Here is a 43,295-nt window from a genome sequence, read left to right on the forward strand (position 1 = left end):
GTTTTAACCAACCGCCGCGCGTTGTGCCACTGCCTGAAATATTGCTCGCCGTTTGCGGGTCTTTGGCGCACCCCGACAAAAGCAAAATTGCCGTAAGGCAACCTATTTTTGTTTTCACAGAATCCCTCACTCCTTTCAATGAGTTGCGTAGCATATACAACTTGTAAGGACACCTGCAGTAATTTTTTGGACTAATCTCAAGCTATCCATATACCAAGAGGTGATTTATGAGTCAATCTGCAACAAGCTGCTTTGTGGTGACTTTTCGCTATCAGGAAGCGGGACTGACCGACCTGGCCAAGCTGACCGGGCAATTGACCCGTGAAGGTTTTGTCACGTCGGTGACAGACGAAAATGGCGTTCATCATGAGCTCGGCAGCAACAGTTTTGCGTTCATAACCGTTCTGGATCAAGAGGATGTGCAGCGACTTGCGCAGGGGTTCGGGCAGTTGGCGTTGGGAAAACAGCCGGAGGTGGCGATCTGCACCTGTAAGGACTACCTTCAGCGGTTACATACTGATACATAAAATGCTATAACTCCCCGGACGGAATTATTTTTCAGTTGGAGAAATAGCCCCGCCGGCGGTGGGCAAGTGACGCTTGACTTCGCTTCAATTGATATTGATAATCATTTTCATTTGAACCAGGAGACGTCATCATGCCATTGATAACTTGCGCTTTTCGTCGCAGTCGCCCTCCCCGCGCTGCCGCACTGTTACGCCCCTTCACGCTCGCCTGTTTGCTGCTCGGCGCCGCTCTGGTCAGCCAACCCGCGCTGGCGGAAAAAAAGCTGCGCGTGGTGACCACTTTCACCATCATTCAGGATATCGCCCAGAACGTGGCGGGTGACGCCGCCGTCGTGGAATCCATCACCAAACCGGGCGCCGAGATCCACGATTACCAGCCCACCCCGCGCGATATCGTCAAAGCGCAGCACGCCGACCTGATCCTGTGGAACGGCATGAACCTGGAACGCTGGTTCCAGCGCTTCTTCGAGAACATCAAGCAGGTGCCGGCGGCGGTCGTGACCGAAGGCATCACCCCGCTGCCGATCCGTGAAGGGCCCTATAACGGCAACCCGAACCCGCATGCCTGGATGTCACCGAGCAACGCGCTGGTATATATCGAAAACATCCGTAAAGCGCTGGTGGCGCACGATCCGGCCAATGCGGAAACCTACAACCGCAACGCCAAGGCCTACGCAGAGAAAATCGGCGCGCTGGACGCTCCGCTGCGCGAACGCCTGGCGCGCATTCCGGCCGCGCAGCGTTGGCTGGTGACCAGTGAAGGCGCCTTCAGCTACCTGGCGCAGGACTATCAGCTGAAAGAAGTCTATCTGTGGCCGATCAACGCCGATGAGCAAGGCTCGCCGCAACAGGTCCGCCGGGTGATCGACGCGGTGCGCGCCCACCATATTCCGGTGGTGTTCAGCGAGAGCACCATTTCCGACAAGCCGGCCAGGCAGGTGGCGAAAGAGACCGGCGCCAAATACGGCGGCGTGTTGTACGTGGACTCGCTGTCCACCCGCGATGGCCCGGTGCCGACCTATATCGATCTGCTTAACACCACCGTGCAAACCATCGCCAAAGGATTCGATCAATGACCCATGAGCTGTTTGTCCGCCCTGAATTGAGCGTGGACGACGTCACCGTGACCTACAACAACGGGCACACCGCCATTCATAACGCCAGTTTTACCCTGAGCGGCGGTTCTATCTGCGCGCTGGTGGGCGTTAACGGCAGCGGTAAATCGACGCTGTTCAAAAGCATCATGGGGCTGGTCAAGCCCACCAGCGGCCGGGTGTCGCTGAGCGACAAACCGGTGGCGGACGCGCTGAAAAAGAACCTGATCGCCTACGTGCCGCAAACCGAAGACGTCGACTGGAACTTCCCGGTGCTGGTGGAAGACGTGGTGATGATGGGCCGCTACGGCAAGATGAATTTCCTGCGCATTCCGTCGCGCGAGGATCGCTTGCGGGTCGACAAGGCGCTGGAGCGCGTCGGCCTCAGCGAGCTGCGCGGCCGGCAGATCGGCGAACTCTCCGGCGGTCAGAAGAAGCGCGTGTTTCTGGCGCGCGCCCTGGCGCAGCAGGGCACGGTGCTGCTGCTGGATGAGCCTTTCACCGGCGTGGATGTGAAAACCGAGAATGCCATTATCGATCTGCTGCGCTCGCTGCGCGACGAGGGGCATTTAATCCTGGTTTCCACCCATAACCTCGGCAGCGTGCCGGAGTTCTGCGATCGGGTGATCCTCATCAACCGCACGGTGTTAGCCGCCGGCCCGACCGAAACCACCTTCACCCAGAGTAATCTGGAGCTGGCGTTCGGCGGCGTGCTGCGCCATATCAACCTCTCCGGCCCGGATCTGCACGACGACAACGATCCGCGCACCGTCACGGTGTTGACCGACGATGAACGCCCGGCGGTGTTCTATGGCCACACCAAGAGCGATCCGCCTGCCAACAGTCAGGCCAGGGAGAAACAATCCTGATGCTGGACCTTCTGCTGCAACCTTTCAGTTATAACTACATGGTGAAGGCCATCTGGGTCAGCGCCATCGTCGGCGCCGCCTGCGCGTTTCTGTCCGCCTACCTGATGCTGAAAGGGTGGTCGCTGATGGGCGATGCGCTGTCGCACTCGGTGGTGCCCGGCGTGGCCGGCGCCTATGCCCTCGGCCTGCCCTACGCCGCCGGCGCCTTCTTCACCGGCATGCTGGCGGCGCTGGCGATGACGCTGGTGCGCCACATCACCCGGCTGCGCGAAGACGCCATCATCGGCTTTATCTTCTCCACCTTCTTTGCCGTCGGCCTGCTGATCGTGTCGCTCAACCCCACCTCGGTCAACGTACAGTCGATCATCTTCGGCAATATCCTCGGCATCGCCGACGAAGACGTGCTGCAGGTGGAAATCATCATCGGCGTTTCGCTGCTGATCCTGTGCCTGGTGTGGAAAGATCTGCTGGCGGTGTTCTTTGACGAAAGCCACGCGGTGTCGATCGGCCTGTCGCCGCTGAAGCTGAAGATCCTGTTCTTCACCCTGCTCAGCGCCTGCACCGTCGCCGCACTGCAAACCGTCGGCGCCATTTTGGTGATCGCCATGGTGATCACGCCGGGCGCCACCGCCTATCTGCTGACCGACCGCTTCAGCCGGCTGGTGATCATCGCCATCATCATCGGCGCATTGACCAGCGGCATCGGCGCCTACCTGAGTTTCTTCCTCGACGGCGCCACCGGCGGGGTGATCGTCACCCTGCAAACGCTGGTGTTCCTGGCGGCGTTCTGCTTCGCGCCGAAACACGGCCTGCTGGCGGCAAAACGTCGCGTAGCACAGTCACCAACCGGAGGCCGCTGATGGACACGCTCTACCAACTGCTCAGCGAACCCTTCGCCTACCCGTTCATGCAGCGGGCGATCGTCGCCGCCATCGTCACCGGCGTGGTATGCGCCGTGCTCTCCTGCTATCTGGTGCTCAAGGGCTGGTCGCTGATGGGCGACGCCATCTCGCACGCCGTCTTGCCCGGCATCGTAGTGGCGTTCGTCATCGGCATTCCGCTGGCGATCGGCGCCTTCCTCTCCGGCATCTTCTGCGCGGTGGCCACCGGCTACCTGAAAGAGAACAGCCGGGTGAAAGAAGACACGGTGATGGGCATCGTTTTCTCCGGCATGTTCGCCTTCGGCCTGGTGCTGTTCTCGCGCATCGACACCGACCAGCACCTGAGCCACATTCTGTTCGGCAACATGCTGGGCATCACCGACGGCGAGCTGAAGCAAACCCTGCTGATCGCCGGCTTCACCCTGGCGGTGGTGTTGCTCAAGCGCAAAGACTTCATGCTGTACTGTTTCGACCCGCACCACGCCCGAGTGATTGGCCTGCCGGTCAAGCTGCTGCACTACGGGCTGCTGTGTCTGCTGGCGATGACCATCGTCGCCTCGCTGCAGGCTGTGGGGGTGATCCTGGTGATCGCCATGCTGATCGCCCCCGGCATCATCGCCTTTATGCTGTGCCGCCGCTTCGATCGCATGCTGATGGTGGCGACGGTGGTGTCGGTGTTCTCTTGCGTGCTCGGCACGCTGATCAGTTTCCACATCGACGGCGCAACCGGGCCCTGCATCGTCATTGTACAGGCCGTGCTGTTCGTTATCGCCTTACTGTACGGTAAACTGCGTCCGTTACAGCGTAACCAAACCGCCCTGGGCGACAGTTAAACGCCCTCCTCTGATGCGGCGGCGCTCTCCGCCGCATCCTGTTTCCTCTGCCCCCTTATCCGTTGTCATCAAGTTGCAACCGGTATTGCGCTTAAATTAATCAATAGGGTATATACTGTGAGCTGGCGGGATGCTGAAAAAATCGCCGCCTTTGACGCCGGCTGTGCGCCGCGTCGTGTTTTCACCACGGGAAAGACGCTAACCTAATGAATTATCAGGCAGCACAGAGGGGGAAATACCATGTGGCAAGCCGTTAGCCGTCTGTTAAGTGAACATCTTGGCAGCGCAGAGATACGCGAAAGGATTGAACTGCCCGGGGGCGACATTCACCCGGCGTGGCGCGTGAGTTACGGTGACAACGAGGTGTTCGTGAAATGCGACGCCCGTGAACAACTGCCGATATTCACCGCCGAGGCCGATCAGCTGGCGCTGCTGGCGCGCAGCAAAAGCGTGCGGGTGCCGGAAGTGTACGGCGTCGGCAGCGATCGCGACTACAGCTTCCTGCTGCTGGAGTATCAGCAGTTGAAACCCCTCGACGCCCATGGCGCCTACTGCCTGGGGCAACAACTGGCGCATCTGCACCAGTGGAGCGAGCAACCGCAGTTCGGTCTCGACTTCGACAGCGATCTGACCACCACCCCGCAACCCAACGCCTGGCAACGCCGCTGGTCGGAATTCTTCGCCGAGCAGCGCATCGGCTGGCAGCTGCAGCTGGCGGCGGAAAAAGGCATGACCTTCGGCGACATCGACGACATCGTCGATCGGGTGTATCTGCGCTTGCAGCACCACCAGCCGCAGCCTTCCCTGCTGCACGGCAACCTGTGGCCGGGCAACTGCGCGATGACCGCCAACGGGCCGATACTGTTCGATCCGGCCAGCTACTGGGGCGACAGAGAGTGCGATTTGGCGATGCTGCCGCTGTATCCGGAGCTGCCGCCGCAGATCTACGACGGCTATCAGAGCGTGTGGCCGCTGGGGGCCGGATTTATCGAACGCCAGCCGCTGTATCAGCTGTACTACCTGCTCAACCGCAGCAATCTGTTCGGCGGCCAGCATTTGGTGGCTGCCCAACGCGCGGTGGAGGCGCTGTTGCAGCCCGAAGCGTCATAACGTTCCGGGGCGCCGAGCGGCGCCCCGTTCATGGTTCAGGCCGCGCCGGCCAACTGCCCCAACAGGCGGATCACGAACCAGGCGATCACCGCAATCACGATCGGCAGGATGTACAGCGGGAAGTACTGCAGGAAGATGGTGTGGTGCGGCAGCGTAATGCGCTCCTCAAGCTGTTGGCGCGTGTGCCCTTCGCTGCCCTTGGCCTGCTCCAGGATCATCTGGTCTTCCAACCCTTCGCGGATGAACTTGACCTGACGCGACATGCGCGCGCCGGAAGCCTGCAGCGCCAGCCCGACGAAGATCAGAATATAGATGATGATGAACATCAGATTGGCGCCGCTGAACAGGCTTTTATCCACGTCGGGCACCGGTGAGTTGTACCAGAAAAGGTTCAGGAACGGCGTGTTGAAACGCACCATGTCCACCATCACGTGGACGAAATCCAGCATCACCGCGTTGATGCCCTTGGTTTTTTCACTGTGCTGATAGATAAAACCCAGCACGGAAATCAGCGTCGACAGCAACGCCGGGATAAAAACCACCCATCCGAGAATGCGTTTCAAAATGGCGAGACGCCCGGCCTGTTGATACGTCATGTGTTCCCCTTGTTAGCGACGTAACCGAATCGGCTAAGTCTACCTGCTGTTGGCGAAACTCGCCCACCGTTTTCTTCACTCCCGCTGTGCTACAAGCTTAGCCGAATTAGTCGAAATCAAAAACTTAACCGCGCCGGCACACTATCATTGAAGAGATAACGTTATCCATTCGGGCAGAGGCCGCCATGATTCGACTGATTATCTTATTGCTGGGCGCGCAGGCGCTGCACGGTCAGCGCCGTCTGTTGGTGCTGTTCGGTTGGCTGTGGATAGCCGCAGGGGCGCTGATGCTGTTCGACATCCTGCAGGATGGCCGGTCGGTGCTGGCGCTGGATGCCCTGGCGGTCATCCTGGCGCTGGAGGGGTTGGTGGCGGTATCCGCCGCGCTGGTGATCGGCTCTTCGGCCAGCAGGCCGGTGCTGCTGAAAGGATTGGGTTTTGTCTTTATGGCCTTTTTAATGCTGGACGTGCCCGCAGACGATAACATCGTCGCCACCGTGGTGTTTGGCAGCGCGCTGCTGCTTGACGGCGCCGTGCGCATCGCCTCCTCCACGGTGATTCAACACAGTCGATGGAAAGGCGTGGCGCTGGCGGGCAGCGGCGAGATCCTGCTTTCGTTGATGATTTTTGTCGGCTGGCCGGCGCCGCATCGGATGACGGTGCCCTTTTGCCTCGGCGTGATGATGGTGCTTTCCGGTTGGGCCTTATTGCGTATCGCCCGGAGACTGACAAGCTTCTCTCTGAATCAGCACCCCGCGCGGCAGCCACCGCACCCGGAGGATGAGACTGCGCCGCTCACGGTGTATGTCTGGACACCGATTGGTGCGGCTAAAGATCCGCGCCGGCGTTACATCGTCGACCGATACATCGCGGCGGTCGACGGCGGCGGCAATATCTCCACCGGTCACGCCGCCCTGGCGCTCGCGCCGGATGTGTATATCAGTCACTACCCGCTCAACGACATCAGCCATTCCGTTCAGGATTTCCGCCAGTTGTTGCATGCCGGCGAACAGAACAACGTCGACGGGCGTTTCCTGCCCGACCTGGCGGGCGAGATCGCCGCCTGGTGCCCCCCGGACAAGAAAATTCAATTCTACCGCTATAACCCGGCGGCGCTGCGCGCATTCTGGCTGCGTTATCGGCAGGACGCCACCTACAATCTGACCCGGCGCAACTGCTCCACCACGGTCATCGGCGCGCTCGACAGCGCGTTGGAAGGCGTGCTGGGCGATAAACATCTGTGGCGCCGCTTTCTGTTGCTGGTGCTCGATCCCAACCTGTGGATGCTGGCGGTACTGCGCAGCCGCGGCGAAAGCATGACCTGGACGCCGGGTTTGGTGCTGGACTACGCACGCATGTTGCAACAGGTCACCGAGCGTCAACACCAGCGCTGGTGGCTGAAATTGCGCGAGGTGTGGAATATCCTGCGTTTTGGCAAAAGCCAAACGCGCAGGCAAAGGTTTTAGTCTCGTCACCGGCGATGATAAAGTGTCGGGCACATTCACCCGCGCCGGCAGGAGTTAACCGTTAATGGCTTATTCGCAACGCATTGAAACCGCAATTTTTGATATGGACGGCTTGTTGATCGACTCGGAACCGCTGTGGCTGCAGGCTGAGTTGGATATCTTCGGCGCGCTGGGTTTGGATCTGTCCGACCGTCACAAGCTGCCGGACACGCTGGGGCTGCGCATCGATCTGGTGGTGAAAATGTGGTATCAGGCGATGCCGTGGCAAGGGGTTTCGCTTGATGAGGTGTCGGCGCGGATTATCGAGCGCGCCATCGAGCTGGTGCACGAGACGCGTCCGCTGCTGCCGGGCGTTCAGCAGGCGCTGGAGCTGTGTCGCAGCCAGGGGCTGAACATCGGTCTCGCCTCCGCCTCGCCGCTGCACATGCAACGGCAGGTGCTGAAGATGTTCGAGCTTGAGGATTACTTCGATCAGCTGGTTTCCGCCGAATACCTGCCGTACAGCAAGCCGCACCCGGAGGTCTACCTGATCGCCGCCGAACGCCTGGGCAGCGATCCGCTGCGCTGCATCACGCTGGAAGACTCGTTTAACGGCATGATCGCCACCAAGGCCGCACGCATGCGTTCCATCGTGATCCCGGCAGCCGAATACCGTCACGATCCGCGCTGGACGCTGGCGGACCACAAGCTGGACACCCTGGAACAGCTCACCCCCGCCCACTTTGCCTGACCTGCGGCGCCGGCCATCGGCGCCCTGGGTTTGCCGCTCTGCGTCATAAAAGGGATCCGCACCGCAAAATAAACGAAACACCGTTTCATTTTATTGAATTGGCATGACGTTCTCATTATGCTGCATGGCAGGGAAAGCGACGGCCCGCGGCGCGTTGTCACTGCCACGCAGCGCGGTTCAAGGCCGCCGCTTCCTCCCGCCACACGCCGAGCAACCGTCTTTTTTCTCACCGCCATACGCCCCCCATCGCCCGCTTTTTGTTCTCGCGCGTCAAAATCGATGCTTTGTTACCCATTGCCGTAACAAGCCGTTGTAAAACAGGGGAAAATAAACAATTGGTTACAGGGTAACTGCTTCCACTACTGGGAATTTTCCCATATACTGGATAAATTAACAGTTTACCAGTCGGAATCGCAACAGCATGACTGCGGAAGGACACCTTATATTCTCTGTCGCTTGCGCGATCTTCGCCAAGAAGGCGGAAGTGACGCCAGAGCTGGCTACCGGCGACTGGTGGCACATCATACCCGCCGCGCTGCTGACCTCACTGCTGCCGGACATAGATCACCCCAAGTCGGTGCTGGGCCAGCGTCTGCGCTGGATCGCCATTCCCATCGCCCGCGCCTTCGGCCACCGCGGTTTCACCCACAGCCTGCTGGCGATCGCCGGCGGCATGGCGCTGTTTCAGCTTGATGTGCCGCGCAGTTGGCCGATCCCGGCCGACGCGCTGCACGCCATGATCATCGGTTACTTCAGCCATCTGCTGGCCGACATGCTCACGCCCGCCGGCGTACCGCTGCTGTGGCCATGCCGCTGGCGTTTTCGCCTGCCGCTGCTCAACTCGCAAAAAGGCAACCAGCTGGAGCGGGTGCTGTGTCTGTGCCTGGTGGCGTTTGCCATCTGCTGGCAAGGTGATTTCACCCTGCCGGTGCAATCCTATGTCGAGCAAATCAGAAATATCAGACTCTGATCACAAAAAAACGCTTAACCCATCACCTTGAAGTATATAAAACGAACAAAAACACACAAAAAGCTATATCAAATTCCATTTGGATATAAGTGGGCCACTCGGCAAACTGTTACGATATTTACATCGCGACATACGTGATGCGTTGTCGTTTTTATAAGAAAGATTATTGGAGACATTGGGGATGAATCTTCCGCTCGTGATTAACGTGCTGGTGTTTGTCGCGCTCCTTTTGCTGCTGGCGCAAACCCGCCACAAGCAATGGAGCCTGGCGAAAAAAGTGCTGGTCGGCCTGGTGGTCGGCGTGGTGTTCGGTCTGGGCCTGCAGCTGGTGTACGGCTCCGACAACCCGGTACTGAAAGAATCCATCAGCTGGTTCAACATCGTCGGCAACGGCTATGTGCAGCTGCTGCAAATGATCGTCATGCCGCTGGTGTTCGCCTCGATCCTGAGCGCGGTGGCCAAGCTGCATAACGCCTCTTCTCTGGGCAAAATCAGCGTACTGACTATCGGCACGCTGCTGTTCACCACGCTGATCTCCGCGCTGGTGGGCGTGCTGGTCACCAACCTGTTCGGCCTGACCGCCGAAGGCCTGGTGCAGGGCGCGCAGGAAAGCGCGCGCCTGACGGCGATCCAGACCAACTACGTGGGCAAACTGGCCGACCTGACCGTGCCGCAGATGGTGCTGTCGTTCATCCCGAAAAACCCGTTCGCCGATCTGACCGGCGCCAGCCCGACGTCGATCATCAGCGTGGTGATTTTCGCCACCTTCCTCGGCGTGGCGTCGCTGCAGCTGCTGAAAGACGACAAGCCGAAAGGCGAGCGCGTGTTGGTGGCTATCGACACCCTGCAGGCCTGGGTGATGAAGCTGGTGCGTCTGGTCATGAAGCTGACGCCGTATGGCGTGCTGGCGCTGATGACCAAAGTGGTCGCCGGTTCCAACATTCACGACATCGTCAAGCTCGGCAGCTTCGTGGTGGCCTCCTACATCGGCCTGGCCATCATGTTCGTGGTACATGCCATCCTGCTGGCCTTCACCGGCGTGAACCCGATGAAGTTCTTCCGCAAGGTGTGGCCGGTGATCACCTTCGCCTTCACCAGCCGCTCCAGCGCCGCCAGCATTCCATTGAACGTGGAAGCGCAGACCCGTCGTCTGGGCGTGCCGGAATCCATCGCCAGCTTCTCGGCGTCGTTCGGCGCCACCATTGGCCAGAATGGCTGTGCGGGCCTCTACCCGGCGATGCTGGCGGTGATGGTTGCGCCGACCGTCGGCATCAACCCGCTGGATCCGGTGTGGATCGCCACCCTGGTCGGCATCGTCACCATCAGCTCCGCCGGTGTGGCGGGCGTGGGCGGCGGCGCCACCTTCGCCGCGCTGATCGTGCTGCCGGCGATGGGCCTGCCGGTGACGCTGGTCGCGCTGCTGATCTCGGTCGAACCGTTGATCGACATGGGCCGCACCGCGCTGAATGTCAACGGCTCGATGGCGGCAGGCACCATCACCAGCCAGCTGATGAAGCAAACCGACAAAGCCGTGATGGACAGCGAAGACGAAGTCGAACTGGCTCACCGCTAACGCCGTCTCAGAACAAAAAAACCGGGGATTATCCCCGGTTTTTTTATGCCCCGCTTTCGGTCGTTACGGCCGCTCGCCGTTCGCCAGCCGCCGGTTGATATCGGCGATCACATCCGGTAATTGCGCCAGCGTGTCTATCACATAATGCGCGCCCGCCGCGTACAGCTTATCGGCGGCCGCCGTGCGGCGCTGCGCTATTTCCCCCGCCGCCATTTGACGGTACTCCGACCAGGTAGCGCCGAACTCGTTGCCGGACAGCGCCAGCCCGACGCTCCACATCCCGGCGTTCAGCCCTTCGGCAATGCCCGGCACCGCGTCATCCACCTTCACGCAGTGCGCCACCGCATCGATGCCCAGCACGATGACGTTCTGCAACGCCATCCACGGCCCCGGCCGCCCGCCGGCCGCGAGATCGTCAGTGGCGACCCAGTAATCCGGCGCGTAACCGCGCTGCGCGGCGGCCGGCGCCAGCACCTCCATCACCGCGCGCGGATAACCGGAGCAGGAGCCGATTTTAATGCCCTGTTCGCGCAGCCCGGCAATCACCTGCGGCACGCCCTCAATGGGATCGGCGAAGTCGATCACTTTGGCGATTTGCAGCGGCATAAACGCCTGATACAGCGCGTCGATGTCTTGATGGCTCATCGAGCGGCCCAGCTTCTGTCGCCAACGCGCGTCGACCGCCGGCAGTTTGCCCAGCGCCTCGATGTGCTGCCATTTGCCGAGGCCCATCGGAATGCGCGCTTCCGCCAGGCTAATATCGATATCGAAGGTGTGTTTGAACGCCTCGACGAAAATCTGCGTCGGCGCAAAGGAGCCAAAGTCCACCGTGGTGCCGGCCCAGTCGAGGATCACTGCGTTGATCTGTTTCATGGTCAATCCTTATTGATTCCAGTACATCGCCTGCCCGACGGCCGCCAGCAAACGTTCGATATCCTGCGGATAAATTTCCCCGATGTTGCCGATGCGGAAGCAGTCGCTCTGCGACACTTTGCCGGGATAAATCACGAAACCTTGCTGCTTCAGGCGCTGATAAAACTCGGCGAAGCGGTAAGTGTCGGCCTTCGGCGAATAGAACGCGGTGATGATCGGCGAATGCAACGCATCGTCCAGCAGGGTTTCAAAGCCCAGCTCGCGCATGCCCGCCACCAGCCGACGCTGATTAGTCTGATAGCGGTGGTGGCGCGCGGCAATGCCGCCCTCTTGTTCCAGCTCTTTCAGCGCCTGCGCGAAGGCCAGCACGGTGTGGGTCGGCGACGTAAAGCGCCATTTGCCGGCCTGATCCTCCATACAACGCCACTGGGCATACAGATCCAGCGACAGCGAGCGTGAGCGGCCGGCGCATTTCTCCAGCTCGCTGCGGCGGGCGATGACAAAAGCGAAGCCCGGCACGCCTTGAATGCATTTGTTGGCGGAGCTGATCAGAAAATCGATGCCCAGCGCGTCCACATCCAACGGAATGCCGCCGAAGCTGCTCATGGCGTCGACGATAAAGGTCTTGCCGTTGCGCGCCGCCAGACCGGCAACCTTCTGCAGCGGGTTGAGCATGCCGGTGGTGGTTTCACAGTGCACCATGGCGATATGGCTGATGCGCGCATCGCTTTTCAGCACCGCCTCCATCGCCGTCACATCCGGTTCATTCACCTCACCGCAGTCGAAAGCGTGGTGGTCGATATCCATCAGCCGCGCCATTTCGATCATCCGCGCCCCGTAGGCGCCGTTATTGACGATCAGCAGCTTGTCCTGCGGGCCGATGACCGTGCCCAGCACGCCCTCTACCGCGAAGCTGCCGCTGCCTTGCAGCAGCACCGAGGTATAACCGGCGGACGGCGTCGCCAGCGCCACCAACCGTTGGCGAATGCGCTGCACCACGCCGAGGTTGTAATCTTCATCCCAGGTGCAGCTGTCATACAGCATCGCCTCTTTCACCGTTTTCGACGTGGTCAACGGGCCGGGGGTCAACAGCAGGTAGTTACGATCGGACATGTTATTCACCTATTGGTCTATACCAGATTGTGCGCATTGTGGCGGCAAATTCCTGCCTCGGTCAAACGACAAAGCGCGGTGAAACAAAAAATTCATCTGGCTATGTATAATAAGCGCGTGCCGGAATGTCGGGCCGATGCCATAGCGAGACGAAATGAAAGAACATCAGGGCGATATGCCTCACTACCTGCAGATCAAGGATCAGCTTCAGGCGCGCATCACCCGCGGCGCGCTACAGGCCGGCGATAAGCTGCCTTCGGAGCGCGAGCTGTGCGCCATCTTCTCCACCACCCGCGTCACCATTCGCGAAAGCCTGGCGCAATTGGAAGCCACCGGCGCCATCTACCGCGCCGATCGCCGCGGCTGGTTCGTCACGCCGGAACGGCTGTGGCTGGATCCGACGCAGAACACCAACTTCCACCGTCTCTGTCAGGAGCAAGGGCGCACGCCGCGCACCGCACTGCTGTCCGGCGAAAAAACCACGGTGCCGCTCGACGTGATGCAGCCGCTGGCGCTCGAACCGTTCGATCAGGTGTATCTGCTGCGCCGCGTGCGGTATGCCGACGGCCGCGCCATCTGCTATTGCGAGAACCACTGCCTGCCGCAGCGGGTGCCGGCACTGCTCAGTCACGATCTCAACGGCAGCCTGACCGAGGTTTATCAACAGCATTACGATTTGATTTACAGCAACATGCACCTGTCGTTCTACCCGACCGCCCTGCCTTATCGCGCCGCCAACGCGCTCGGCGCCATGGTCGGCCTGCCCGCGTTGCTGCTGCGCCGGTTGAATTACGATCAGCACGGCCGCATTCTCGATTTCGATATCGAATACTGGCGCCACGACAGCCTGCGCATCGAAGTCGATACGCTTTAACCCCCTGCATGCCGGGGCTGCGCCTGCCGCTCCGCCTTTCTCTCCCACGCCTAATCCCCGTCTCCGGCAACTATATTTTGCCGCTTTCATTTGTTTGTCATATTTGCCGATTAGCTTGGCCGCATATCTGGTGTATACCAGTTTCGCATAAACCCGCACAGTGAGGCTGAAGCTATGAAATTCTCTCGTCTGGTCGTGATGACCGCCATCGCACTCGGCGCCGCGCCGGCCTGGGCCGCCGACGCGGTGGTGACCGTCTACTCCGCCGATGGTCTGCACGACGGCGATCACAGCTGGTATCAAACCCAGTTCGACGCCTTCACCAAGGCGACCGGCGTCAAGGTGCAGTACGTCGAAGGCGGCTCCGGCGCCATCGTGGAACGCCTGTCGAAGGAGCGCAGCAACCCGCAGGCCGACGTGCTGGTGACGCTGCCGCCGTTCATCCAGCGCGCCGCCGCGGAAAAACTGCTGCAGGATTTCACCCCGCAGGATGCGGCGCAGATCGCCGACGCCCAGCCGCAGTTCGTGCCGCTGGTGAATAACTACCTGAGCTTCATCTATAACGCCAAACTGCTGCCGCAGGCGCCCGCCAGCTATCAACAACTGCTGGACGCGCAATTCCGCAATAAGCTGCAGTACTCCACGCCGGGTCAGGCGGGTGACGGCACCGCGGTGATGCTGCAGGCGTTTCACAGCTTCGGCAGCAAAGATGCCGGTTTCGACTACCTCGGCAAGCTGCAAAACAACAACGTCGGCCCTTCGGCCTCCACCGGCAAGCTGACCGCGCTGGTCAATAAAGGCGAGTTGCTGGTGGCCAACGGCGATCTGCAGATGAATCTGGCGCAGATGCGCAGCAACCCGAACGTGAAGGTGTTCTGGCCAGCCGGGCCGGACGGCAAACGCAGCACGCTGGTGCTGCCTTACTACATCGGCCTGGTGCAAGGCGCGCCGCAAAGCGCCAACGGCAAAAAACTGATCGACTTCCTGCTGAGCAAAGAAGCGCAGAGCAGCGTCAGCGCCATTTCCTACGGTATGCCGGTGCGCAAGGACGTCACCCCGACCGACGATAACTTCAGGCAGTCGCAGGCGGCGCTGAAAGGCGTGGACATCTGGGCGCCGGACTGGGACCAGGTGGTGAGCAGCCTGTCCGCCGATATCTCCCGCTGGCGCCAGGTGACCGAATGACGCTGACGATGCCTTCTACCCTCTCTTCCCGCGCCGAGGCGCGGGATAGCAGCCTCGACATCGCCGGGCCGTCGGGCATTCAGCTCAACCGCGTCAGCGTGTCGTATCGCGGCACCGAGGTGCTGAAACCCCTCACGCTCACCATCGCCCCCGGCGAAGTGCTGGCGCTGATCGGCCCCTCCGGCTCGGGCAAAACCACCGTGCTGCGGGCGATCGCCGGATTCGTGCAGCCCTCCGCCGGACGCATCGCCATCGGTGACATCGATGTCACCGACGTGCCGCCCTATGAGCGCGGCCTGGGCATGGTGGTACAGAACTACGCGCTGTTTCCGCATATGCGCGTCGAGGACAATGTGGCGTTCGGCCTGCGCGCGCAAGGCAAGCCGCGCGGCCTGACCGCCGAGCGCGTCGAAGAAGCGTTGGCCATCGTCGGCATGTCCGCCTACGCCAAGCGCTATCCCAGCCAGCTTTCCGGCGGCCAACAGCAGAGGGTGGCGATCGCTCGCGCCATTGCGGTGCGCCCCAAAGTCTTGCTGCTGGATGAGCCGCTGTCGGCGCTGGACGCGCAAATCCGTCACAGCATGGTGGAAGAGATCGCCCGCCTGCACCGCGAGCTGCCGGATCTGACCATCCTGTACGTCACCCACGATCAGGGGGAAGCGCTGACGCTGGCGGACAAGATCGGCATCATGCGCGACGGCCACCTGATCGCCCACGGTGAAACCCGCGCGTTGTACCACCATCCGACGAACCGCTTCGCCGCCGAGTTTCTCGGCCGCGCCAATCTGCTGCCGGCCACCGCCCTTGAGACTACCGCGCAGCAAGGCATGACCACCGTCAGCTGCGCCGGCAAAGTGATCGGTTGTTTCACCTACGGCGCACAACGCGGCTTCGACAAGCTGCTGTGCATCCGGCCGCAGCATATTGCGCTTGATGCCGACGCCCAGCGCAGCAACTGCCTCATCGGCACGCTGCGCGATATTCATTGGCAGGGGGAGCTGACGCACCTGCAGTTCGAGGTACAAGGCCATTCGCTGCGCGTGGTCACCACCCATCGCAGCCGGATGCCGCAGATCGGCGAGCGCGTGCCGCTCTATTTCGCCCCCGACGATGCGGTACTGATCGAGGACTGACATGACCGACTCTACGCTTACTCGCCCGGCCCAGCGGCTGCGTTTGCCGCGCCGCCTGTGGATCCTGTTGCCGCTGCTGGCGCTGGCGACGCTGTTTTTCTACCCGCTGGCGTTGATCGTCAAACAGGCGTTTACCGACGAACAAGGGCTGTTCAGCGCCGCTGCGCTGCAGCAGGCGTTCGAATCACGCCGCTTTGTCGGCGCCCTTCTCAACACGCTGCAGATCGCGCTGCTGGCGACGCTGGGCTGCCTGGTGCTCGGCACCCTGCTGTCGCTGCTGCTGGTGTTCACGCCGTTCCCCGGCAGCCGTCTGATCGCCCGGGTGATCGATACCTTTATCGCCATGCCGACCTTCCTCATCACGCTGGCCTTCACGTTCATCTACGGTTCCGCCGGCCTGCTGAACGGCACGCTGATGGCGACCTTTGGTTTCACCCTGCCGCCGGTGGATTTTCTTTACTCCATTTGGGGGGTGATCCTGGCGGAAATCACCGTGTTTACCCCGCTGGTGATGCGCCCGCTGATGGCGGCGCTGTCGCAGATCGACCGCAGCCAGCTCGAGGCCGCCAGCATCCTCGGCGCCCGGCCGGGGCGCGTGGTGCGCCAGGTGATTTTGCCCGCCGCGCTGCCGGCCTTGCTGGCCGGCGGCAGCCTGTGTTTGCTGTTGACCACCAATGAGTTCGGCATCGTGCTGTTTATCGGCGCCAAGGGCGTCACCACGCTGCCGATGATGGTCTACTCCAAAGCGATTCTGGAGTCGGATTACGCCGTCGCCTGCACGATCGCCGTCGTGAATATCGCGCTATCGCTCGGGCTGTTCTCCCTTTACCGCTACGCCGCGGCGCGCGCCGGGCTGAGGAACTGACAATGTTGATTTGGTCCCGCACCGGACGCACCCTGACCTGCACGTTGACGATCACGCTGTTCGCCCTGTTCTTCTGCCTGCCGCTGGCGGTGATCCTGATGTCCAGCCTCAGTGAGCAGTGGAACGGCGTGCTGCCGAGCGGTTTCACCCTCAACCACTTCCGCCAGGCGTTCAGCGGCGCCTCCTGGGACGCACTGATCGCCAGTCTGGCTATCGGTTTCAGCGCCAGCCTGTTCGCGTTGTTGTGCGGCACCTGGGCGGCGTTGGCGCTGCGCCACGTGCCTGAACGCGGCCGACGGCTGCTGGGCACGCTGTTTTTCATTCCCAGCGCGGTGCCTTCGGTCTCTATCGGTTTGGGGATGCTGGTGGCGTTCAGCCAGGGGCCGCTGCAGATGAACGGCACCTTCCTGATCGTGCCCGCCGCCCACTTCGTGCTGATTTCCGCCTTTACCTTCGGCAACGTCATGGCCGGGCTGACCCGGCTGCCTGACGACTACGAGAACGTCGCCGCCAGCCTGGGCGCTTCGCCGCTGTTTCGCCTGCGCCACGTCACCCTGCCGATGATCGCCCCCTACATGATCTCCGCCTTCGCGCTCAGCCTGTCGCTGTCGATGGGGGAGCTGGGCGCGACCATGATGATCTACCCGCCGAGCTGGGCGACGCTGCCAGTCACGATCTTCAGCCTGACCGATCGCGGCAGCATCGCCAATGGCGCAACGCTGACCATGATCCTGGTGGCGGCCACGCTGTTGCTGATGTTGGTGCTGGAGCGGATTTCTCAGCGGCTGACGCCCGGCGCAAAATAACAGCAAGGCGCCGTCATGGCGGCGCCTTGCTCATCGAAACGCAGGTCAGAACGGGTAGTCGTGATAGCCCTGCTGTTCGGAAATGCGTCGGGCGGCGACGTGCAGCAACGCCACATACTCCTCCCGCGCCGCTTCGGAAAAGCGCAGCGTCGGGAAAGAGATGCTCAGCCCGGCGATCGCCACCCCGAACCTGTCAAAAACCGGTACCGCGATGCAGCGGATCCCCGCATCTTGCTCTTCGGCATCTTCGCCGTATCCCTGCGCACGCACCCGATCCAGCACCGGCAACAGTTCGGCGGCGCTGGTCAGGGTATGCTCGGTGCTGCGGGTAAATTCAATCTGCGACAGGATCTGCGCCACCTCATCCCGCTCGCGCCAGGCCAGCAGCACCTTGCCGATGGCGGTGCTGTGCAGCGGGTTGCGGCGGCCGATGCGCGAATACATGCGCAGGTTGTACATCGCGTCGATCTTATGGATGTAGACGATGCCATCCTCGTCCAGGGCGCCGAGGTGGATGGTTTCACGGGTATGATTCGACAGCTCGCGCATCTGCACGTCGGCGCTACGGATCAGATCGACGTTCTGCAACGATTTGGCGCCCAGTTCGAACAGCTTGAGCGTCAGCGCATACTTTTCCGTCTCGCCCTCCTGTGAAACGTAACCCAGCGCTTTCATGGTCTGCAGAAACCGGTAGACGGTGCTTTTAGACATCATCACCCGCTGGGACAGTTCGGTAATGCCTATCTCGCGCTCATCGCCGAGCGCCTGCAAAATGCCGAACACTTTCATCACGGATGAGACGGCATCCGGTTGCTTGTCTGAATCTGCGTTAGCCATGGCGAATACCCTACTTAACGGTTTTGTTTCAGGAAATTTAAACAAGGGTTTCAGTATAATCGGAACAGATCGCGACGCGCAACGCAGCTGAAGGCTAAGCGATTGAAGCCAAATGAATAACCGCCTGCCGCTCACCGCCGTTTACAATTAAGCGGACAAGGGGCATGCAATCGCAGGCGAATATGATTAGCATGATAATACTCTCCTGAATAAATACCGCTGAGACCTGCATGCGTCCTTGTTCCGACGGCCTCCCCGTCCCGCAACGCTATGGGGCGATCCTCGCCATCGCCCTCGGCATTACCGTATCCGTGCTCGACGGCGCGATAGCCAACGTGGCGCTGCCCACCATCGCGCGCGATCTCAACGCCAGTCCGGCCAGTTCCATCTGGGTGGTTAACGCCTATCAACTGGCGATCACCGTCTCTTTGCTGTCGCTGGCGTCGCTCGGCGATCTGGTCGGCTATCGCCGCATCTATCAGGCTGGATTGCTGGTGTTCAGCATCACCTCACTGTTCTGCGCCCTGTCCGACTCGCTGCTCACCCTGACCATCGCCCGCGTGCTGCAGGGCTTTGGCGCCGCCGCCATCATGAGCGTCAACACCGCGCTGATCCGCATCATCTACCCGCAGCGTTTTCTCGGCCGCGGCATGGGCATCAACTCGCTGATCGTCGCCTGCTCCTCGGCGGCCGGGCCGACGGTGGCGGCCGCTATCCTGTCGGTCGCGTCCTGGCAATGGCTGTTCGCCATCAACCTGCCGATCGGCATCGTCGCGCTGCTGCTGGGGATGAAATTCCTGCCGGCCAACGGCCAAAAAAGCGATAACCGCCGTTTCGATCCCACCAGCGCCGTGCTGAACGCGCTGACCTTCGGCCTGCTGATCACCGCCATCAGCGGCTTCGCCCAGGGCCAGAGCCTGACGCTGATCTTCAGCGAGATCGCCGCGCTGCTGGCGATTGGCGCGCTGTTCGTGCGCCGCCAGCTGCGCCAGGAATTTCCGTTGCTGCCGGTCGATCTGCTGCGCATTCCGATCTTCGCCCTGTCGATGGGCACCTCAATCTGCTCGTTTGCCGCGCAAATGCTGGCGATGGTGTCGCTGCCGTTCTTCTTGCAAAGCGCATTGGGCCGCGACGAGGTGGCGACCGGGCTGCTGCTGACGCCGTGGCCGCTGGCGATCGTGGTGATGGCCCCGATCGCCGGCCGGTTGGTGGAACGCGTGCATGCCGGCCTGCTGGGCTGCATCGGGCTGGCGGTGTTCGCGCTCGGGCTGTTCTCGCTGGCGCTGCTGCCCGCGGCGCCGTCGAATATGGACATCATCTGGCGCATGGTGCTGTGCGGCGCCGGTTTCGGCCTGTTCCAGTCGCCCAACAACCACACCATCATCTCCGCCGCACCGCGCAACCGCAGCGGCGGCGCCAGCGGCATGCTGGGCACTGCCCGTCTGCTGGGACAAACCTCGGGAGCCGCCCTGGTGGCGCTGATGTTCAACCTGTTCCCGGCCTCCGGCACCCACGCTTCACTGATCCTGGCTGGGGTGTTCGCCACCCTGGCGGCGGCCGTCAGCAGCCTGCGCATCACTCAACCGACGACGCAAACGGCGCAGCCCAGCCGCGAGGTGAAATAGCGCACATAAAAGAGCCGAGCCCCATCGATTGTAAAACCGACGGGACCAGCACTGGCGGCCGGGCCGCGTCGGGTGCGGTGCCGGGAGCATGGCAGGCCAGGCGTCAGTCGCCGCGCCTCAACGGGCTGCGGCCTTGTCGTAAACAGGCTAAATAGGCGTCGTCATCCGGATACCAGCCAACAAGGCGTTGGCCGTCGTTATCCATCCCCTCGAAGGCCTTGAGCAGGCCGGGGGCGAACATGCGCTTTATCAGATCTTCGGACTGCGCGCTGTCGATGCGGCAGTCGCAGCGCGTCTCTCCGTCAACCTGAACGAAGTTCTGCAACGAAGCGAGACATCGCGCGTCGAGATCGCCATGAACATGGATAAACTCCCCCGTTTCTACCAGGGTGAGCGCGGTCAGGTCTCCCCCCACCACGAACGCGCCGTCGTTTCCTGAGCTGCAATAGGCATGGCGTATGCGGACATCGTCACGCACGACCAGCCCGCCCCAGCAAATCAGCGTATCCGCCTGCAGCCGCCCCAGCACGACAATGCCGCCGTCCTCTCGCTGCGGTGACACCGCCAGGCATCCCTCCACGATCACATCGCCGTCCACGATCAGGTAATCGTAATCGTGGCCGTCGTGCTCGTCGGGGAAAAACGCCGGCTGGCGCAGATCGCCTGAATGCCAGCGAATAACCGGTGGCTCATCATCGTCATCATGCCGGTTCAACAATTCCGCAACCGCATCGGCGACACCGCCAGCCAATGCGGCCAGGCGCGCCGACACCTCATCACCGTTGAGTAAGGGAAGGTGGTTGATTTTCATAGGGCCTCAGGGACAAATGTCATTGTGCCAAAGCATATAACATGCGCTTCCAAAGCCAAACAGGCGGTCGTGACCGGGCCCGATGCGGCTTGCCCTCTCACCGGGTGATCTGGCACCGCGCCAGCCCAGGCTGAGAGGCCGAAAGACGCGGTTTGCAGGTGGGCTTCAGCGACTTCGGGCGCTGCTGCACGGCATTTACGCCCGCAAACTTTGGTGAAGCGCTCACCCCATTCATTGCCGAATTTCATTGTTGAATCCGTCGCCGCCGCTGAAAAAGCGGTTCAGGCATGCCATAAAAAAAACCCCGGCAAGCCGGGGTTTTTCATTTCATTCAGCCGATTACTTCAGGTACTGACCGGTGCGCAGCGCTTCGATGCGCTTGTCGAGCGGCGGGTGCGACATGAACAGCTCGCTGAACGACTTGGATTTGCCGTTGATGCAGAACGCCATCATGCTGCCCGCTTCCTGCGGTTCATAGCTGGTTTTCAGACGCTGCAAGGCGGCGATCATCTTCTCGCGGCCCACCAGTTTGGCGGAACCGGCGTCGGCATAGAATTCGCGGTGACGCGAGAACCACATGGTGATGATGCTCGCCAGGATGCCGAACACCAGTTCCAGCACCATCGACACGGCGAAGTAAATCATCGGGTTGCCGTTGCCTTCCCCTTCACCGTCGCGGTTGCCCAGGAAGCCGGCGGCAACCTGTGCGATCAGGCGCGAAATGAAGATGACGAAGGTGTTCACGATCCCCTGGATCAGGGTCATGGTCACCATATCGCCGTTGGCGACGTGGCTGATTTCGTGCGCGATAACCGCTTCCGCTTCGTCGCGGCTCATGCTCTGCAGCAGGCCGGTGCTGACGGCGACCAGCGAAGCGTCGCGCCGTGCGCCGGTGGCGAAGGCGTTGATGTCCGGCGCGTGGTAGATAGCGACCTGCGGCATGGCGATGCCCGCCTGCTGCGATTGACGGCGCACCGTTTCCAGCAGCCAGTTTTCGGTTTCGTTACGCGGCTGTTCAATCACTTCCCCGCCCACGGAGCGCAGCGCCATCCATTTGGACATCAGCAACGACACGAAAGCGCCGCCGAAGCCGAACAGACCGGCCATGATCATCAGGCCCTGAACGCTACTGGATTGGATTCCTGTCAGGCTGAGCACCAGCCCGAAAACCAACATCACCGCCAGGTTGGTGAGCAGGAACAGAGCTATACGCATCATAAAATGTTTACTTCCTCATAAATGTTAACAAAACACTGTCCAGATACCCTGGATCGTATGGGCATTCGTCACAGTTTCAAGAGTTGCGCGCCATTAACCTACTAAAAATACGAAACTTTACAAAAACGACGCGCGACCGGGATTTGGCAAATTGTAAACGATTGTTGCGCAAGGCGGAGGGATTTTGCAGAAAAATTTCTTTGCCCGCACGCCATGACAACGAGAACCGTTATCCTCACGCTTTATAGGCCAATATCCGCTCAGCGCGTTTCATCATGCCCCGCCTGATTCAGCGGCGACGAAAGTTTGAATCTCGCGATTAATTGTTACATTATAACATCACAATTAATCGTAAAGGGATGTCAATCATGTTATCGCGTATCGTCTGGATGCTGGCGACGTGGCTGCTTTTCTGCCAGGTCGCGCACGCTGAAATTCACCTCACCGACGTTGAAGGACGCCAGGTTACCCTGGCCGCCCCCGCACAGCGCGCCTATATCGGCTTTTACTACGAAGATTTTCTGGCGGTGAACGGCCCGGAGAGTTATCAACAGGTCGTCGCCTTCTCCAAAAGCGACTGGGCGTTGCGCGCCAGCCAATGGACGCGCTATCAGGCGGCGCTGCCACGGCTCGCTCAACTGGTCGATGTCGGTTCGCTCTATAACCAGAGCTTCGATTTTGAACGCCTGCTGACCACGCGGCCAGACCTGCTGATCCTGGCGAAGTGGCAGCTCGACGGCTTCGCCAACTACCTGCCGGTGCTGCAACAGCTCAACATTCCTTACATCGTCGTCGACTTCAATCAGGGCGTTGAAGTCAAGCTCGCCAGCATCCGGTTAATGGGCCAGGCGATGGGCCACGCCGAGCGAGCGGAACGGCTGGCCGACGAATATCGCCAAAGTCTCGAGGATACCCGGCGGCGCATCCGCCAGGCGCAGCTGCCGCCGCCGGTCACCTACATTGAGCTGGGGGACAAGGGCCCCGGCGAGTACGGCAGCAGCTATGGCGCATCGATCTGGGGGCCGCTGCTGCAGCTGGCCGGCGCCGACAATATCGCCGCCGGAGTCGTCGGCAGCCCTTCCCCCTTGCGCGCCGACTATGTCCTGACCCAACGGCCCGAGGTGATTTTTCTCGCCGGTGGCGACTGGGAAAACATGCCGAACGCCGTGCCGATGGGCTACGGCACGCAGGCAGCCCCCCTACAGACGCGCCTGACGCAATACGCCCGGCGGGCGGGATGGCCGCAACTGCCGGCGGTAAAAAATCAGCGTCTTTATGCGCTTTACCATGGCGGCGCGCGCACGATTTACGATTTTATCTTTGTCCAGTATCTGGCGAAAGCGCTCTATCCCGCCGCGTTTGCCGATGTTGATCCCGCGCGCAATCTGGCGCAGTTCTACCATCAATATTTGCCGATAGAGGCGGACGGCGTCTTCTTGCAACGCTGGCAAGGAGAATAACCGTGGCCCACACAGGACGTGCGTTTTTGCGACGGCGCAGGCTGCGCCGCGGGCTATTGACGCTGGCGCTGCTCGGCGCGCTGCTGGCGGCGACCGCCATCGATCTCACCGTCGGCGCCGCGCAACTTGGCCTCACGGATATCGTGCGGATGCTTTGGCCCGGCTCTGCCCCCGGCAACGCACTGCATCAGGCGGTTTTCTGGTCGATTCGCTTGCCGATGACGCTCACCGCCTTGGTGGTCGGCGCCAGCCTGGCGCTGGCGGGCCTGCTGATGCAGACCGTGCTGGCCAATCCCCTCGCCAGCCCCTATACGCTGGGGATCTCTGCCGCGGCGGGGTTCGGCGCGGCGCTGGCGATCCTCACCGGCTTCAGCCTGGGCGGCGCGTTGGCGCTGGGCACGCCGCTGCTGGCTTCGCTGATGGCGCTGTTGGCTTGCGTGCCTGTCTATCTGCTGGGACAACGCCGCGGCATGACGCCGCAAATATTAGTGTTGAGCGGCATCGTGGTGCTGTTTTTCTTTCAGTCGCTGCAATCGCTGCTGCTGTTTCTGGCCTCGCCGGAAGCCATGCAGCAAATTGTCTTTTGGCTGTTCGGCAGCCTGCTCAAAGCCAATATGCACGGCGTGGCGATCACCGGCGTCGTGTTGCTGTGCGCGCTGTTCGTCAGTCTGCGGCTCGCCTGGCGGCTGACGGCGCTGTCCGCCGGCGAAGAGCAGGCCCAGGGGCTGGGCATCAATGTCAGCGCCTTGCGCAAGCTGGCCTTTCTGCTGGCGACCTTGCTGACGGCCGCCTCGGTCTCGTTTGTCGGCACCATCGGGTTCGTCGGGCTGATCGCCCCGCATTTCGCCCGCTTTCTGGTGGGTGAGGATCAGCGCTACCTGATCTGCATTTCCGCCCTCTGCGGCAGCCTGCTGCTGCTGTGCGCCTCGATCGTCGCCAAGCTGGTGATGCCGAACGGCGTGGTGCCCATCGGCATCGTTATCGCCCTGATCGGCGTGCCGGTGCTGTTTTACTTCGTCACTCGACAGGTTAAACGCCCATGACTCAACTGACCCTCACCCGCGTCGGCGTCTCGCTGCATCGCCGCTCGCTATTGGCAGACGTTTCATTGAGCTGGCCGGAGGCGCAGCTCGGCGGCATCATCGGCCCCAACGGCGCCGGCAAATCGACGCTGCTGAAAGCGATTAACCGCATGGTGCCGTGCAGCGGCGAGATCGCTTACCGCGAGCGCCCTCTCGATCCGAAAACCAGCCGTATCGCCTATGTGCCGCAGCTTAATCGCTGCGATTCGGCATTGACCGCTTTTGACATGGTGCTGCTGGGCAAGGTACGCCAGTTGAGCTGGCGCGTCAGCGCCGCCCAGGCCGATGCGGTCGAGCAGGCGCTTACGGAATGCGGCATTTCCGCGCTCGCCGATCGCCCCTTCAACCGTCTCAGCGGCGGCCAGCGACAGTTGGTGATGCTGGCTCAGGCCTTCGTCTCTCAGCCGCAGATCATTTTGCTCGACGAACCCACCAGCGCGCTGGATATCCACCACCAGCTGCGCGTGCTCAATCAGATCGCCGACTACGGCCGGCGCCACCGCTGCATCACGCTGCTGGTGATCCACGATCTGGGATTGGCGCTGCGCTATTGCCACTCACTCACGCTGCTCGCGCACGGACGCGTCGTTTGCCACGGCGATACCCATCAGATGATGGGACATCCGATGGTGTCTCGCGTATTTGGCGTCGGCATCGAAAACGGCGTCAGCCCGCAGGGCTACCCCTATCTGCTGCCGACACAGCTGTTACACGCACACGGAGAATCCCCATGTACACTCTGACCAAGGCGGACATGCTGGCGCAACTCGCCGGCTTGCAACAGGAAATTCACCAGCTTCACCGTTCCGCCCGGCAAGATCGGCGCCATTTTTCCCTGCTGGAACGTCGTTTCAGCCGCCTGCAGGCCTTTAACGACGAACCGCAGCTGCAGGCCTATCGTCAAAAGCTGGAAAACGACCGTTTGATAACGGCGCAGATCACCCAACTGCGGGCGACGGCCAACGCCGCGTTGTGCGACTACGAGAAGCATCGCGTCTCGGCGCTGTGCCGGGAACCGGCGCAAACCAACGCCTACCTGAACAGTTTCGACCGCGCGCTGCAGCTGGAGATCGCGGCCGCCGACATTAAACCCGGCGAACGGGTGCTGCTGGTGGGCAGCGGCGCATTGCCCACCACGGCGCTGGCGCTGGTCGCCAGGCTCTCCGCCACCGTCATTTGCTACGATTGCGACCCGGCGGCCCAGCGTTTTGCCCGCCGGCTCACGCGCCACCTGGGGCTGGTGCAGCAGATGCCCTGCATCGACAAGCTGAACGGCCTGACGCGCAACGATATCGATCACATCATCATCGCCTCCCTGGTGGCGGACAAGCAGGGTTTGCTGAAGGCGCTGCGGCCTTTGCTGCCCCAGTGCGGCAAATTGCTGGTGCGCTATGGCAATGGCCTCAAGTCGATCTTCAACTGCCCTTACCACCACCAGGCCGCCGGCTCGCCCTGGCGCGTCAGCGGTAAACCGCTCACCACCCCGCTGTACGATCTCTTGATTTTGGAGCCTCACCGCCATGAATAATGCCTTTCCCACCCTGATCCTCGGCGCCGGCCCGGCGGCGATCCAACTGGCTGCGGACATCAAGGCCGCGGGCAATGCGCGCATCGGCCTGTACAACCGCCCCAGCGAAAAAGGGCGCCGCCTGAAGCAACATCTGGCGCACACGCCCAGCCTGTGGCTGACGGGCGCCGGTAAGGCGCAGCGCACCCAAGACGATGCGCAGGTGACAATTGACCGCTATTGCGATGATCTGGCGCTCGTCGGCGGCGACTGGCGCAGACTGATCCTTGCCGTCCCCGCCGATCAATACCATGACGTGCTGCGACAGGTACCATGGGCGGCGTTGCCCCAACTGCGCTCACTGATCCTGCTCTCTCCCTCCATCGGCTCCGGCTTGATGGCGCAAAGCCTGCTGCAGGAGGCCGGGCAATCCCACGTCGAGGTCATCAGCCTGTCGAGCTACTACGCCGACACCAAATACCAGAACGCCGAACAGCCTTACCGCGCCTACACCAAGGCGTTCAAGCAGCGGATTTATCTGGCCGGCGCAGGCGCAAGGTCAGACTGCGCCGAACTCGACTGGCTTTGCTCGCTGCTGGCGCGTCACGGCATTGACGCCCAACGCTGCAGCAGCCTGCTCGCCGCCGAGCGCTTCAGCATCACCAATTATGTTCATCCTCCGCTGGCGCTGGCCGAAACCACGCTGCAGGCGATATTCCAGCCGCAGGCGCCGATCCAGTACCTGTATAAAACCCACCCCGAGGGCCCCATCTGTCCCGAGGCGATCGCCGACATGCTGGCGCTCTCGCAGGATTACCAGCAGCTGCTCAACCGGCTCGGCATCGAGGCCATTAACCTGCTGCGCTTTTTGAATGACGACAACTACCCGGTTCCGCCCCGTATGGTGAGCCGCCGCTGGATTGACCAATTCCCGCAGCTCACGCCGACGGAGCAATGCTATGCGCTGTTTACGCGTTATACCGCGCTGCTGGTCGACCCCTATTCCGAGCCGGACGCGCAGGGCCGCTACTATGATTTTTCCGCCGTCAGGGTCGCCCGCGTCTTCCAGGATGCCCAGGGGCGCTGGCGCCTGCCGCGCGTGCCGCAAGAGGACGTGCGCAAACTGCGCGTCCTGGTCTTGCTGGCGCAGCGGCTTGACGTCGAGATGCCCGCCGCCCAGCGTCTGTTGGCCCGCTTTCAGCAGGCGCTGCAGCACTTCGTCACCCGGATCGGCGCCGAGCATTGCCATCGCTCGTTGCTGGACGATACCTGCGACGAGCAGGCGGACATCATTTACCGACAATGGCGGAGGCAAGCATGAATCAGGGTGCGCTACTGGCCATTTTTGCCTCGTTGATTTTCAGCGTCATGAACGCGCTGGTTAAAACTATCTCCGATGCTATTCCCACCGGTGAAATCGTGTTCTTTCGCAGCAGCATCGGCTGTGTGCTGGTTCTGCTGCTGATGTACCGCCACCGCATCGCCTTCAGCCGCGTAGACCGGCCGCTGCTGGTGTTGCGCGGCACCATGGGCGGGCTGTATCTCATTTGTTATTTTTACAGCATCGCCCATCTGACGCTGGCCGACGCCAGCATGCTGGCCTACCTGTCGCCGTTTTTCTCCATTTTGCTCTCCTTGCTGGTGCTGCGTGAACGGGTCAGCGCCTGCACCGCGTTTTGGCTGGCGATGGTCATCATCGGCGCCGTGCTGCTGGTGCGGCCGTGGCACTTCTCGGCCTATACCCTGGCGTCGCTGGTCGGCGTGATGAGCGCGGTGTTCGCCTCGATCGCCTATCTGTCGGTCAACAAACTCAGCAAGCGCCACCACAACTACGAGATCGTGTTCTACTTCCTGTTCATCGCAACGCTGATCTCGCTGCCGCTGATGTGGAACGCGTTCGTTTGGCCCAACGCCTATCAGTTCGCCATTCTGCTCGCCATCGCCCTGGTGTCGCTGTTGGGGCAGGTCGTCTTAACCCAGGCCTTCTCTTCCGATAACCTGATCGTGGTCTCGGTGGTGCGCTATATCGGCATCGTGTTCAACATCGCCTGGGGTTGGCTGTTCTGGCATGAGATCCCGCTGCTGCTGTCGCTGTTCGGCTGTCTGCTGGTGGTGGTTTCCTGCATTCAGCTCGGGCTGCGTCACCGTAAGAAACCGGCTTAAGCCGGGCTTGCCGCAACCAAAAAAAAACGCACCCGAGGGTGCGTTTTTCACAGGCAAAGCCGTGGCCTTATTTGGCCGGCGTCGGCTGCTGGGCGGGCTGATCCTTTTCCAGATGAGCCAGGTCCAGCGCGATATGCACGGTTTCATCCAGATACGGATCCGGCTCCTGGTAATCCTTCGGCAGATCGTCGAGCGATTTCAGCGGCTTCTTGCCCGCACGTTCCAGACGCTCGTTGATGCGTTTCAGACGGGTCGCGTCGTCATCGTGATTCTCTTTCTCGCGCACCGCCAGATTGAGGGACACGATGTTGCGTTTATCCTTCAGCGCCTTGTAATGCGCGATATCCTGCGCGATGTACTGGAACTCCGGATTTTGCGCGATGCGCTGCTGGTGATCTTTCAGCAGCTCCGGCTCGAACGGCGCCATATCGCCGGTCTTGCTGTAGGTCGCCGCATTGATGCTGTCCCACGGCATGGCGTTGTCTTCAAACGCTTCGCCGGTTTCCGCCGGATCGACGCCGGTCGGCATCAGAATGTCCGGCGTCACGCCCTTGCGCTGGGTGCTGCCGCCATTGACGCGGTAGAACTTCTGTATGGTGTACTGCACGGAACCGAGCGCCGGCCACTCAGGGCGCAGCATCTGATCGTAGATACGGTTCAGCGAACGGTACTGCTGCACGGTACCTTTACCGAAGGTCGGCTCGCCGACAATCAGCGCGCGGCCGTAATCCTGCATCGCCGCCGCGAAAATTTCGGAGGCGGAGGCGCTGAAGCGATCGACCAGCACCACCAGCGGGCCTTTATAGTAAGTCACGCCGTCGGTGTCGGCGTCTTCGCGCACTTTACCGTTGTTGTCGCGCACCTGCACCACCGGGCCGCTAGGAATGAACAGGCCGGACAGCGACACCGCTTCGGTCAGCGCGCCGCCGCCGTTGGTGCGCAGATCGATGATCACGCTCTTGACGTTCTGCTTGGCCATCTTCTGCAGCTGCACTTTCACGTCATCGGTCAGACCGACATAGAAGCCGGGGATGTCGAACACCGCCACCTTCTCTTTGCCGACGGTCTTGATGGTCATTTTCACCGCGCGGTCTTCCAGACGGATGCGCTCGCGGGTCAAGGTGACCACGCGGGTTTTGGTGCCCTTGCCGGCCGGCAGGATCTCAAGGCGCACCTTGCTGCCCTTCGGCCCTTTGATCAACGACACCACGTCGTCCAGGCGCCAGCCGATCACGTCCACCATCGGTTTGCCGGCCTGGCCGACGCCGACGATGCGATCGCCCACGGTGATCGCTTTGCTCTTCGCCGCCGGACCGCCCGGCACCATCGAGTTGATCAGGGTGTAGTCGTCATCCATCTGCAGCACCGCGCCGATGCCTTCCAGCGACAGGCTCATCTCGGTGTTGAACTGCTCGGTGTTGCGCGGAGACAGATAGTTGGTGTGCGGGTCGATTTCATGCGCAAAGGCATTCATCGCCAGCTGGAAGACGTCTTCGCTGTTGCTTTGCGTCAGGCGCTTGATGGCGAACTGATAGCGCTTGGTCAGCGTGTCGCGGATTTCTTTGTCGGTCTTGCCGGTCAGCTTGAGGTTCAGCTCGTCATACGTGACTTTCGCATCCCACAGGCTATCCAGCTCGGCCTTGTCTTTCGGCCACGGCGCTTTGCTGCGGTCGAGATCGATAGTGCCGTTGCCGGTGAAGTTCATCGGCTTGTCCAGCAACGACAACGCATAGGTGTAACGCTCAAAGCGGCGTTTCTGCGCCAGATTGAACAGCGCGTAGAAGGTGTCCAGCTTGCCGGTTTTCAGCTCTTCGCCAACCTGATTGCGTTTGCCGGCGAACTGCGCCACGTCGGAGGCCAGCAACACGTTATGATTGTAGTCCAGCATGTTCAGGTAGCGATCGAAGATCTTGCCTGAAAATTCCGCATCGAGGGCGAACTGGCGGTAATGAGAGCGAGTGAAGCGCGAGGTGACGCGCTCACTCACCGTAGCGTGCTGGGGTTCCTGTTGCAGTTGGGGCAGTTGGCCGATGCGGATGTTGGCTGTTTCCGCGCCGTAACTGACACCCGCCCACAGCAGCCCTGCAATCGCTGTTAATCTGACGAATTTGTTCATGCCTGGGTTGGCCTCCGTATCAGAACTGCAAGTGTTCTGCGCGCACAATCATCGCCAGACCGGAAGAGAGCTGCACACGTACGCCATCTTTAGCGATTTCGAGTACGGTAGCATCCATCGCGCTCTTGCCTGCTCTGACTTTGATTTCCTGGCCAATTTGCAGTTTAGAGATATCCGTGACTGGCGCATAACGCGGCTGGCTTTCCTCTTTGGCTGCACGAGGTTGGCGAGCGGGCTGTGGGCGAGTTTGTGGGCGCGGCTTGCGGTTTTCCGGCGCGGCTCCGCCTTCGCGACGCGCAGCGGGCTTTTTACCGGCTGGACGCGGACGGCGCGGAGCGGCATCGGCGGATTCGCCGGCGGCTTCACGTTTTTTGGCGTTTTGTTCGGCACGCTGTGCCTGAACGCGCGCTTTGGCTTCTTCAAGCTGCTGGCGAGCATGATCGACATGCTGCTGCTCCAGTTCACCGCACGGATTGCCGTCCAGATCGACGCGCTGCGCGCCCACCTTGACGCCGTACAGGTAACGCCAGCTTGAGGTGTATAGGCGCAGGGCAGAACGCAATTGCGTTTTGCTGAGATTCTCTTCCCCCTGCACGCGCTCTACCAAATCCTGAAAAATACCGATTTTCAGCGGACGAGCTTCGCCTTCGGCGCTAAAGCAGAGCGGAAAACGCTCGGCAAGAAAAGCAATGACTTCTTTACTAGAGTTCAACTTAGGTTGATTTTCCATGAAATTTCCTGATTACAACGGTATTGCCAACAAGCCACAGGCATGAACAGGCGTCATTATAATGACGCCATCGGTAATTGCCACGTTAACCGTCGATCAACTTGCCGCCACAGTCACATATTTCGCACTGTCACACTGTTCCAGTTGCTCACAAAGCCCCGCCACCACTGCTTTCAGGCCCACTTCGTCCTGTTCGTCGAAGCGTTGATAAACCGTGCTATCGATATCCAAAACGCCGATCGCTCGGCCGCCAACCACCAGCGGCAGCACGATTTCCGCGTTACTGGCCGCATCGCAGGCGATATGGCCCGGAAACGCATGCACGTCGCCGACGCGCTGCACGCGATTTTCCGCCACCGCCGTGCCGCACACGCCCTTGCCCACCGGAATGCGCACGCAGGCGATCTTGCCCTGGAACGGCCCCAGCACCAGTTGGTCGCCATCCATCAGATAGAAACCGACCCAGTTCACGTCATCCAGACGCTCGTTGAGCAACGCGCTGGCGTTGGACAGCGCCGCGATAAAGTTGGTTTCCCCGCCGAGCAACGCGCTCAGGTCACGTTTTAATTCCGCGTAGAATTGTTCTTTTGTCATGTGTTAACCATTGAAACAGTGAAGATGGCCAGAAGCCCAAAGCTTAGGCCCTATAAAATAAGCATTAAATGCGTATAGCCACAAGGTTAATCATCTGTTGCTTCACAAAACCCCGTCGCTCGGGGTATGTTTGCCGCTCAGAATCCCGGTTTACCTCGTTTTACCGTCCGGCGCCCGATCGCCGGTGACGCGGCCGGTTTATTTTTCAGCTACGCTGACAGTTCCGGCGGGCTCAAGGGCAGCTACTTGTCAAAAATGAAAATACACGCGATCACCGCCCCCCTTTCCAAAGCGCGCCACCAACGCTGCTGCGAGTGCGACCTGCTGTTTGTGCTGCCGCCGCTCAGCGGCAATCAGGCCGCTTATTGTCCGCGCTGTAACGCCAAGGTGGTGAGCGGCCGCGACTGGTCGATGACGCGCCTGACCGCCATGGCGATCGCCATGCTGCTGCTGATGCCGTTCGCCTTCACCGAACCGCTGATCAGCATTCGTCTGCTCGGCACGCGCATCGACGCCAGTTTGCTGGAGGGCATCTGGCAGATGAGCCGCCAGGGCGATCCGCTCACCGCCAGCATGGTGGCGTTTTGCACCATCGGCGCCCCGCTGACGCTGGTGCTGTCGCTGCTGTACCTGCGTTTCGGCCATGCGCTCGGCATGAACCTGCGCCCGGTGCTGCTGATGCTGGAGCGGCTCAAAGAGTGGGTGATGCTGGACATTTATCTGATCGGCATGGCGGTGGCGGCGATCAAAGTGCAGGATTACGCCGACATCCAGCCCGGCAGCGCGCTGATCGCTTACCTTTCGCTCACGGTGCTAAGCATCCTGACGCTGATACACGTCAATCTGGAGCAGCTGTGGGAGCGCTACTATCCGCAGGAACAGCCGGAAGGCCCGCCGACGGCGCTGCACATTTGTCTGTCCTGCCACTATACCGGCTATCCCGACGCGCGCGGCCGCTGCCCGCGTTGCCATGTGCCGATGTGCCATCGCCAGCCCTACAGCCTGCAGAAAACCTGGGCGGCGCTGATCGCGGCGATGATCCTGCTGATACCGGCCAACCTGCTGCCGATCTCCATCATTTACGCCAACGGCACGCGGCTGGAAGACACCATTTTCTCCGGCGTGGTCTCATTGGCCACCTCCGGCAACGTGCCGATCGCCGCCATCGTGTTCATCGCCAGCGTGCTGGTGCCCTTCACCAAGGTGATCGTGCTGATCGTGCTGTTGCTGAGCATCCACTTCAAAACCTCGCACAGCCTGAAGACGCGCATTCGTCTGCTGCGCCTGGTCACCTGGATCGGCCGTTGGTCGATGCTCGATCTGTTCGTTATCGCCTTGATGATGTCGCTGGTAAACCGCGACCAGCTGTTATCTTTTACTATGGGACCGGCCGCGTTTTACTTTGGCTCGGCGGTCATTTTGACTATTCTTGCCGTTGAATGGCTCGATAGCCGATTGATTTGGGATGCACATGCAACAGGAAACGCCGACTACACCGACTGAAGCGCGGGTCAAGAACAAACGCCGCATTTCACCGTTCTGGTTACTGCCGTTCATCGCCCTGCTGATCGCCGGGTGGCTGGTCTATAACAATTTCCAGGAGCGCGGCACCACCGTCACCATCGATTTCCAATCGGCGGCGGGCATCGTCGCCGGCCGCACGCCGGTGCGCTACCAGGGCGTTGAGGTCGGCACGGTGCAAAAAATCAGCCTGAGCAAAGATCTGCGCAGCATCGTGGTGGAAGCCAGCATCAAAAGCGATCTGGAAGACTCGCTGCGCGAAGGCACTCAGTTCTGGCTGGTGACGCCCAAGGCCTCGCTGGCCGGGGTATCCGGGCTCGATGCGCTGGTCGGCGGCAATTATATCGGCATGATGCCCGGCAGCGGCAAGGAGCAAACCCACTTCACCGCGCTCGATACCCAGCCGAAGTACCGCCTGAACACCGGCGAGCTGATGATTCACCTGCATGCCGACGACCTGGGTTCGCTCAACAGCGGCTCGCTGGTCTATTACCGTAAAATCCCGGTCGGCAAGGTGTATGACTACACCATCAGCGAAGGCAACAAGGGCGTAACCATCGACGTGCTGATCGACCGCCGCTTCGCCAACCTGGTGAAGAGCAACAGCCGCTTCTGGAATGTCTCCGGCTTCAAGGGCGATTTCAGCCTGTCCGGCGCCACGGTGCAGATGGAGAGCCTGGCGGCGCTGGTCAACGGCGCCATCGCCTTCGACTCGCCGGCCGATGGCCAGCAGGCCAAGGGCGATCAGAACTATACCCTTTACCCGGACCTGGCCCACAGCCAGCGCGGCGTCAATATTCTGCTGGATCTGCCGAGCGGCAACAATTTGAGTGAAAACCGCACGCCGCTGATGTACCAGGGGCTGCAGGTCGGCACCCTGACCAAGCTGACGTTGCAACAGGACAGCAAAGTCATCGGTGAACTGACCATCGATCCTTCGGTGGTCGATCTGATGCGCAGCGGCACCCGCATCGTGATGCGCAGCCCGCGCATCAGCCTCAACGACGCCAAGCTCAGCCAACTGCTGACCGGCACCACGCTGGAACTGGTGCCGGGTGAAGGCGAACCGCAGCAGCGCTTCAACGTGCTGGACAGCAGCGAGACGCTGTTGCAACAGCCGGGCGTGTTGACCGTCACGCTGACGGCGCCGCAAAGCTACGGCATCGACGTCGGGCAACCGCTGGTGGTGCACGGCGTGAAAGTCGGCCAAATCCTGAGCCGCACCTTGACCGCCGGCGGCGTGGTGTTCACCGCCGCCGTTGATGCGCAATATCGCGGCCTGCTGCACAAAGACAGCAAATTCGTGGTCAACAGCCGCCTCGACGTCAAGCTGGGAATAGACGGCATGGAAGTGCTCGGCGCCAGCGCGCAGGAGTGGGTAGACGGCGGCGTGCGCATTATCCCCGGCAGCAAAGGGGAGCCTGGCGGCCAATACCCGCTGTACGCCAACAGCGAAAAAGCCGAGGAAGGCATCGTCGGCAACGCCCCTTCCACCACCCTAACCCTCAGCGCCACCAGCCTGCCGGACGTGCAGGCCGGCTCAGTGGTGCTGTATCGTAAATTCCAGGTGGGCGAGATCGTCAACGTTCGGCCGAAGGCCAACGAGTTTGAGGTGGACGTCTACATCAGCCCGGAATACCGTAAGTTGCTGACCCGTGAAAGCATCTTCTGGGCCGAAGGCGGCGCCAAGGTGCAGCTCAACGGCAGCGGCCTGACGGTGCAGGCTTCACCGCTCAACCGCGCGCTGAAAGGCGCCATCAGCTTCGACAATCTGCAGGGCGTGACGCTGAACAAAGGCGCCAACCGCGTACTGTACGCCAGCGAAACCGCCGCCCGCGCGGTGGGCAGCCAAATCACGCTGAAAACCTATGACGCCAGCAAGCTGTCGGCGGGCATGCCGCTGCGTTACCTCGGCATCGACGTCGGCCAGGTGGAGTCGCTGCAGCTGGCGCCGGAGCGCAACGAAGTGTTGGCCAAAGCGGTGCTGTATCCGGAATACGTGCAGACCTTCGCGCGCCTCGGCAGCCGCTTCTCGATCGTGTCGCCGGAGATCTCCGCCGCCGGCGTCAGCAACCTCGATACCCTGCTCCAGCCTTATATCAACGTGGAGCCGGGCCGCGGGCGCGAGCTGCGCACCTTCGAACTGCAGCAGGCCAGCATCACAGATTCGCGCTATCTGGACGGCCTGAGCGTCGTGCTCGACGCGGCCGAAACCGGCTCGCTGCAGATCGGCACGCCGGTGCTGTTCCGCGGCGTAGAGGTCGGCACTATCACCGGTTTCTACCTCGGCGCCATGTCCGATCGGGTGCACGTCGCGCTGCGCATCAGCAAGAAGTACCAGCATCTGGTGCGCAACAACAGCGTGTTCTGGCTGGCGTCGGGTTACAACCTGCAGTTCGGCCTGACCGGCGGCGTGATCAAGAGTGGCACCTTCCAGCAGTTCATCCGCGGCGGCATCGCCTTCGCCACGCCGCCAACCATTCCGCTGGCGCCGAAAGCGACGCCGAACAAACACTTCCTGCTGAATCCGGAAGAGCCGAAGGACTGGAAAACCTGGGGCACCGCCATTCCGCGCGATTAACTTTCGCGTTTTCCTCAGGGCCCGGCAATGCCGGGCCCTGTTTTTTTCCGCTTTGTGATAAACTCTCGCCCTTGTCTTTATTGCACCCTGAGAGTTCGCCCCGTGGCCAAATCCACCGCCGTTTTTCTGCCCCCCGCTTTCCTCGACGCCACCCGCGCCATCATGCCCGCCGAGCTGGCGATGGACGATTTTATCGCCGCTTGCCAGCGCCCGCTGCGCCGCAGCCTGCGCGTCAACACGCTGAAAATCAGCGTCACCGACTTCCTGGCGCTGGTGCGGGACTACGACTGGCGATTGGAACCCATTCCCTGGTGCGCGGAAGGTTTCTGGATCGAGCGCGACGATGAAGAGCTGCGATTGGGCAGCGCCGCCGAACATTTGAGCGGCCTGTTCTACATTCAGGAGGCCAGCTCGATGCTGCCGGTCAGCGCGTTGTTCGCCGGCGGCGCAGCGCCCCATCGGGTGCTGGACGTGGCGGCCGCGCCGGGCTCCAAAACCACCCAGATCGCCGCGTTGATGGATAATCAGGGCGGCATCGTCGCCAACGAATACTCCGCCAGCCGGGTGAAAGTGCTGCACGCCAATATCAGCCGGTGCGGCGTGAAGAATACGGCGCTGACCCACTTCGATGGCCGGGTGTTCGGCGCCGCGCTGCCGGAGAGTTTTGACGCCATTCTGCTCGACGCCCCCTGCTCCGGCGAAGGCGTGGTGCGCAAAGATCCGGACGCCATGAGCAACTGGTCGCCGGAAAGCGTCGCCGAGATCGCCGCCACCCAGCGCGAGCTGATCGACAGCGCGTTTCATGCGCTGGCGCCGGGCGGCGTGATGGTTTATTCCACCTGCACCCTCAATGCGCAGGAAAATCAGCAGGTGGTGCGCTGGCTGCTGGACACCTATGGCGACGCGGTCAGCGTCGAGCCGCTGGGTGAGCTGTTCCCCGGCGCCGACAAGGCGTTGACCGCCGAGGGCTTCCTGCACGTCTTCCCGCAGATTTACGACAGCGAAGGTTTTTTCGTCGCCCGCCTGCGTAAAAAACACGCCGTGGCGCCGTTGGCGAAGCCGACCTATAAAGTCGGTAAATTCCCGTTCAGCCCGCTGTCCGGCAAAGAGGCGGCGCTGATCGCCCAAGCCGCCGCCGCATCCGGCTTAACCTGGGGCGATGACAGCCGGCTGTGGGAGCGCGACAAGGAAATCTGGCTCTTCCCGGCCGAGCTGGAGCCGCTGTTCGGCAAAGTGCGCTTCTCGCGTATCGGCCTCAAGCTGGCGGAGCGCTTCCCGAAAGGTTTCCGTTGGCAGCACGAAGCGGCGATCGCCCTCGCGGGCGCCGACGGCAAACAGCATTTCGAGCTGGACGCCGCGCTGGCCCAGGAGTGGTATCACGGCCGCGATCTCTACCCTGAGCAGCCGCCGGCGGGCGACGAGTGCATCGTCACCTATCAGGGGCAACCGCTGGGCATCGCCAAACGCATCGGCAGCCGCATCAAGAACAACCTGCCGCGCGAGCTGGTGCGCGACGGCGCGCTGGATTTTCACCTGTAATCACCCTGGCGCCGGGGAGCCGCTTTCCCCGGCGATAAATAAAGATAACAATATTCCCATCGCCATTCGTTATTATTCTAATCATTTCACCATCACGTTATTTCACCCACGCACGCTTGCCCTGTGCCAATTAAAAAGTTTTGACCTTTGATAAAGACAATTTCACGTTCTTATCCTATTAATTTAAATGTAAGTAAATAAATGCGTGCAACTCAGCTCTGGGTGGCGTTTTTGCGGACTTTCTCTGACATGGCAAGGAATCATGATGAAAAAAACTCTGCTGGTTTTGCTCTCGTTAACACCTCTGCTGTGCATCAGTGGCGCAGCCAACGCAGCGGGCACCATTCAGGGCACGGTGGGCGTGACAATGACCATCGGCGCCGGGTGCGTGGTCACCGGCGGCAACAGTTCCGGCACCACCAACGACTTTGGTTCCATCAGTTTCGGCACCTACTCGTCGCTGGCTAACGTCATCACCGCCAGCGCCACCGGCAGCGGCGGCACCGGCACCTTGGGGCTGAACTGCACCACCGGCACCAACTACACCGTGGCGCTGGACAACGGCCTCAACGCCTCCGGCAGCCAGCGGCGCATGGCCAGCAGCGTGCCCGCTTACATCAGCTATAACCTCTACCAGGACAGCGCCCACGCCGTGCCGTGGAACAGCACCACCGGTGTGCTGACCGGCACCGGCACCGGCTCGGCGGTCCCGTTGATCGTCTATGGTCTGGTGCCCGCCGCGGGCACCACCCCGGCGGCAGGCGCGTACAGCGATACCGTCACCATGACCGTCACCTGGTAAGCATGACGCGCCTGGCCGTCACCTGCATGCTGCTGTCGTTGGCAGGCGCTTGCCGCGCCGACGTCAGCACTGCGACGGTCGGCGTCAGCGCCACCTTGGTCAAATCCTGTGTCGCAGGCACCACCAGCGGCGGCAACACCACGTTCGGCACCTTTAACTTCGGCACGGTTTACTTCCTCAATACGGCAATAAAAGTGACCGGCCAGGCGAACGCCGGTGCACTGCAGATCAACTGCAACAACGGCACCAGTTACACGGCGCTGCTCAGCGGCGGACAGAGCGGCAATACCGCTTCGCGCTATCTGCAAAGCGCGGCGGGCGCCCGCGTGAACTACAACCTGTATACCAGCGCCAGCTACGCCACCGTCTGGGATAACGTCACCGGCGTGACGCAGACCGCCACCGGTCAAAGCGTCTGGCTACCGGTGTACGGCATGATTCCGGTGCAGGCGACGCCGGCGACGGGCACTTATACGGACACGGTACAGGTGACGATAAATTGGTGATTAACGGAACGCTGCGCACCCTGCTGCTGACGGCGCTGTTTGGCGCTCCGGCGGCACATGCCGATACCGTCAGCCAGGGCTTCACGGTCAATGCTTCGATCATCAAAGGCTGCGTGCTCGGCAGCGGCGTCACCAACGTTACCTCGTTCGGCAGCATGAGCTTCGGCCAGGTGGCGTCTTTAAGCAGCCCGATAAAAATTGTCTCGAGCGCCGGCGCCGGCTCAATCCTTATCCGCTGCAACCCCGGGCTCAGCGTCACCCTGGGATTGAACGTCGGCAATAACGTGACCGGCTCCATCGCCGGCGGACGCAAGCTGTTGAACTCGGTCACCTCGGAAACGCTGATTTACCAGCTCTACCAGGATGCCAACTACGCCGTTTTGTGGGGAGACGGCGGCAACGGCGGCGCCGCCCAAACCGTCTCCTCCACCGGCAGTACGCAGGAAATAAAAATCTACGCCAGTTTAATGGCGAGCAGCACCTTGCCCACCAGCGGCACCTACAACGATACGGTCTTAGTGACGGTGAGTTATTGAGCTTTTAAAAGGATCACATTATGCGTACTACTCTGCTTCGCCTGCCTCTGCTGGCAGGATTGTTGTTAGCCGGCCAGCCGCAGGCCTTCGCCGCCGCCTCCATTCTGATTTGGCCCATCGATCCGGTTATTGAAGACAACCAGCAGGCGACGGCCCTGTGGCTGGAAAACCGCGACAGCAAGCCGGTTTACATGCAAATTCGCGTGCTGGGCTGGCAACAAACCGGCGGTAAGGACGATTACCGCAACCAGAGCGAGGTGCTCGCCAGCCCGCCGGTCGCCACCATTCTCCCCGGCAAACGCCAACTGATTCGCCTGATCAAGCAGACGCCGGCCGCCGCCGGACAAGAGCGGGCTTACCGCATCCTGGTCGATGAAGTGCCGATCAAAGATAAAGATGGCGCAGCGCCCGACAAAGGCGCGCAGATGGGGCTGAAATTCCAGATGCGTTATTCGGTGCCGCTGTTCGTCAGCGGCAAAGGCGTCTGGACCAAGCAAGACTTCGAACACCCGCGCGACTACGCCACCGCCAACCAGCCGAAGCTCAGCTACCGGCTGCTGCAACAAAACAGCCAGCGCTGGCTCGACGTGCGCAATGACGGCATCGTGCATGCTCGCCTGTCGCAGGTCAGCATTCAGGGCAAGCCGCTCAACAACGGGCTGCTGGGCTATGTGCTGCCGGGTTCGCAAATGCGTTTCGCCCTGCCGCCGTCGGGCAGTTTTGCCGCCGGCAAGCTGCAGGCGATGGTCAACGACAATAAACAGCCCGTAACCCTCCCGTCTTACTGAGCCCGAGGCGCAGGTGATGCGGATGTCGCCATCGCCCTCACGCGGCATGCAGCTCAAGCCGCTGGCCCTGGCCGTACTCTGTATGGCGGTAGAACTGTGCCCGCCGCCTGCCGCCGCCGACGATTTGCCACCGCCGCCCCGCGCCGTCAGCATGCCGGATACCACGCTGTATCTGGAGCCGGTGGTGAACGGCCGCCCGACCGGCAAAGTCGTGCCGGTCGCCTACCGCGGCGGCCATTACTATTTAACGCCTCAGCAGCTGATCGATGCCGGCCTGCCGGTGACGGACAAACAGGTGAAAGAGATCGCCGTCGATCAACTGGATAAGGTCGACGTCACCTACAGCGGCGAAACGCAGCAGTTGCTGATCTCGGTGCCCAACGATTGGCTCCCCAGGCAAACCCTCGGTGACGCCAACCCGGAGCAGCGGCTGCCGGCGCAAAGCAGCCTGGGCTTCTTGCTGAATTACGACGCCTACGTCAGCCAAAGCGGCGGGCGCGGCAATCCGGGCTATTTTTCCGCCTGGAGCGAACAGCGCCTGTTCGACGGCTTCGGCGTTATCGCCAACACCGGCATTTTCCGCAGCAGCTTCAACGGCGAGACCGCCGCGCAGCAGAACAATCGCTATATCCGCTACGACAGCAGTTGGCGCTACAGCGACGACGACACCATGCTCAGCTACACCGCCGGCGATCTCACGACCGGCTCGCTGCCCTGGACCAGTTCGGTGCGCGTCGGCGGTCTGCAGGTAGCGCGTAATTTCGCCACGCGGCCGGATCTCATTACCTACCCGCTGCCGCAGTTCTCCGGCCAGGCCGCCGTGCCGAGCAGCGTCGATCTGTACATCAACAGCTATAAAAACACCTCCGCCAACGTGAATCCCGGCCCGTTCACCCTGAATACCGTGCCCTACATCAACGGCGCCGGTCAGGCGACGGTGGTGACGACCGATGCGCTCGGCCGCCAGATCAGCACGACGGTGCCGTTCTATGTCGCCAGTTCGCTGCTGCAGGCCGGGTTGAGCGATTTCAGCCTGTCGGCAGGCGCGCTGCGCCAAAACTACGGTTACCGATCCGCGGACTACGGCCAGTGGGTGGCCAGCGGCAGCGGGCGTTACGGCGTCACGGACTGGCTCACGATCGAAGGGCGGGCGGAAGGTGCGGCGGAGTTGGCGGTCACCGGCGCCGGCGCCGGCATGCGCATCGGGCAGTTAGGGGTGCTCAACGCCTCCTACAGCTACAGCCAGGCGGGCCGCGACGCTTTCAACGCCCCTCCGGTCACGCCGCGGTATTACGATCCGGTCACCGGCCAACCGGTGCAGCAACCGGATGCCGGTCCGGTCTATCAGTACGCCGGCCGCCACGGCGATCAAACCAGCCTGAGCTACACCTACAGCAATCAGTATTTCAGCCTCAACGCTCAACGGGTGCTGCGCAGCGCGGACTTTGGCGATCTTTCCACCTATAAGAGCAGCTATCGGCTGAGCCGCCGCACCGATCAGCTGACCGGCAGCATCGGCCTGAGCCGCTTCGGCAGCCTGGGCGCCGGTTATTTCGACGTGCGCGACGCCATCGGCCAGCGCACTCGCCTGGTCAACCTGTCGTACAGCCTGACGCTGTGGCGCAACATCAGCCTGTACGCCTCGGCAAACCGCGAGATTGGCGGTGACGGTTACAGCTCTCAGCTGCAGATCAGCATTCCGTTCGATACCTGGGGCACCGCCAACGTCAGCACCGCCCGCGACGCCGGCAACCGCTGGAGCGAACGCGTGGCTTACAGCCGCGCCGCGCCGACCGACGGCGGTTTCGGTTGGAATCTGGCCTATGCCGGCGGCCAGGGCAGCAACAGCGATTATCGTCAGGCGGATGTGACCTGGCGCACCTCGCTGTTGGAAACCCGCGCCGGGCTGTATGGCAACCGTAACGACTACACCCGCTGGGGCGAAGTCAGCGGTTCTCTGGTGGCGATGAACGGCGGCGTTTATGCCACCAACACCATCAACGATGCCTTCGCGCTGGTATCGACCGACGGCTACGCCGGCATTCCGGTCAGCTACGAGAACCAGCGCATCGGCGTCACCAACGACAAAGGTTATCTGCTGGTGCCCACCGTCACCTCGTATTACCACGCCAAGTTCCAAATCGACCCGCTCAATTTACCGGCGGACGTTAACCTGCCGGCGGTCGAAAAAACCGTCGCCATCCGCGATCACAGCGGCTACCTGGTCGAATTCCCCGTCCAGCGCCTGTCCGCCGCCGACGTGGAGCTGGTCGATGCGCAAGGCAAACCGCTGGCCAACGGCAGCCAGGTGGCGGTGCTCGGCGGCAATCAACAAAGCTACGTCGGGTGGGATGGCATGACCTATATCGATCCGGTGCAGCAATACAACCGATTAAGCGTAATCCCGGCCGACGGCGGCCCGCCGTGCCAGGTCAGTTTCAGCCTGGCCAACCCGCAGGGGCTGCAACGCGTCGGCCCTCTCGTCTGCCAGTAACACACGGAGAAGAAGAATGATGTCTCGGCAAGTGAAAATCTTTTTGGCGGCGCTGCTGTTGATGTGTGGACAACGCGCGCTGGCGGACTGCGCCACCACCAACGGCACGGTTACCCTGCCCAGCAGCAACTCCTTCGCCGTCTACAACGGCCAGATAAGCGCCCAAGGCACTGCGGGGCTGAACTGCACCGGGCTCGGGCTCAATTTGCTGACGCAAAACACCGTCACGGTCAAGATCGCTTCCACCACCAACAACATGGCTCTGCTGAATGGCAACGGCTCAGGCGATAAAATTTCTTATTTGATCTACCCGGATTCGAACTACCAGTATCCGTATAGCGTCGGCCAGACCATCGATTACAGCTCGCTGAATCTGCTGTCGCTGATCCTGATCTCTTCCAACGTCAACTTTCCGGTGTATATCAAAACCGTCGTCGGCGCGAACGTCAGCGCCGGCACCTATACCGATACCATCAACCTGGTGTGGAACTACCATATCTGCGGCCTGGGCCTGATAGGGCTTTGCATCTGGTGGGACGGCACCAATCAACCCAGCACCGTGACCGTCACCGCGGTCATCACCAAGAGTTGCCTGATCAACACCGCCAACAACGTCAACTTCGGCAGCATGGCCTTAGTGGGGCAATTCAATCCGATCAACCAAAGCATCACGCTGACCTGCACCAAATCCCAGTCTTACAGCTCCTATTTCACCAACGGCAACAATCCGATCACCGGCTGGCGGCGAATGATCAGCGGCACCAGCAACTTCCTGCAGTATCAGATCTATTTGCCCAATACCAGCACCGTGTGGAGCAGCACCAACGCGCAAAGCGGCACCGGCACTGGCCTGGCGCAAAGCATCCCCTTTACCGCCGCCGTCAATC

41 protein-coding genes (1 of these 41 running past the window's edge) are annotated in these 43,295 nt (G+C 61.3%); 31 read left to right on the forward strand and 10 right to left on the reverse strand.

Annotated elements, in window-relative coordinates:
* A protein-coding gene (locus tag ACUTQY_RS17250; protein ID WP_004931439.1) for a transglycosylase SLT domain-containing protein crosses the window boundary here: on the reverse strand, window positions 1-118 show its 5' portion. 548 nt of this gene lie to the left of the window's left edge; the window shows 118 of its 666 coding nt (coding positions 1-118); it begins with the start codon at window positions 116-118; its stop codon lies beyond the left edge, outside the window.
* A 109-nt stretch (window positions 119-227) separates the two neighbouring features.
* Here ACUTQY_RS17250 and ghoS point away from each other — a divergent pair, with 109 nt between their 5' ends.
* The 6 genes from ghoS (at window position 228) to ACUTQY_RS17280 (ending at window position 5,314) form a co-directional block, all read left to right on the forward strand.
* Window positions 228-527 (forward strand): type V toxin-antitoxin system endoribonuclease antitoxin GhoS, encoded by a 300-nt coding sequence (ghoS, locus tag ACUTQY_RS17255; protein WP_033642868.1) that lies wholly within the window; start codon window positions 228-230, stop codon window positions 525-527.
* A gap of 131 nt (window positions 528-658) precedes the next feature.
* Window positions 659-1,603 (forward strand): metal ABC transporter substrate-binding protein, encoded by a 945-nt coding sequence (locus tag ACUTQY_RS17260; RefSeq protein WP_033642867.1) that lies wholly within the window; start codon window positions 659-661, stop codon window positions 1,601-1,603.
* Complete coding sequence (locus ACUTQY_RS17265; protein ID WP_033642866.1) at window positions 1,600-2,490, forward strand: manganese/iron ABC transporter ATP-binding protein; 891 nt, start codon at window positions 1,600-1,602, stop codon at window positions 2,488-2,490. The genes ACUTQY_RS17260 and ACUTQY_RS17265 overlap by 4 nt, the downstream gene beginning before the upstream one ends.
* Entirely contained in the window at window positions 2,490-3,350 is an 861-nt protein-coding gene (gene yfeC, locus ACUTQY_RS17270; RefSeq protein WP_016927980.1) for an iron/manganese ABC transporter permease subunit YfeC, read from the forward strand. The genes ACUTQY_RS17265 and yfeC overlap by 1 nt, the downstream gene beginning before the upstream one ends.
* Window positions 3,350-4,204: a metal ABC transporter permease gene (locus tag ACUTQY_RS17275; protein WP_033642865.1), complete on the forward strand. Its 855-nt coding sequence runs from the start codon at window positions 3,350-3,352 to the stop codon at window positions 4,202-4,204. Before yfeC ends, ACUTQY_RS17275 begins: the two co-directional genes overlap by 1 nt.
* 240 nt (window positions 4,205-4,444) lie before the next feature.
* A complete protein-coding gene (locus tag ACUTQY_RS17280) occupies window positions 4,445-5,314 on the forward strand; it encodes a fructosamine kinase family protein (protein ID WP_033642864.1) in 870 nt (289 codons plus the stop codon).
* Window positions 5,315-5,349: 35 nt separating this feature from the next.
* On the opposite strand, the gene ACUTQY_RS17285 is transcribed toward ACUTQY_RS17280, so the two are convergent.
* Window positions 5,350-5,910 (reverse strand): YniB family protein, encoded by a 561-nt coding sequence (locus ACUTQY_RS17285; protein WP_025302601.1) that lies wholly within the window; start codon window positions 5,908-5,910, stop codon window positions 5,350-5,352.
* 185 nt (window positions 5,911-6,095) lie between these two features.
* Between ACUTQY_RS17285 and ACUTQY_RS17290 the strand changes: the two genes are divergently transcribed.
* From ACUTQY_RS17290 to ACUTQY_RS17305, 4 genes are all read left to right on the forward strand, one after another.
* A complete protein-coding gene (locus tag ACUTQY_RS17290; protein WP_046686946.1) occupies window positions 6,096-7,376 on the forward strand; it encodes an HdeD family acid-resistance protein in 1,281 nt (426 codons plus the stop codon).
* A gap of 64 nt (window positions 7,377-7,440) precedes the next feature.
* The gene (gene hxpB / locus ACUTQY_RS17295; protein ID WP_033642862.1) at window positions 7,441-8,106 is read left to right on the forward strand and encodes a hexitol phosphatase HxpB; all 666 of its coding nucleotides are present in this window, start codon (window positions 7,441-7,443) and stop codon (window positions 8,104-8,106) included.
* 421 nt (window positions 8,107-8,527) lie between these two features.
* Complete coding sequence (locus ACUTQY_RS17300) at window positions 8,528-9,076, forward strand: metal-dependent hydrolase (protein ID WP_033642861.1); 549 nt, start codon at window positions 8,528-8,530, stop codon at window positions 9,074-9,076.
* Window positions 9,077-9,257: 181 nt separating this feature from the next.
* The gene (locus ACUTQY_RS17305) at window positions 9,258-10,649 is read left to right on the forward strand and encodes an L-cystine transporter (protein WP_016927986.1); all 1,392 of its coding nucleotides are present in this window, start codon (window positions 9,258-9,260) and stop codon (window positions 10,647-10,649) included.
* A gap of 63 nt (window positions 10,650-10,712) precedes the next feature.
* On the opposite strand, the gene phnX is transcribed toward ACUTQY_RS17305, so the two are convergent.
* Both phnX and phnW read right to left on the reverse strand, forming a co-directional pair.
* Window positions 10,713-11,522 carry a phosphonoacetaldehyde hydrolase gene (gene phnX / locus ACUTQY_RS17310; RefSeq protein WP_033640524.1) on the reverse strand — a complete coding sequence of 270 codons (810 nt, stop codon included), beginning with the start codon at window positions 11,520-11,522 and terminating at the stop codon, window positions 10,713-10,715.
* A 9-nt stretch (window positions 11,523-11,531) separates the two neighbouring features.
* The gene (gene phnW, locus ACUTQY_RS17315) at window positions 11,532-12,635 is read right to left on the reverse strand and encodes a 2-aminoethylphosphonate--pyruvate transaminase (protein WP_033640525.1); all 1,104 of its coding nucleotides are present in this window, start codon (window positions 12,633-12,635) and stop codon (window positions 11,532-11,534) included.
* 154 nt (window positions 12,636-12,789) lie between these two features.
* Here phnW and phnR point away from each other — a divergent pair, with 154 nt between their 5' ends.
* The 5 genes from phnR (at window position 12,790) to ACUTQY_RS17340 (ending at window position 17,498) form a co-directional block, all read left to right on the forward strand.
* A complete protein-coding gene (gene phnR / locus ACUTQY_RS17320) occupies window positions 12,790-13,509 on the forward strand; it encodes a phosphonate utilization transcriptional regulator PhnR (RefSeq protein ID WP_033642859.1) in 720 nt (239 codons plus the stop codon).
* Between the two features lie 174 nt (window positions 13,510-13,683).
* Window positions 13,684-14,694 carry a 2-aminoethylphosphonate ABC transporter substrate-binding protein gene (locus tag ACUTQY_RS17325; RefSeq protein ID WP_033640527.1) on the forward strand — a complete coding sequence of 337 codons (1,011 nt, stop codon included), beginning with the start codon at window positions 13,684-13,686 and terminating at the stop codon, window positions 14,692-14,694.
* Window positions 14,695-14,702: 8 nt separating this feature from the next.
* Complete coding sequence (gene phnT, locus ACUTQY_RS17330) at window positions 14,703-15,827, forward strand: 2-aminoethylphosphonate ABC transport system ATP-binding subunit PhnT (RefSeq protein ID WP_046688468.1); 1,125 nt, start codon at window positions 14,703-14,705, stop codon at window positions 15,825-15,827.
* Window position 15,828: 1 nt separating this feature from the next.
* Window positions 15,829-16,692 (forward strand): 2-aminoethylphosphonate ABC transporter permease subunit, encoded by an 864-nt coding sequence (gene phnU / locus ACUTQY_RS17335; RefSeq protein WP_033642857.1) that lies wholly within the window; start codon window positions 15,829-15,831, stop codon window positions 16,690-16,692.
* A 2-nt stretch (window positions 16,693-16,694) separates the two neighbouring features.
* A complete protein-coding gene (locus tag ACUTQY_RS17340; protein ID WP_033642856.1) occupies window positions 16,695-17,498 on the forward strand; it encodes an ABC transporter permease in 804 nt (267 codons plus the stop codon).
* 45 nt (window positions 17,499-17,543) lie between these two features.
* On the opposite strand, the gene kdgR is transcribed toward ACUTQY_RS17340, so the two are convergent.
* Window positions 17,544-18,335, reverse strand: coding sequence for a DNA-binding transcriptional regulator KdgR (kdgR, locus tag ACUTQY_RS17345; RefSeq protein WP_046686945.1), 792 nt, complete (start codon window positions 18,333-18,335; stop codon window positions 17,544-17,546).
* Between the two features lie 230 nt (window positions 18,336-18,565).
* Between kdgR and ACUTQY_RS17350 the strand changes: the two genes are divergently transcribed.
* The gene (locus tag ACUTQY_RS17350; RefSeq protein ID WP_033642854.1) at window positions 18,566-19,960 is read left to right on the forward strand and encodes an MFS transporter; all 1,395 of its coding nucleotides are present in this window, start codon (window positions 18,566-18,568) and stop codon (window positions 19,958-19,960) included.
* 103 nt (window positions 19,961-20,063) lie between these two features.
* Here the strand turns inward: ACUTQY_RS17350 and ACUTQY_RS17355 are convergent, their stop codons facing one another.
* Together ACUTQY_RS17355 and htpX are read right to left on the reverse strand one after the other, a co-directional pair.
* Entirely contained in the window at window positions 20,064-20,771 is a 708-nt protein-coding gene (locus ACUTQY_RS17355; protein ID WP_046686944.1) for a hypothetical protein, read from the reverse strand.
* A 339-nt stretch (window positions 20,772-21,110) separates the two neighbouring features.
* The gene (gene htpX, locus ACUTQY_RS17360) at window positions 21,111-21,989 is read right to left on the reverse strand and encodes a protease HtpX (RefSeq protein WP_033652481.1); all 879 of its coding nucleotides are present in this window, start codon (window positions 21,987-21,989) and stop codon (window positions 21,111-21,113) included.
* Between the two features lie 368 nt (window positions 21,990-22,357).
* Between htpX and ACUTQY_RS17365 the strand changes: the two genes are divergently transcribed.
* Genes ACUTQY_RS17365 through ACUTQY_RS17390 form a run of 6 tightly spaced genes read left to right on the forward strand, consistent with a single transcriptional unit; the run spans window position 22,358 to window position 28,201 of the window.
* A complete protein-coding gene (locus ACUTQY_RS17365; RefSeq protein WP_046686943.1) occupies window positions 22,358-23,449 on the forward strand; it encodes an ABC transporter substrate-binding protein in 1,092 nt (363 codons plus the stop codon).
* A 2-nt stretch (window positions 23,450-23,451) separates the two neighbouring features.
* On the forward strand, window positions 23,452-24,492 hold the full coding sequence (locus ACUTQY_RS17370; RefSeq protein WP_033652483.1) for a FecCD family ABC transporter permease: 1,041 nt from the start codon (window positions 23,452-23,454) through the stop codon (window positions 24,490-24,492).
* Window positions 24,489-25,274 (forward strand): ABC transporter ATP-binding protein, encoded by a 786-nt coding sequence (locus tag ACUTQY_RS17375; protein WP_004931489.1) that lies wholly within the window; start codon window positions 24,489-24,491, stop codon window positions 25,272-25,274. The genes ACUTQY_RS17370 and ACUTQY_RS17375 overlap by 4 nt, the downstream gene beginning before the upstream one ends.
* Complete coding sequence (locus tag ACUTQY_RS17380; protein ID WP_033642848.1) at window positions 25,262-26,059, forward strand: nicotianamine synthase family protein; 798 nt, start codon at window positions 25,262-25,264, stop codon at window positions 26,057-26,059. The genes ACUTQY_RS17375 and ACUTQY_RS17380 overlap by 13 nt, the downstream gene beginning before the upstream one ends.
* Entirely contained in the window at window positions 26,052-27,359 is a 1,308-nt protein-coding gene (locus tag ACUTQY_RS17385; RefSeq protein ID WP_046686941.1) for an opine metallophore biosynthesis dehydrogenase, read from the forward strand. The genes ACUTQY_RS17380 and ACUTQY_RS17385 overlap by 8 nt, the downstream gene beginning before the upstream one ends.
* Window positions 27,356-28,201 carry a DMT family transporter gene (locus ACUTQY_RS17390; protein WP_033642846.1) on the forward strand — a complete coding sequence of 282 codons (846 nt, stop codon included), beginning with the start codon at window positions 27,356-27,358 and terminating at the stop codon, window positions 28,199-28,201. The genes ACUTQY_RS17385 and ACUTQY_RS17390 overlap by 4 nt, the downstream gene beginning before the upstream one ends.
* 67 nt (window positions 28,202-28,268) lie before the next feature.
* On the opposite strand, the gene prc is transcribed toward ACUTQY_RS17390, so the two are convergent.
* The 3 genes from prc to ACUTQY_RS17405 form a co-directional block, all read right to left on the reverse strand.
* A complete protein-coding gene (gene prc, locus ACUTQY_RS17395) occupies window positions 28,269-30,317 on the reverse strand; it encodes a carboxy terminal-processing peptidase (RefSeq protein ID WP_033642845.1) in 2,049 nt (682 codons plus the stop codon).
* A 19-nt stretch (window positions 30,318-30,336) separates the two neighbouring features.
* Window positions 30,337-31,047 (reverse strand): RNA chaperone ProQ, encoded by a 711-nt coding sequence (gene proQ, locus ACUTQY_RS17400; RefSeq protein WP_004931497.1) that lies wholly within the window; start codon window positions 31,045-31,047, stop codon window positions 30,337-30,339.
* Between the two features lie 96 nt (window positions 31,048-31,143).
* The gene (locus tag ACUTQY_RS17405) at window positions 31,144-31,641 is read right to left on the reverse strand and encodes a GAF domain-containing protein (protein WP_046686940.1); all 498 of its coding nucleotides are present in this window, start codon (window positions 31,639-31,641) and stop codon (window positions 31,144-31,146) included.
* 255 nt (window positions 31,642-31,896) lie between these two features.
* On the opposite strand from ACUTQY_RS17405, the gene yebS reads away from it, so the two are divergent.
* From yebS to ACUTQY_RS17450, 9 genes are all read left to right on the forward strand, one after another.
* A complete protein-coding gene (gene yebS / locus ACUTQY_RS17410; RefSeq protein ID WP_033644263.1) occupies window positions 31,897-33,144 on the forward strand; it encodes a membrane integrity lipid transport subunit YebS in 1,248 nt (415 codons plus the stop codon).
* Window positions 33,113-35,743: a PqiB family protein gene (locus ACUTQY_RS17415; protein ID WP_033644262.1), complete on the forward strand. Its 2,631-nt coding sequence runs from the start codon at window positions 33,113-33,115 to the stop codon at window positions 35,741-35,743. The genes yebS and ACUTQY_RS17415 overlap by 32 nt, the downstream gene beginning before the upstream one ends.
* Window positions 35,744-35,845: 102 nt before the next feature.
* Window positions 35,846-37,282 carry a 16S rRNA (cytosine(1407)-C(5))-methyltransferase RsmF gene (gene rsmF / locus ACUTQY_RS17420; RefSeq protein WP_046686939.1) on the forward strand — a complete coding sequence of 479 codons (1,437 nt, stop codon included), beginning with the start codon at window positions 35,846-35,848 and terminating at the stop codon, window positions 37,280-37,282.
* A 265-nt stretch (window positions 37,283-37,547) separates the two neighbouring features.
* The gene (locus ACUTQY_RS17425) at window positions 37,548-38,084 is read left to right on the forward strand and encodes a Csu type fimbrial protein (protein WP_343926944.1); all 537 of its coding nucleotides are present in this window, start codon (window positions 37,548-37,550) and stop codon (window positions 38,082-38,084) included.
* Between the two features lie 2 nt (window positions 38,085-38,086).
* Window positions 38,087-38,590, forward strand: coding sequence for a Csu type fimbrial protein (locus tag ACUTQY_RS17430; RefSeq protein WP_046686937.1), 504 nt, complete (start codon window positions 38,087-38,089; stop codon window positions 38,588-38,590).
* The gene (locus ACUTQY_RS17435; protein ID WP_033642838.1) at window positions 38,584-39,126 is read left to right on the forward strand and encodes a Csu type fimbrial protein; all 543 of its coding nucleotides are present in this window, start codon (window positions 38,584-38,586) and stop codon (window positions 39,124-39,126) included. Before ACUTQY_RS17430 ends, ACUTQY_RS17435 begins: the two co-directional genes overlap by 7 nt.
* 20 nt (window positions 39,127-39,146) lie before the next feature.
* Window positions 39,147-39,914, forward strand: coding sequence for a fimbrial biogenesis chaperone (locus ACUTQY_RS17440; RefSeq protein WP_046686936.1), 768 nt, complete (start codon window positions 39,147-39,149; stop codon window positions 39,912-39,914).
* Between the two features lie 22 nt (window positions 39,915-39,936).
* A complete protein-coding gene (locus ACUTQY_RS17445; protein ID WP_376697683.1) occupies window positions 39,937-42,408 on the forward strand; it encodes a fimbria/pilus outer membrane usher protein in 2,472 nt (823 codons plus the stop codon).
* A gap of 16 nt (window positions 42,409-42,424) precedes the next feature.
* Window positions 42,425-43,295, forward strand: an 871-nt coding sequence (locus tag ACUTQY_RS17450) for a Csu type fimbrial protein (RefSeq protein WP_445583345.1), incomplete at its 3' end; no start/stop codon positions are given.

The sequence above is a fragment of the Serratia sp. TSA_130.1 genome (assembly GCF_052691795.1).

What these genes read in the sequence shown, in the direction of transcription:
- ACUTQY_RS17415 (WP_033644262.1), top strand. Translation starts at nt 33,113, where the DNA reads ATGCAACAGGAAACGCCGACTACACCGACTGAAGCGCGGGTCAAGAAC.
- phnR (WP_033642859.1), top strand. Translation starts at nt 12,790, where the DNA reads ATGAAAGAACATCAGGGCGATATGCCTCACTACCTGCAGATCAAGGAT.
- yebS (WP_033644263.1), top strand. Translation starts at nt 31,897, where the DNA reads ATGAAAATACACGCGATCACCGCCCCCCTTTCCAAAGCGCGCCACCAA.
- hxpB (WP_033642862.1), top strand. Translation starts at nt 7,441, where the DNA reads ATGGCTTATTCGCAACGCATTGAAACCGCAATTTTTGATATGGACGGC.
- ACUTQY_RS17275 (WP_033642865.1), top strand. Translation starts at nt 3,350, where the DNA reads ATGGACACGCTCTACCAACTGCTCAGCGAACCCTTCGCCTACCCGTTC.
- ACUTQY_RS17280 (WP_033642864.1), top strand. Translation starts at nt 4,445, where the DNA reads ATGTGGCAAGCCGTTAGCCGTCTGTTAAGTGAACATCTTGGCAGCGCA.
- ACUTQY_RS17285 (WP_025302601.1), bottom strand. Translation starts at nt 5,910, where the DNA reads ATGACGTATCAACAGGCCGGGCGTCTCGCCATTTTGAAACGCATTCTC.
- proQ (WP_004931497.1), bottom strand. Translation starts at nt 31,047, where the DNA reads ATGGAAAATCAACCTAAGTTGAACTCTAGTAAAGAAGTCATTGCTTTT.
- ACUTQY_RS17430 (WP_046686937.1), top strand. Translation starts at nt 38,087, where the DNA reads ATGACGCGCCTGGCCGTCACCTGCATGCTGCTGTCGTTGGCAGGCGCT.
- yfeC (WP_016927980.1), top strand. Translation starts at nt 2,490, where the DNA reads ATGCTGGACCTTCTGCTGCAACCTTTCAGTTATAACTACATGGTGAAG.
- ACUTQY_RS17290 (WP_046686946.1), top strand. Translation starts at nt 6,096, where the DNA reads ATGATTCGACTGATTATCTTATTGCTGGGCGCGCAGGCGCTGCACGGT.
- phnX (WP_033640524.1), bottom strand. Translation starts at nt 11,522, where the DNA reads ATGAAACAGATCAACGCAGTGATCCTCGACTGGGCCGGCACCACGGTG.
- htpX (WP_033652481.1), bottom strand. Translation starts at nt 21,989, where the DNA reads ATGATGCGTATAGCTCTGTTCCTGCTCACCAACCTGGCGGTGATGTTG.
- kdgR (WP_046686945.1), bottom strand. Translation starts at nt 18,335, where the DNA reads ATGGCTAACGCAGATTCAGACAAGCAACCGGATGCCGTCTCATCCGTG.
- ACUTQY_RS17440 (WP_046686936.1), top strand. Translation starts at nt 39,147, where the DNA reads ATGCGTACTACTCTGCTTCGCCTGCCTCTGCTGGCAGGATTGTTGTTA.
- ACUTQY_RS17325 (WP_033640527.1), top strand. Translation starts at nt 13,684, where the DNA reads ATGAAATTCTCTCGTCTGGTCGTGATGACCGCCATCGCACTCGGCGCC.
- ACUTQY_RS17425 (WP_343926944.1), top strand. Translation starts at nt 37,548, where the DNA reads ATGAAAAAAACTCTGCTGGTTTTGCTCTCGTTAACACCTCTGCTGTGC.
- ACUTQY_RS17405 (WP_046686940.1), bottom strand. Translation starts at nt 31,641, where the DNA reads ATGACAAAAGAACAATTCTACGCGGAATTAAAACGTGACCTGAGCGCG.
- ACUTQY_RS17385 (WP_046686941.1), top strand. Translation starts at nt 26,052, where the DNA reads ATGAATAATGCCTTTCCCACCCTGATCCTCGGCGCCGGCCCGGCGGCG.
- ACUTQY_RS17350 (WP_033642854.1), top strand. Translation starts at nt 18,566, where the DNA reads ATGCGTCCTTGTTCCGACGGCCTCCCCGTCCCGCAACGCTATGGGGCG.
- ACUTQY_RS17390 (WP_033642846.1), top strand. Translation starts at nt 27,356, where the DNA reads ATGAATCAGGGTGCGCTACTGGCCATTTTTGCCTCGTTGATTTTCAGC.
- ACUTQY_RS17380 (WP_033642848.1), top strand. Translation starts at nt 25,262, where the DNA reads ATGTACACTCTGACCAAGGCGGACATGCTGGCGCAACTCGCCGGCTTG.
- phnU (WP_033642857.1), top strand. Translation starts at nt 15,829, where the DNA reads ATGACCGACTCTACGCTTACTCGCCCGGCCCAGCGGCTGCGTTTGCCG.
- ACUTQY_RS17445 (WP_376697683.1), top strand. Translation starts at nt 39,937, where the DNA reads ATGTCGCCATCGCCCTCACGCGGCATGCAGCTCAAGCCGCTGGCCCTG.
- ACUTQY_RS17355 (WP_046686944.1), bottom strand. Translation starts at nt 20,771, where the DNA reads ATGAAAATCAACCACCTTCCCTTACTCAACGGTGATGAGGTGTCGGCG.
- ACUTQY_RS17365 (WP_046686943.1), top strand. Translation starts at nt 22,358, where the DNA reads ATGTTATCGCGTATCGTCTGGATGCTGGCGACGTGGCTGCTTTTCTGC.
- prc (WP_033642845.1), bottom strand. Translation starts at nt 30,317, where the DNA reads ATGAACAAATTCGTCAGATTAACAGCGATTGCAGGGCTGCTGTGGGCG.
- ACUTQY_RS17265 (WP_033642866.1), top strand. Translation starts at nt 1,600, where the DNA reads ATGACCCATGAGCTGTTTGTCCGCCCTGAATTGAGCGTGGACGACGTC.
- ghoS (WP_033642868.1), top strand. Translation starts at nt 228, where the DNA reads ATGAGTCAATCTGCAACAAGCTGCTTTGTGGTGACTTTTCGCTATCAG.
- ACUTQY_RS17300 (WP_033642861.1), top strand. Translation starts at nt 8,528, where the DNA reads ATGACTGCGGAAGGACACCTTATATTCTCTGTCGCTTGCGCGATCTTC.
- ACUTQY_RS17260 (WP_033642867.1), top strand. Translation starts at nt 659, where the DNA reads ATGCCATTGATAACTTGCGCTTTTCGTCGCAGTCGCCCTCCCCGCGCT.
- phnT (WP_046688468.1), top strand. Translation starts at nt 14,703, where the DNA reads ATGCCTTCTACCCTCTCTTCCCGCGCCGAGGCGCGGGATAGCAGCCTC.
- phnW (WP_033640525.1), bottom strand. Translation starts at nt 12,635, where the DNA reads ATGTCCGATCGTAACTACCTGCTGTTGACCCCCGGCCCGTTGACCACG.
- ACUTQY_RS17340 (WP_033642856.1), top strand. Translation starts at nt 16,695, where the DNA reads ATGTTGATTTGGTCCCGCACCGGACGCACCCTGACCTGCACGTTGACG.
- ACUTQY_RS17375 (WP_004931489.1), top strand. Translation starts at nt 24,489, where the DNA reads ATGACTCAACTGACCCTCACCCGCGTCGGCGTCTCGCTGCATCGCCGC.
- ACUTQY_RS17305 (WP_016927986.1), top strand. Translation starts at nt 9,258, where the DNA reads ATGAATCTTCCGCTCGTGATTAACGTGCTGGTGTTTGTCGCGCTCCTT.